Origin of the sequence: Pseudomonas sp. R38(2017) (genome assembly GCF_002112395.1) — a bacterium.
GTDB lineage: Bacteria > Pseudomonadota > Gammaproteobacteria > Pseudomonadales > Pseudomonadaceae > Aquipseudomonas.
Window position 1 is genome coordinate 1 of sequence record NZ_NEHN01000016.1, and the last position, 48832, is coordinate 48832.

The 48832-nt window shown below is 60.3% G+C and carries 44 protein-coding genes and 1 tRNA gene; 33 read left to right on the forward strand and 12 right to left on the reverse strand.

The window, feature by feature from the left end:
• Positions 1–577: 577 nt before the first annotated feature.
• A tRNA-Leu gene (locus CAF87_RS28575) sits at positions 578–662 on the reverse strand.
• Positions 663–770: 108 nt separating this feature from the next.
• On the opposite strand from CAF87_RS28575, the gene queA reads away from it, so the two are divergent.
• The 6 genes from queA (at position 771) to CAF87_RS28605 (ending at position 6873) form a co-directional block, all read left to right on the forward strand.
• A complete protein-coding gene (gene queA, locus CAF87_RS28580) occupies positions 771–1835 on the forward strand; it encodes a tRNA preQ1(34) S-adenosylmethionine ribosyltransferase-isomerase QueA (protein WP_085734090.1) in 1065 nt (354 codons plus the stop codon).
• Between the two features lie 14 nt (positions 1836–1849).
• Positions 1850–2965: a tRNA guanosine(34) transglycosylase Tgt gene (gene tgt / locus CAF87_RS28585; RefSeq protein ID WP_170929648.1), complete on the forward strand. Its 1116-nt coding sequence runs from the start codon at positions 1850–1852 to the stop codon at positions 2963–2965.
• A gap of 43 nt (positions 2966–3008) precedes the next feature.
• Entirely contained in the window at positions 3009–3347 is a 339-nt protein-coding gene (gene yajC, locus CAF87_RS28590; RefSeq protein WP_003227923.1) for a preprotein translocase subunit YajC, read from the forward strand.
• Positions 3348–3411: 64 nt separating this feature from the next.
• Positions 3412–5280, forward strand: a complete 1869-nt coding sequence (gene secD, locus CAF87_RS28595) for a protein translocase subunit SecD (RefSeq protein ID WP_085734092.1) — start codon at positions 3412–3414, stop codon at positions 5278–5280.
• 9 nt (positions 5281–5289) lie between these two features.
• Positions 5290–6204, forward strand: a complete 915-nt coding sequence (secF, locus tag CAF87_RS28600; RefSeq protein ID WP_085734093.1) for a protein translocase subunit SecF — start codon at positions 5290–5292, stop codon at positions 6202–6204.
• Between the two features lie 120 nt (positions 6205–6324).
• Positions 6325–6873: a glycine zipper 2TM domain-containing protein gene (locus tag CAF87_RS28605; RefSeq protein WP_085709392.1), complete on the forward strand. Its 549-nt coding sequence runs from the start codon at positions 6325–6327 to the stop codon at positions 6871–6873.
• Between the two features lie 117 nt (positions 6874–6990).
• Here the strand turns inward: CAF87_RS28605 and suhB are convergent, their stop codons facing one another.
• Positions 6991–7809, reverse strand: coding sequence for an inositol-phosphate phosphatase (gene suhB / locus CAF87_RS28610; RefSeq protein ID WP_085709393.1), 819 nt, complete (start codon positions 7807–7809; stop codon positions 6991–6993).
• A 145-nt stretch (positions 7810–7954) separates the two neighbouring features.
• Between suhB and trmJ the strand changes: the two genes are divergently transcribed.
• From trmJ to CAF87_RS28715, 21 genes are all read left to right on the forward strand, one after another.
• Positions 7955–8725, forward strand: coding sequence for a tRNA (cytosine(32)/uridine(32)-2'-O)-methyltransferase TrmJ (gene trmJ, locus CAF87_RS28615; RefSeq protein WP_085734094.1), 771 nt, complete (start codon positions 7955–7957; stop codon positions 8723–8725).
• Between the two features lie 2 nt (positions 8726–8727).
• Positions 8728–9504, forward strand: coding sequence for a serine O-acetyltransferase (gene cysE / locus CAF87_RS28620; protein ID WP_085734095.1), 777 nt, complete (start codon positions 8728–8730; stop codon positions 9502–9504).
• Positions 9505–9673: 169 nt separating this feature from the next.
• Positions 9674–10165 carry a Fe-S cluster assembly transcriptional regulator IscR gene (gene iscR / locus CAF87_RS28625; RefSeq protein ID WP_007956690.1) on the forward strand — a complete coding sequence of 164 codons (492 nt, stop codon included), beginning with the start codon at positions 9674–9676 and terminating at the stop codon, positions 10163–10165.
• Between the two features lie 50 nt (positions 10166–10215).
• Positions 10216–11430 carry an IscS subfamily cysteine desulfurase gene (locus CAF87_RS28630; protein WP_085709396.1) on the forward strand — a complete coding sequence of 405 codons (1215 nt, stop codon included), beginning with the start codon at positions 10216–10218 and terminating at the stop codon, positions 11428–11430.
• A 101-nt stretch (positions 11431–11531) separates the two neighbouring features.
• Positions 11532–11918 carry a Fe-S cluster assembly scaffold IscU gene (gene iscU, locus CAF87_RS28635; protein WP_003227907.1) on the forward strand — a complete coding sequence of 129 codons (387 nt, stop codon included), beginning with the start codon at positions 11532–11534 and terminating at the stop codon, positions 11916–11918.
• 28 nt (positions 11919–11946) lie between these two features.
• Complete coding sequence (gene iscA / locus CAF87_RS28640; RefSeq protein WP_003227904.1) at positions 11947–12270, forward strand: iron-sulfur cluster assembly protein IscA; 324 nt, start codon at positions 11947–11949, stop codon at positions 12268–12270.
• Positions 12271–12278: 8 nt separating this feature from the next.
• Complete coding sequence (gene hscB, locus CAF87_RS28645; RefSeq protein WP_085734096.1) at positions 12279–12800, forward strand: co-chaperone HscB; 522 nt, start codon at positions 12279–12281, stop codon at positions 12798–12800.
• A gap of 51 nt (positions 12801–12851) precedes the next feature.
• A complete protein-coding gene (gene hscA / locus CAF87_RS28650; protein ID WP_085734097.1) occupies positions 12852–14717 on the forward strand; it encodes a Fe-S protein assembly chaperone HscA in 1866 nt (621 codons plus the stop codon).
• The gene (fdx, locus tag CAF87_RS28655) at positions 14717–15058 is read left to right on the forward strand and encodes an ISC system 2Fe-2S type ferredoxin (RefSeq protein ID WP_085734098.1); all 342 of its coding nucleotides are present in this window, start codon (positions 14717–14719) and stop codon (positions 15056–15058) included. Before hscA ends, fdx begins: the two co-directional genes overlap by 1 nt.
• Before the next feature lie 14 nt (positions 15059–15072).
• Entirely contained in the window at positions 15073–15273 is a 201-nt protein-coding gene (gene iscX, locus CAF87_RS28660; protein WP_027619659.1) for a Fe-S cluster assembly protein IscX, read from the forward strand.
• An 88-nt stretch (positions 15274–15361) separates the two neighbouring features.
• On the forward strand, positions 15362–15787 hold the full coding sequence (gene ndk / locus CAF87_RS28665) for a nucleoside-diphosphate kinase (RefSeq protein ID WP_003227894.1): 426 nt from the start codon (positions 15362–15364) through the stop codon (positions 15785–15787).
• A 28-nt stretch (positions 15788–15815) separates the two neighbouring features.
• Positions 15816–16964 carry a 23S rRNA (adenine(2503)-C(2))-methyltransferase RlmN gene (gene rlmN / locus CAF87_RS28670; protein ID WP_085709400.1) on the forward strand — a complete coding sequence of 383 codons (1149 nt, stop codon included), beginning with the start codon at positions 15816–15818 and terminating at the stop codon, positions 16962–16964.
• 12 nt (positions 16965–16976) lie between these two features.
• Positions 16977–17735 carry a type IV pilus biogenesis/stability protein PilW gene (pilW, locus tag CAF87_RS28675; protein ID WP_085734099.1) on the forward strand — a complete coding sequence of 253 codons (759 nt, stop codon included), beginning with the start codon at positions 16977–16979 and terminating at the stop codon, positions 17733–17735.
• Positions 17735–18778, forward strand: coding sequence for a RodZ family helix-turn-helix domain-containing protein (locus CAF87_RS28680; protein ID WP_085734100.1), 1044 nt, complete (start codon positions 17735–17737; stop codon positions 18776–18778). Before pilW ends, CAF87_RS28680 begins: the two co-directional genes overlap by 1 nt.
• Before the next feature lie 3 nt (positions 18779–18781).
• Positions 18782–19891: a flavodoxin-dependent (E)-4-hydroxy-3-methylbut-2-enyl-diphosphate synthase gene (ispG, locus tag CAF87_RS28685; protein ID WP_007956680.1), complete on the forward strand. Its 1110-nt coding sequence runs from the start codon at positions 18782–18784 to the stop codon at positions 19889–19891.
• Positions 19892–19913: 22 nt separating this feature from the next.
• Positions 19914–21203 carry a histidine--tRNA ligase gene (gene hisS / locus CAF87_RS28690; protein ID WP_085734101.1) on the forward strand — a complete coding sequence of 430 codons (1290 nt, stop codon included), beginning with the start codon at positions 19914–19916 and terminating at the stop codon, positions 21201–21203.
• Positions 21204–21244: 41 nt separating this feature from the next.
• Positions 21245–21886, forward strand: a complete 642-nt coding sequence (locus CAF87_RS28695; protein ID WP_085734102.1) for a tetratricopeptide repeat protein — start codon at positions 21245–21247, stop codon at positions 21884–21886.
• Positions 21879–23030 (forward strand): outer membrane protein assembly factor BamB, encoded by a 1152-nt coding sequence (gene bamB / locus CAF87_RS28700; protein WP_085734103.1) that lies wholly within the window; start codon positions 21879–21881, stop codon positions 23028–23030. The genes CAF87_RS28695 and bamB overlap by 8 nt, the downstream gene beginning before the upstream one ends.
• 140 nt (positions 23031–23170) lie before the next feature.
• Positions 23171–24643: a ribosome biogenesis GTPase Der gene (gene der / locus CAF87_RS28705; RefSeq protein ID WP_085699823.1), complete on the forward strand. Its 1473-nt coding sequence runs from the start codon at positions 23171–23173 to the stop codon at positions 24641–24643.
• A gap of 117 nt (positions 24644–24760) precedes the next feature.
• Positions 24761–25909: a pyridoxal phosphate-dependent aminotransferase gene (locus CAF87_RS28710; RefSeq protein ID WP_085734104.1), complete on the forward strand. Its 1149-nt coding sequence runs from the start codon at positions 24761–24763 to the stop codon at positions 25907–25909.
• The gene (locus CAF87_RS28715; RefSeq protein ID WP_085734105.1) at positions 25897–26688 is read left to right on the forward strand and encodes an amidohydrolase; all 792 of its coding nucleotides are present in this window, start codon (positions 25897–25899) and stop codon (positions 26686–26688) included. Before CAF87_RS28710 ends, CAF87_RS28715 begins: the two co-directional genes overlap by 13 nt.
• 100 nt (positions 26689–26788) lie before the next feature.
• On the opposite strand, the gene leuA is transcribed toward CAF87_RS28715, so the two are convergent.
• The 4 genes from leuA to CAF87_RS28745 form a co-directional block, all read right to left on the reverse strand.
• A complete protein-coding gene (gene leuA, locus CAF87_RS28720) occupies positions 26789–28468 on the reverse strand; it encodes a 2-isopropylmalate synthase (protein ID WP_085709408.1) in 1680 nt (559 codons plus the stop codon).
• 343 nt (positions 28469–28811) lie between these two features.
• Positions 28812–29633, reverse strand: a complete 822-nt coding sequence (locus CAF87_RS28735; RefSeq protein WP_085734107.1) for a peptidoglycan DD-metalloendopeptidase family protein — start codon at positions 29631–29633, stop codon at positions 28812–28814.
• A gap of 3 nt (positions 29634–29636) precedes the next feature.
• Positions 29637–31016 (reverse strand): exodeoxyribonuclease VII large subunit, encoded by a 1380-nt coding sequence (gene xseA / locus CAF87_RS28740; RefSeq protein ID WP_085734108.1) that lies wholly within the window; start codon positions 31014–31016, stop codon positions 29637–29639.
• A 10-nt stretch (positions 31017–31026) separates the two neighbouring features.
• The gene (locus tag CAF87_RS28745) at positions 31027–31914 is read right to left on the reverse strand and encodes a LysR family transcriptional regulator (RefSeq protein WP_085734109.1); all 888 of its coding nucleotides are present in this window, start codon (positions 31912–31914) and stop codon (positions 31027–31029) included.
• 101 nt (positions 31915–32015) lie between these two features.
• Between CAF87_RS28745 and CAF87_RS28750 the strand changes: the two genes are divergently transcribed.
• The 4 genes from CAF87_RS28750 to guaA all read left to right on the forward strand — a co-directional run bounded on the left by CAF87_RS28750 (position 32016) and on the right by guaA (position 36667).
• Positions 32016–32783, forward strand: a complete 768-nt coding sequence (locus CAF87_RS28750) for a sulfite exporter TauE/SafE family protein (protein ID WP_085734110.1) — start codon at positions 32016–32018, stop codon at positions 32781–32783.
• A 73-nt stretch (positions 32784–32856) separates the two neighbouring features.
• Positions 32857–33405: a hypothetical protein gene (locus tag CAF87_RS28755; RefSeq protein WP_011335799.1), complete on the forward strand. Its 549-nt coding sequence runs from the start codon at positions 32857–32859 to the stop codon at positions 33403–33405.
• 115 nt (positions 33406–33520) lie between these two features.
• Positions 33521–34990 (forward strand): IMP dehydrogenase, encoded by a 1470-nt coding sequence (gene guaB / locus CAF87_RS28760; protein WP_085734111.1) that lies wholly within the window; start codon positions 33521–33523, stop codon positions 34988–34990.
• Positions 34991–35089: 99 nt separating this feature from the next.
• Positions 35090–36667 carry a glutamine-hydrolyzing GMP synthase gene (gene guaA / locus CAF87_RS28765; RefSeq protein ID WP_011335797.1) on the forward strand — a complete coding sequence of 526 codons (1578 nt, stop codon included), beginning with the start codon at positions 35090–35092 and terminating at the stop codon, positions 36665–36667.
• An 80-nt stretch (positions 36668–36747) separates the two neighbouring features.
• Here the strand turns inward: guaA and CAF87_RS28770 are convergent, their stop codons facing one another.
• The gene (locus CAF87_RS28770; RefSeq protein WP_139831762.1) at positions 36748–41082 is read right to left on the reverse strand and encodes a membrane-targeted effector domain-containing toxin; all 4335 of its coding nucleotides are present in this window, start codon (positions 41080–41082) and stop codon (positions 36748–36750) included.
• Positions 41083–41328: 246 nt separating this feature from the next.
• Between CAF87_RS28770 and CAF87_RS28775 the strand changes: the two genes are divergently transcribed.
• On the forward strand, positions 41329–42705 hold the full coding sequence (locus tag CAF87_RS28775; RefSeq protein WP_085734113.1) for a multicopper oxidase family protein: 1377 nt from the start codon (positions 41329–41331) through the stop codon (positions 42703–42705).
• Complete coding sequence (gene tadA, locus CAF87_RS28780) at positions 42705–43202, forward strand: tRNA adenosine(34) deaminase TadA (RefSeq protein WP_085734114.1); 498 nt, start codon at positions 42705–42707, stop codon at positions 43200–43202. Before CAF87_RS28775 ends, tadA begins: the two co-directional genes overlap by 1 nt.
• 56 nt (positions 43203–43258) lie before the next feature.
• Here the strand turns inward: tadA and cmoB are convergent, their stop codons facing one another.
• The 5 genes from cmoB to lon form a co-directional block, all read right to left on the reverse strand.
• A complete protein-coding gene (cmoB, locus tag CAF87_RS28785; protein WP_085734115.1) occupies positions 43259–44215 on the reverse strand; it encodes a tRNA 5-methoxyuridine(34)/uridine 5-oxyacetic acid(34) synthase CmoB in 957 nt (318 codons plus the stop codon).
• On the reverse strand, positions 44212–44919 hold the full coding sequence (gene cmoA, locus CAF87_RS28790; RefSeq protein ID WP_305881741.1) for a carboxy-S-adenosyl-L-methionine synthase CmoA: 708 nt from the start codon (positions 44917–44919) through the stop codon (positions 44212–44214). The genes cmoB and cmoA overlap by 4 nt, the downstream gene beginning before the upstream one ends.
• A 184-nt stretch (positions 44920–45103) precedes the next feature.
• Complete coding sequence (locus tag CAF87_RS28795; RefSeq protein ID WP_170929649.1) at positions 45104–45748, reverse strand: lysoplasmalogenase; 645 nt, start codon at positions 45746–45748, stop codon at positions 45104–45106.
• A gap of 2 nt (positions 45749–45750) precedes the next feature.
• Positions 45751–46143, reverse strand: a complete 393-nt coding sequence (locus CAF87_RS28800; RefSeq protein WP_085734118.1) for a protease inhibitor I42 family protein — start codon at positions 46141–46143, stop codon at positions 45751–45753.
• A gap of 220 nt (positions 46144–46363) precedes the next feature.
• On the reverse strand, positions 46364–48787 hold the full coding sequence (lon, locus tag CAF87_RS28805; protein WP_085734119.1) for an endopeptidase La: 2424 nt from the start codon (positions 48785–48787) through the stop codon (positions 46364–46366).
• Positions 48788–48832 lie beyond the last annotated feature (45 nt).

Consider the following 48832-nt stretch of genomic DNA (forward strand, 5'->3'; position numbering starts at 1 on the left):
TGCATCGCCGATGGTAGTGTGGGGTTTCCCCATGTGAGAGTAGGTCATCGTCAAGATTAAATTCCGAAACCCCAATTGCGAAAGCAGTTGGGGTTTTGTTTTGCCCGCAGGAAAGTTCGTACAGCATTCTCGGACGCCTTGCGGCTGCCTCCAAGTTAAGTCAGGGCTTCTACGACCTTAAAGCTTTTCGTCAGCGCGCGATTGGCAGCTATTTACGCTTGGGTAGTGGAATTTAATGATCGGCTCTCCAGGGCGCCTCTGAGAGGGCTGGCAGCCTTGTGGTGCTGTTTGGATGGCGTCGCGTGGGAAGGGCCAGTCACTGGGTTCTACCAGCCTTTTCTGTGCCGGGATGCATTGCAATAGTTTTTGCAGGCAATGCGGGCGTCATCGAGCGGCTCAGGTCGAGGTGTCAGTGATTAACAGGCTGTCCCTGAGTCTGTCCCGACGGGCTGCTTTGGGGAGAGGGCGAAGTTATCGCGTAGAGGTGGGGATATTATCCCAGACAGCAAAAAGCCCGCAGTTAGCGGGCTTTAGGGATGCTTCATAGACGCTGGTAGTCGTCTATCTACTGCTTGTGTGGTGCCCCGAGGGAGACTCGAACTCCCACTCCTTTCGAAAACGGATTTTGAATCCGCCGCGTCTACCAATTCCGCCATCAGGGCTCAATGGCGGCGAAGTATAGAGAGGTCCCTACCGTTGGTCAATCACGTTTCATGGTCAATTTTCGATATTTCCGCTAGACTTTCCGGCCCTGCTAGACGAACTCCATCATGCGCGTTGCTGACTTTACCTTCGAGCTTCCTGATTCGCTGATCGCCCGCCACCCTTTGGCCGAGCGTCGCGGTAGCCGCCTGTTGACCCTGGATGGGGTCAGCGGCGCCCTGGCACACCGTCAATTCACTGATCTGCTTGAGCATCTGCGCCCGGGCGATCTGATGGTGTTCAACAATACCCGGGTGATTCCGGCACGGCTGTTCGGCCAGAAGGCGTCCGGCGGCAAGCTGGAAATCCTCATCGAGCGCGTGCTCGACACGCACCGCGTGCTGGCCCATGTGCGTTCCAGCAAGTCGCCGAAACCGGGTTCGAGGATCCTTATCGACGGTGGTGGCGAGGCCGAGATGCTGACGCGTCACGATGCGCTGTTCGAGCTGGGTTTCTCTGAGGAAGTGCTGCCGCTGCTCGACCGCGTCGGGCACATGCCGCTGCCTCCTTATATAGATCGCCCGGACGAAGGTTCGGATCGCGAGCGTTATCAGACCGTTTACGCCGAGAGACTGGGCGCGGTGGCTGCGCCGACCGCCGGGCTGCACTTCGACCAGACGCTGATGGAGGCGATTGCCGCCAAGGGCGTCGAGACTGCATTCGTCACGCTGCACGTTGGCGCTGGTACTTTCCAGCCAGTGCGGGTCGAGAAGATCGAAGATCACCACATGCACACCGAGTGGCTGGAAGTCGGCCAGGATGTGGTCGATGCCGTTGCCGCCTGCCGCGCCCGTGGTGGTCGGGTAATTGCCGTGGGCACCACCAGCGTGCGTTCGCTGGAAAGCGCCGCCCGCGATGGCGTGCTCAAGCCGTTCAGCGGCGATACCGACATCTTTATTTACCCGGGCCGGCCGTTCCATGTGGTCGATGCCTTGGTGACCAATTTCCATTTGCCCGAATCCACGCTGTTGATGCTGGTTTCGGCGTTTGCCGGTTACCCGGAAACCATGGCCGCCTATAAGGCCGCCGTGGACAACGGTTACCGCTTTTTCAGCTACGGTGATGCGATGTTCATCACCCGTAATCCCGCACCGACTGCCCCTGAACAGACAGGCCCAGAGGAAACAGAATGAGTCGCGAATGTCGCATGTCCTTTGAACTCCTGGCCACCGATGGCAAGGCCCGTCGTGGTCGCCTGACCTTCCCCCGTGGCACCGTCGAGACCCCGGCCTTCATGCCGGTGGGCACTTACGGCACGGTCAAAGGAATGTTGCCGCGTGATATCGAGGCGATTGGCGCGGAAATCATTCTGGGCAATACCTTCCACCTGTGGCTGCGCCCGGGCACCGAAGTGATCAAGGCTCACGGCGACCTGCACGACTTCATGCAGTGGAAAGGCCCGATCCTCACCGACTCCGGCGGCTTCCAGGTGTTTAGCCTCGGCGCCATGCGAAAGATCAAGGAGGAGGGCGTGACCTTCGCCTCCCCGGTCGACGGCTCGAAAGTGTTCATGGGCCCTGAAGAATCGATGCAGGTCCAGCGTGACCTGGGCTCGGACATCGTAATGATCTTCGACGAATGCACCCCGTATCCGGCCGACGAAGACGTTGCCCGTGTTTCCATGGAGCTGTCGTTGCGCTGGGCTCAGCGTTCGAAGAATGCCCATGGCGACAACACCGCTGCGCTGTTCGGCATCGTTCAGGGCGGCATGCACCAGGACCTGCGCATGCGTTCTCTGGAAGGCCTGGACAAGATCGGCTTCGACGGTCTGGCCATCGGCGGCCTGTCGGTGGGCGAGCCCAAGCACGAAATGATCAAGGTGCTGGATTATCTGCCAGGCGTGATGCCGGCTGACAAACCTCGTTACCTTATGGGCGTTGGCAAACCGGAAGATCTGGTTGAGGGTGTGCGCCGCGGTGTGGACATGTTCGATTGCGTGATGCCAACCCGTAATGCCCGCAATGGGCATCTGTTCATTGATACAGGCGTGCTGAAGATCCGTAACGCGTTCCATCGCCATGATGATTCGCCGCTGGATCCGACCTGCGATTGCTATACCTGCCAGAACTTCTCGCGTGCTTATTTGCATCATCTGGACAAGTGCGGCGAAATGCTCGGCAGCATGCTCAATACCATCCACAATTTGCGCCATTATCAGGTGCTGATGGCTGGTTTGCGCGAGGCTATTCAACAGGGTACATTGGCCGCCTTTGTCGATGCCTTCTACGCCAAACGCGGGCTTCCCGTTCCGCCTTTGGACTGAGTTTTCTGACCCCAAGATTCAACATTTGCAACTGGAGTGCTAAATGAGCTTTTTTATCTCTAATGCCATGGCTGACGCGGCTGCACCGGCAGCAGCCGGCCCAATGGGTGGCGGCTTCGAGTGGATTTTCCTGGTTGGCTTCCTGGTCATCTTTTACCTGATGATCTGGCGTCCACAGGCCAAGCGCGCCAAAGAGCAGAAGAACCTGCTGAGCAGCCTGGCGAAGGGTGACGAAGTGGTTACCACCGGCGGCATCGCCGGCAAGATCACCAAAGTGGCCGACGACTTCGTGGTTCTGGAAGTTTCCGACACCGTGGAAATGAAGTTCCAGAAGGGCGCCATCGCCGCCACGCTGCCAAAAGGCACGCTGAAAGCGATCTAAGGTTCCAACTTCTACTCAATCGACGGGGCGCGCAAGGCGCCCCGCGTTCATAACGGGCGGCGTGATGCTGAACAAATATCCTCTGTGGAAATACATTCTGATCCTGGCGGTGCTGGCGATCGGTCTGATTTATTCCGCTCCCAATCTATACCCCGATGACCCGGCCATTCAGATCAGCGGCGCCAGCACGGCCCTGCAGGTCAATCAGTCCGATCTGGATCGCGTGAGCACGGCGCTCAAGGAATCCGGGATCAACGTCAAGGCATCGAGCCTGGCTGCGAACGGCAAGGGCGGTCTGATCCGTCTGACCAAGGCTGAAGACCAGCTGCCGGCCAAGGACGTTGTACGCAAGGCATTGGGTGATGACTACGTCGTCGCACTTAACTTGGCACAGACCACCCCGCAATGGCTGCGCAGTGTGGCCGCGCACCCGATGAAGCTCGGTCTGGACTTGTCCGGTGGTGTGCACTTCCTGCTGGAAGTGGACATGGAAAAAGCCCTCGATGCACGCCTGAAAGTTTATGAAGGCGACGTCAAGAGCCTGCTGCGCAAAGAAAAACTGCGCTATCGCAGCCTGCCGCAACTGGGCGGTGCCATTCAGTTGGGTTTCAGCGATGCTGACTCCCGCGAGCAGGCCCGTGCGCTGATCCGCAAGAATTTCAACGATTTCGACATTGTTCCGGCCGACCTCAACGGTCAACCGGTGCTGCGTCTGGCGATGACCCCGGCCAAGCTGGCGGAAATCCGTGAATACTCCATCAAGCAGAACCTGACCACGGTACGTAACCGCGTCAACGAGCTGGGTGTTGCCGAGCCGATCGTTCAGCGTCAGGGCGCCAACCGCATCGTGGTTGAGCTGCCGGGCGTGCAGGACACTGCCGAAGCCAAGCGTATCCTCGGCAAGACCGCCAACCTCGAGTTCCGTCTGGCTGCCGAACCGGGTGCTTCGAAAGCCACTTCCGAGACTTTCGAGTTCCGCGAAGGCAAGCGTCCTCCGGCACAGATCGAGCGTAGCCTGATCATCACCGGTGACCAGGTGACCGATGCCAAGGCCGGTTTCGGCGAGCACGGCACACCTGAAGTGAACATCCGCCTGGATGGCCACGGTGGCGAGCTGATGAGTCGCGCGACCCGCAGCAACGTCGGTCGCAGCATGGCGGTGATCTTCATCGAGCAGCGTCCGGTGACCACCTACGTCAAGCAGATGGTCGACGGCGTCGAGAAAGATGTTGCCGTGCAGACCTTCAAGGAAGAGAAGAAGATCATCAGCCTGGCGACCATTCAGTCGCCGTTGGGTGCGCAATTCCGTATCACCGGCCTGAACGGCCAGGGCGAGTCTTCCGAACTGGCGCTGCTGCTGCGTGCCGGTGGTCTGGCGGCTCCGATGTACTTCGCTGAAGAACGTACCATTGGCCCGAGCCTGGGGGCGGACAACATCACCAAGGGTATCGATGCATCGTTGTGGGGCATGCTGTTCGTCTCGCTGTTCATCATCGCCATCTACCGCTTCTTCGGCCTGATCGCCACAGTCGCACTTGCGGTGAACATGGTGCTGCTGCTGGCGCTGATGTCGCTGCTGGGGGCAACCCTGACCCTGCCGGGTATTGCCGGTATCGTGTTGACCATGGGTATGGCGGTCGACGCCAACGTGCTGATCTTCTCGCGTATCCGTGAAGAGATCGCCGCCGGCATGACCGTGCAGCGTGCGATCAACGAGGGCTTCGGCCGGGCATTCACCGCGATTCTCGACGCCAACCTGACCACCTTGCTGGTCGGCGGCATCCTCTTCGCCATGGGCACCGGCCCGGTGAAGGGCTTCGCAGTAACCATGTCCCTCGGGGTTCTGACTTCGATGTTCACGGCCATCATGGTCACCCGCGCGATGGTCAACCTGATCTTCGGCGGTCGTGACTTCAAGAAGTTGTGGATTTAAGGGGCTGCCATGTTACGTACAATCAACTTCATGGGCGTCCGCAACTTCGCGTTCGGCGTCACAGTGTTCCTGACCTTGCTGGCTGTTTTCAGCGTATTCCACAAGGGCATGAACTGGGGGCTGGACTTCACCGGCGGTACGCTCATCGAGCTGACCTACGAGCGTCCGGCCGACGTCACCAAGGTGCGTGAGCAGCTGAATACTGCCGGTTATCACGAAGCGGTCGTGCAGAACTTCGGTGCGACCACCGATCTGCTGGTGCGCATGCCGGGTGAAGATCCGCAGCTGGGCCATCAGGTCGCGGAAGCGCTGCAGAAGGTCGGCGGTGAGAACCCGGCGACGGTCAAGCGCGTCGAGTTCGTCGGCCCGCAGGTCGGTGAAGAGCTGCGCGATCAGGGCGGCCTCGGCATGCTGCTGGCGCTCGGCGGCATCCTGATCTACCTGGCTTTCCGCTTTCAGTGGAAATTCGCGGTCGGTGCCATCGTTTCGCTGATTCACGACGTGATCGTGACCGTGGGTATCCTGTCGTTCTTCCAGATCACCTTCGACCTTACGGTGCTGGCGGCGGTACTGGCGATCATTGGTTACTCGCTCAACGACACCATCGTCGTGTTCGACCGGGTGCGTGAGAACTTCCGTGTGCTGCGCAAGGCTTCGCTGATCGAGAACATCAACATCTCGACCACCCAGACCCTGTTGCGGACCATTGCAACTTCGGTTTCCACCTTGCTGGCGATCGCGGCACTGCTGTTCTTCGGTGGTGACAATCTGTACGGTTTCTCGCTGGCGCTGCTGGTGGGTGTTCTGGCGGGTACCTACTCGTCGATCTACATCGCCAACGTGGTGCTGATCTGGCTGAATCTGTCTTCGGAAGACCTGATTCCGCCGGCCAATACCGAGAAGGAAGTCGACGACCGTCCATAACGGCCATCGCTTCCCCGGTTGTCAGTCAAAAAAGGCGCGAGTTGAACTCGCGCCTTTTTTATTGCTCCAAGGCTGGGAGAAGCGCGGGCGCGTCCCGCATGTGATGGTCAGGAGGTTCATGTGAACAAGTCGTTGCTGGTTGGTGCGGTACTGGGTGCTGTCGGTGTGACTGCCGGGGGCGCTGTTGCCACCTACAGCCTGGTTAAAAGCGGCCCTGAGTATGCGCAGGTTCTGGCCGTTGAACCGGTCAAGACACAGATCAAGACGCCACGTGAAGTATGCAAGGATGTCGCTGTGACCCGGCAGGCGCCGGTCAAGGATCAACACCAGATTCTCGGTACCGCCATCGGTGCCGTGGCGGGTGGTTTGCTGGGTAACCAGATCGGTGGCGGCACTGGCAAGAAGATTGCCACGGTAGCTGGCGCGGTCGGTGGCGGTTATGCCGGCAACAAGGTGCAGGAGGGCATGCAGAATCGCGATACCTACACCACCACCCAGACTCGCTGTAATACGGTTAATGACATCAGCGACAAGGTCGTAGGCTATGACGTCCGCTACTCGCTGGACGGCAAGGAAGGCAAAGTGCGGATGGACCGTGATCCGGGCAACCAGATTCCGGTCGACAAGGAAGGCAAGCTGATCCTGTCGCAGGCGCAGCCTGGGCAATAAGCGGTTGTAGTAAAAAAGAAGCACCCTTCGGGGTGCTTTTTTGTGCTCGGGATTTATGTGATGACAGGCATAAAAAAAAGCACCCAGGAAGGGTGCTTTTCCGGTTTCGCGAGAGGCTTAGCGCTTCAGCGAGGCCGGCAGGTGCGGCTGGATCGCCGTCAGAACTGCCTTGAAGCATTTTGTGTTGCCGGCAACGACGTGGCCTTTTTCAAGGAAGTCGTGACCGCCGGTGAAGTCGCTCACCAGGCCGCCTGCTTCCTGAATCAGCAGCGCGCCTGCAGCCATGTCCCATTCGGACAGACCCGACTCCCAGAAGGCGTCAAAACGACCGGCGGCCACGTAGGCCAGGTCCAGGCTCGCCGAACCGGCGCGGCGGATGCCGGCAGTCTGACCAACCAGGGCGCGGAACATGCCCAGGTAGTTGTCGAGGTTGTCCATCTGGTCGTCACGGAACGGGAAACCGGTACCGAGCAGAGCGCCGTCCAGGCTGGTACGACCGCTGACACGCAGGCGACGACCGTTCAGTTGAGCGCCACGACCACGGCTGGCGGTGAATTCTTCCTGGCGAACCGGATCCAGAACAACGGCGTGTTCCAGGCGACCACGGTATTTGCAGGCAATGCTGACAGCGAAGTGAGGAATGCCGCGCAGGAAATTGGTGGTGCCGTCCAGCGGATCGATGATCCACAGGTATTCTTCGCCTTCGATGCCGCTGCCGGCGTGCATGCCGGTCTCTTCACCCATGATCGAGTGATTCGGGTAAGCCTTGCGCAGGGCGTCGATGATTTTCTGTTCGGCGGCGCGATCGACCTCGGATACGTAATCCTTGGCGTCTTTTTCGTCGACCTTGATGGTATCCAGGCGCTCGATGGAGCGGAAGATCAGTTCACTGGCGCTGCGGGCGGCGCGCAGCGCGATATTCAGCATGGGCTGCATGGATGTGTCACCTAAGGTTGTTAAAGAAAGCCGCGCATTCTATCAGAACTTTTCTTCAGGTGAAGGTCGCTGTTCGCTTTCATAGCTTAACGGTAGGCTGTTCTGTAAGATTTGCACCCCTTTCCCCAGTCCGAGAGCGCCCGCCGTGCTGCAAAACATTCGTGTCGTCCTGGTCAATACCAGCCACCCGGGAAATATCGGCGGGACCGCGCGCGCCATGAAAAACATGGGTTTGTCGCGGCTGGTGCTGGTCGACCCGCGAGTCTTTCCGCATCACGAAGCCGATGCCCGCGCCTCGGGTGCTGGTGACATCCTTGAAAATGCGCAAGTCGTCGCCACCTTGGAAGACGCCCTGGTCGGTTGCAATCTGGTACTTGGCACCAGTGCTCGCGACCGGCGCATTCCCTGGCCGCTGCTGGATCCGCGCGAATGCGGGACCAAAGTGGTCGAGGAGGCCGGGCAGGGCGCGGAAATCGCGCTGGTGTTCGGGCGTGAAGACTCCGGCCTGACCAATGACGAGCTGCAACGATGTCACTTTCACGTGCACATCCCGTCCGATCCTGAATTCAGTTCGCTGAATCTCGGGGCGGCGGTGCAGGTGTTGAGCTATGAAGTGCGCATGGCCTGGCTGGCTGCCCAAGGGCAGCCGACCAAGATCGAGAAGGAAGAAGTGGCCTCCGTGAAAAGCGCCGAGCTGGCGACCATGGATGAGCTGGAACGATTCTATGAGCACCTGGAGCAGACCCTGGTGGCCATCGAATTCCTCGATCCGGAAAAGCCTCGGCACTTGATGGCACGCCTGCGCCGGTTGTACGGACGTAGCTCGGTCAGCCGGGCGGAAATGAATATTTTGCGTGGCATCCTCACGGAAACCCAGAAAGCGGCCCGTGGCGAGCTCCTTAAGCGGAAGGATTAATGATGTTCGAGCGTTTGCGTGAAGATATCCAGAGCGTATTCCACCGAGACCCGGCGGCGCGTAACGCTTTTGAAGTCCTGACCTGCTACCCCGGCATGCATGCAATCTGGATTCATCGACTGGCCGGCATGCTCTGGCGCAACGATCTGAAATGGCTGGCGCGGCTGGTGTCGAACTTCGGTCGCTGGCTGACCGGTATCGAGATTCATCCGGGCGCCAAGGTCGGGCGGCGCTTCTTTATCGACCATGGCATGGGCATCGTCATTGGCGAAACCGCAGAAATCGGCGATGACGTCACCATCTATCAAGGCGTGACCCTTGGCGGCACCAGCTGGAACAAAGGCAAGCGCCACCCGACGCTAGGTGATGGCGTTGTGGTGGGGGCTGGCGCGAAGGTGCTAGGGCCGTTCACGGTCGGCGCTGGCGCCAAGGTCGGCTCCAATGCCGTGGTGACCAAAGCGGTGCCGCCGGGCGCCACGGTGGTAGGCATTCCGGGGCGGATCATCGTCAAATCCGATGATGAAGCCGATGCCAAGCGCAAGGCGATGGCCGAGAAAATCGGCTTTGATGCTTACGGCGTGAGCGAAGATATGCCGGACCCTGTGGCGCGTGCCATTGGTCAACTGCTCGATCACCTGCAGGCGGTCGATGGCCGTCTGGAAGGGATGTGCGGCGCGCTGAAGGATCTGGGCAGTAATTACTGTGCGAAAGATCTGCCCGAGCTGCGTGAAGAAGACTTCGCCTGCGTCAAGGGCAAGGACGAATCCAAGCTCCACTGATGCCCCGGTAGGGGCTGCTGCCGACCGGTGTGCCATTAGGCCGCAGACCCTGCTATCATTCGCGCGCTCTTTTGCGGGTAAACCCGACTAAAGCACTAGGTCTTATAGTTGACTTAAATGCTCGGGAATTGCATACTCCCGTCCATTCCGAACTCCGTGGTAATTGTCCATGCGACTGACTACAAAAGGCCGATACGCCGTGACCGCCATGCTTGATCTGGCGTTGCACGCGCAGCACGGGCCGGTGTCCCTGGCCGATATCTCCGAGCGCCAAGGCATCTCCCTGTCCTATCTCGAACAGCTTTTCGCCAAGCTGCGCCGCAGCAACCTGGTTTCCAGTGTTCGCGGTCCGGGCGGTGGCTACCAGTTGTCCCGCGACATGCAGGGCATCCAGGTCGCTCAGGTGATCGATGCGGTGAACGAATCGGTCGATGCAACAAAATGCCAGGGCCAGGGCGATTGCCATTCCGGCGACACCTGCCTGACCCATCACCTGTGGTGCGACCTGAGCCTGCAGATTCACGAATTTCTCAGCGGTATCAGCTTGGCCGACCTCGTAACTCGCCGTGAGGTGCAGGAAGTGGCCCAGCGTCAGGATCAGCGTCGTTGCAATGGCAAGGCGCCGCGCCTGGATAAGATTGAAGCGTCCGCCGTCGAATGACAGCCAGAGAGCTAGCGGCACGCCAGCCAGCCTGATTTAGGAGATAGTCCATGAAATTGCCGATTTACCTTGATTACTCTGCGACCACCCCGGTCGATCCGCGCGTTGCGCAAAAAATGAGTGAATGCCTGCTGGTCGACGGAAACTTCGGTAACCCGGCGTCCCGTTCCCACGTGTTCGGCTGGAAGGCCGAAGAGTCCGTCGAAAACGCCCGTCGTCAGGTGGCCGATCTGGTCAACGCCGACCCGCGCGAAATCGTCTGGACCTCCGGTGCCACCGAGTCCGACAATCTGGCAATCAAGGGTGCGGCACATTTCTACGCCTCCAAGGGCAAACACCTGATCACCTCCAAGATCGAGCACAAGGCTGTCCTCGACACCATGCGCCAACTGGAGCGCGAAGGTTTCGAAGTCACCTACCTCGAGCCGACCGAAGACGGTCTGATCACACCGGCCATGATCGAAGCGGCGCTGCGCGAAGACACCATCCTGGTGTCGGTGATGCACGTGAACAACGAAATCGGCACGGTCAACGACATCGCCGCCATCGGTGAACTGACCCGTTCCAAGGGCATTTTGTTCCACGTCGACGCCGCTCAGTCCACCGGCAAGGTCGAAATTGACCTGCAAAAGCTGAAAGTCGACATGATGTCGTTCTCTGCCCACAAGACCTACGGTCCTAAAGGCATCGGCGCGCTGTACGTCAGCCGCAAGCCGCGTGTGCGCATCGAGGCGACCATGCACGGTGGCGGTCACGAACGTGGCATGCGTTCCGGCACCCTGGCGACCCACCAGATCGTCGGCATGGGCGAAGCGTTCCGTGTGGCCAAGGAAGACATGGCTGCCGAGAACGTGCGCATCAAGGCCCTGAGCGATCGCTTCTACAAGCAGGTCGAGCATCTGGAAGAGCTATACGTCAACGGCAGCCTGACCGCCCGCGTTCCGCACAACCTGAACCTGAGCTTCAACTACGTTGAAGGCGAGTCGCTGATCATGGCGCTCAAGGATCTGGCGGTTTCTTCCGGTTCCGCGTGCACCTCGGCGTCCCTGGAGCCTTCGTACGTGTTGCGCGCCCTGGGCCGCAACGACGAACTGGCACACAGCTCGATCCGCTTCACCTTCGGTCGTTTCACCACCGAAGAGGAAATCGATTACGCCGCGCAGAAAGTCTGCGAGGCCGTTACCAAGCTGCGCGCTCTGTCGCCGCTGTGGGACATGTACAAAGACGGCGTCGATATCTCGAAGATCGAGTGGGCGGCACACTAAACATAGAAGCCGCCGGATACGGATCCTGTAGCGACGCGGCGATTTGCGCAGCGCAGTTGCAGGGTCTCAAGAGCGGCCCTGATGAGTGAGGATTGAGAATCATGGCTTACAGCGAAAAGGTCATCGACCACTACGAAAACCCGCGTAACGTCGGCAAGATGAACGCGGAAGATCCTGATGTCGGCACCGGAATGGTCGGCGCTCCGGCGTGCGGCGACGTGATGCGTCTGCAGATCAAGGTCAACGATCAGGGCGTTATCGAAGACGCCAAGTTCAAGACCTACGGCTGCGGCTCGGCTATCGCCTCCAGTTCCCTCGCCACCGAGTGGATGAAGGGCAAGACCCTGGACGAAGCTGAAACCATCAAGAACACCCAGCTGGCCGAAGAACTGGCCCTGCCTCCAGTGAAAATTCACTGCTCGGTTCTCGCTGAAGACGCCATCAAGGCGGCGGTTCGCGATTACAAGCAGAAGAAAGGCTTGATCTAAGCATTGGGCGACGAGTAAGGAGTCAACGATGGCTATCAGCATGACAGAAGCGGCTGCTCGACACGTGCGACGCTCCCTCGACGGGCGCGGCAAGGGTGAAGGGATTCGTCTGGGTGTTCGCACCACGGGCTGTTCCGGCCTTGCCTACGTGCTGGAGTTTGTCGATGAGGTGGTTGCAGAAGATCAGGTGTTCGAAAGTCACGGCGAAAAAGTGATTATCGACCCGAAAAGCCTGGCTTACCTCGACGGCACCGAGCTCGACTTCGTCAAGGAAGGGTTGAACGAAGGCTTCAAGTTCAACAACCCCAACGTGCGCGGTGAATGTGGCTGCGGCGAAAGCTTCAACATCTGAGGCTTGTCGTGGGTATTCCTTGTCATTTCGCTTTGTTCGAGCTGCAACCGGGCTTTCGTCTGGATCTTGAACAGTTGGCCACGCGCTATCGCGAGTTGGCGCGCGGCGTTCATCCTGACCGCTTCGCCGACGCTTCCGAGCGCGAGCAGCGTTCGGCGCTCGAGCAGTCTGCACGGCTCAATGATGCTTATCAGACGCTCAAGAGTCCGGCCCAGCGTGCGCGCTACCTGCTGACCATCAGCGGGCATGAAGTGCCGATGGAGGTTACGGTCCACGATCCCGAGTTTCTGTTGCAGCAGATGCAGTGGCGCGAAGAACTCGAAGATCTGCAGGACAGTGCCGATCTGGACGGTGTCGCGGCCTTCAAGCGTCGCCTGAAAACCGCCCAGGAAACGCTGAACGAAAGCTTCGCAGCCTGTTGGGATGATGTAGCGCAGCGCGAGCAGGCCGAGCGCCTGATGCGGCGCATGCAGTTCCTCGACAAACTCACCTACGAAGTGCGCCAGTTAGAAGAGCGCCTCGACGATTAACCCAGTGCCGCTCCGGTCGCACGCCTGATATACAGATAAGTCCTGATCACGATGGCCCTACTGCAGATCGCCGAACCCGGCCAAAGTCCTCAACCGCACCAGCGTCGTCTGGCTGTGGGGATCGACTTGGGCACTACCAATTCGCTGGTCGCTGCGTTGCGCAGTGGTCTTTCCGAGCCGCTGGCCGATGCCGAAGGGCGGGTCATCCTTCCTTCCGCCGTGCGTTATCACGCCGATCGCGTCGAAGTCGGCGAGTCGGCCAAGCTGGCCGCGTCCTCCGACCCCCTGAATACCGTGCTGTCGGTCAAGCGCCTGATGGGCCGTGGCTTGTCCGACGTCAAACAATTGGGCGATCAGCTGCCGTACCGCTTTGTCGGCGGCGAATCCCACATGCCGTTCATCGACACCGTGCAGGGGCCGAAAAGCCCGGTTGAAGTCTCCGCTGATATCCTCAAAGTGCTGCGCCAGCGCGCGGAAGCGACCTTGGGCGGTGAGCTGGTGGGTGCGGTGATCACCGTTCCGGCCTATTTCGACGACGCTCAGCGGCAAGCTACGAAGGATGCGGCGAAGCTTGCCGGTCTGAACGTGCTGCGCCTGCTCAACGAACCGACCGCCGCTGCGGTGGCTTATGGTCTGGATCAGCATGCCGAAGGCCTGGTCGCCATTTATGATCTGGGCGGCGGTACTTTTGATATTTCCATTCTGCGCCTGACCGGCGGCGTCTTCGAAGTTCTGGCCACCGGTGGCGACAGTGCCCTGGGCGGTGACGATTTCGATCACGCGATTGCCGGCTGGATCATTGAGAGCGCGGGCCTGTCCGCCGATCTCGATCCGGGTGCGCAGCGCAATCTGCTGCAAACCGCTTGTGCGGCCAAGGAAGCCCTGACGAATGCCGACAGTGTTGAAGTTGCTTATGGTGACTGGAAAGCACAGCTGACCCGCGAGGCCTTCGACGCATTGATCGAGCCAATGGTCGCCCGCAGCCTGAAAGCCTGCCGCCGTGCCGTTCGTGACTCCGGTATCGAGCTGGAAGATGTGCATGCCGTGGTCATGGTGGGTGGTTCGACCCGCGTTCCACGTGTTCGCGAAGCTGTCGCCGAAGCCTTCGGTCGTCAACCGCTGACCGAAATCGACCCGGATCAGGTGGTGGCCATCGGTGCCGCGATCCAGGCCGATACACTGGCCGGCAACAAGCGCGATGGCGGCGAACTGCTTCTGCTCGACGTGATTCCACTGTCCTTGGGGCTGGAAACCATGGGCGGCCTGATGGAGAAGGTGATCCCGCGCAACACCACCATCCCGGTTGCCCGCGCTCAGGACTTCACCACTTATAAAGACGGCCAGTCGGCCATGGCGATCCATGTGTTGCAGGGCGAGCGCGAGCTGATCAGCGACTGCCGCTCTCTGGCGCGTTTCGAATTGCGCGGCATTCCGGCAATGGTCGCCGGTGCAGCCAAGATTCGCGTGACCTTCCAGGTCGATGCCGACGGTCTGCTCAGCGTTTCTGCCCGTGAACTGGGTTCGGGCGTTGAAGCCAGCATTCAGGTCAAGCCGTCCTACGGCCTGACCGATGGCGAAATCGCCAAAATGCTCAAGGATTCGTTCCAGCACGCCAATGACGACAAGGTCGCTCGCGTTCTGCGTGAGCAGCAAGTCGATGCCCAGCGCCTGATCGAAGCGGTGCAGGGCGCTCTGGAGGCGGATGGCGAGCGTTTGCTCGACGCCGAAGAGCGCATGGTCATCGATCTGCAGGTGCAGGAACTGACCGAACTGATGAAAGGTACCGATGGTTATGCCATCGAGCAGCAGACGAAGCGTCTGTCGCAAGTGACCGATGCTTTTGCAGCCCGTCGTATGGATCAGACGGTGAAAGCCGCTCTGTCGGGGCGCAATCTGAATGAAATCGAGGATATCTGATGCCGCAGGTCATTTTTCTGCCCCACGAGAAGTACTGCCCTGAAGGCATGGTGGTCGAGGCTGAGCCCGGCACATCGATTCTCGAGCTGGCCCACGAACACCACATCGAGATGGAAAGCGCCTGTGGCGGCGTCTGCGCTTGCACCACCTGTCACTGCATCATCCGCGAGGGTTTCGACTCGCTGGAAGAAGCTGACGAGTTGGAGGAAGATTTCCTTGATCGTGCCTGGGGTCTGGAGGCGCAGTCGCGCCTGGCCTGTCAGGCCATCGTCGGCGAGGAAGACCTCACCGTCGAGATTCCGAAATATTCGCTTAACCATGCGGCCGAGGCGCCGCACTGACTGGTAAGACTGTCATGAGCTACGGTTGGAATGATGTTCAACGTATTGCAGAAGAGCTGGCCGAAGCCAAGCCGGACGTCGATCCGCTCTCTGTCAATTTCGTCGACTTGCAGCGATGGATCATGGAGCTGCCCGATTTCGACAACACCTCTGGCCGGGTCGGCGAGAAAGTGTTGGAAGCGGTTCAGGCGCTCTGGATCGAAGAAGTAGACTGATCATCCTTGCAGGTTAGGCAATACCCAAGAACCCGCGTATAATTCGCGGGTTTAATTTTTCGCAAATTATCGTTTCTGGAGTTACACCATGGCTGTTCAACGTACTTTCTCCATCATCAAGCCTGACGCTGTTGCAAAAGGCGCTGCCGGCGAAATCGTTACCCGTTTCGAAAAGGCTGGTCTGAAAGTGGTTGCCTCGAAAATGAAGCAACTGTCCAAAGCCGAAGCTGAAGGCTTCTACGCTGAGCACAAAGAGCGCGGCTTCTTCGGTGACCTGGTTGCTTTCATGATCTCCGGTCCGGTTGTTGTTCAGGTTCTGGAAGGCGAAAACGCCATCGCTCGCAACCGTGAGCTGATGGGCGCTACCAACCCTAAAGAAGCTGCTGCCGGCACCATCCGTGCTGACTTCGCTGAGTCGATCGACGCCAACGCCGTTCACGGTTCGGACTCCGAAGCCGCTGCCGCTCGCGAAATCTCGTACTTCTTCGCAGCTACTGAAGTAACCACTCGCTAAGCATTGGCTTAAGAGTGAAGGTGAATCCATGACTACATCGACTGTTAAAACCAACCTGCTGGGTCTGACCCAGCCGGAAATGGAAAAATTCTTCGACTCAATCGGGGAGAAGCGTTTCCGTGCCGGTCAGGTAATGAAATGGATTCACCACTTTGGCGTCGATGATTTCGACGCCATGACGAACGTCAGCAAGGCCTTGCGCGAAAAGCTCAAGGCTGTTGCTGAAGTTCGTGGTCCCGAAGTGGTCAGCGAGGACATTTCCAGCGACGGCACCCGCAAGTGGGTGGTGCGCGTGGCGTCCGGCAGCTGTGTCGAGACCGTTTACATTCCCCAGGGCAAGCGCGGCACTCTGTGCGTTTCGTCCCAGGCAGGCTGTGCCCTGGACTGCAGTTTCTGCTCCACCGGCAAGCAAGGCTTCAACAGCAACCTCACCGCCGCCGAAGTCATCGGCCAGGTGTGGATTGCCAACAAATCCTTCGGCAGTGTTCCGGCTACCATCGACCGCGCCATCACCAACGTGGTGATGATGGGCATGGGCGAACCGCTGCTGAACTTCGACAACGTCGTGGCCGCCATGCATCTGATGATGGATGACCTGGGCTACGGGATCTCCAAGCGCCGCGTGACCCTGTCCACGTCGGGTGTGGTGCCGATGATCGATGAGCTGGCCAAGCACATCGATGTGTCCCTGGCGTTGTCCCTGCACGCACCGAATGACGCATTGCGTAACCAATTGGTGCCGATCAACAAGAAATATCCGCTTAAGATGCTCCTCGATTCGTGCGTTCGCTACATGTCCGCCCTGGGCGAGAAACGTGTGCTGACCATCGAGTACACCTTGCTCAAGGACGTCAACGACAAGCTTGAACACGCGGTGGAAATGATCGAGCTGCTCAAGGATATTCCCTGCAAGATCAACCTGATTCCGTTCAACCCGTTCCCGCATTCCGGTTACGAGCGACCAAGCAACAACGCGATTCGCCGGTTCCAGGATCAGCTGCATCAGGCAGGTTACAACGTCACTGTGCGCACCACCCGTGGTGAAGACATCGACGCAGCTTGCGGTCAATTGGTAGGGCAGGTGCTGGATCGCACCCGTCGCAGTGAACGTTACATCGCCGTGCGCGAATTGAGCGCCGACAGCGATCTGGCACAAAACGCCGCGAACACTAACTAAGAGAGGATCTCTATGTCCCTGCGCTTTGCGCTGCTGTTGCTGTTGGCCAGCCTGTGTGCTGGCTGTGTCCTGTCGGGTGATTACAACCCGATGAAGACCAGCAAGGGCCGCGACGAAGCGCGGGCTGCCTACGTGCAGCTGGGGCTGGGATACTTGCAGCAAGGCATGACCGAACGGGCCAAGATACCCTTGAAAAAGGCCCTTGAGCTGGACGGTTCCGATCCCGACGCCAACGCCGCCCTTGGGCTGGTCTTTCAGTCCGAGATGGAGCCTAAGCTGGCCGACGAACACTTTCGCAAGGCACTGTCCTCCCGTCCCGCCGATGCCCGCATCCTGAACAATTACGGCAGTTTTCTCTACGAAGAGCAGCGTTACAAGGAAGCCTACGAGCGTTTTGAACAGGCCGCCGCCGATACCCTGTATCCTGAGCGTTCGCGTGTGTTCGAGAACCTCGGCATGACGGCGTCCAAGCTTGGCCAGCGTGACTTGGCCCAGCAGCAACTGGAAAAAGCATTGCGTTTGAACCGTCAGCAGCCACGGGCGTTGCTGGAAATGGCTGAGTTGTCATTCGAAGACAGGCATTATGTGCCCGCGCGTGACTATTACGACCGTTTCAGCCAGCTGTCCGAGCAAAATGCACGTAGTCTGTTGCTCGCGGTTCGGTTGGCAAAAGTGTTTGAAGATCGCGACAAGGCCGCCAGTGCGGGCCTGCAATTAAAACGACTCTATCCCGGTACGCCGGAATATCAGCAATACCTGTCGGAGCAATGATGAAAGCGGCGCATCCCGAAGTTGTAGCAGCGAATCGCGTTAACCCCGGTGAGACCTTGCGCCAGGCCCGCGAAAGCAATGGCTGGTCGCTGGCCGAAGTGGCCCTCAAGCTCAACCTCACCGTGACTTCCCTGACCAACCTCGAAGCCGGTGCGTTCGACAAGCTGCCGGGGCATACCTTCGCTCGCGGCTATATTCGCGCCTATGCCAAATTGCTCGGCATGGATCAGGCGGTCCTGGTCCAGCAGTTCGACCAGTCCACCGGCACCGACTCCCAGGGCAGCAATGTCCATGCCTTGGGCCGGATTGAAGAGCCGGTCCGGGTTTCCCACACCATTTTGCGTATCGTCAGCCTGTTGCTGCTGATCGCGGTCATCGGCGGCGGCTTCGTCTGGTGGCAGGATCAAACCTCGCTGCGCACCAAGGATCTGACCAGTCTGGCCCCGGAGCACGTTGAAGTCGAAGGCGCCGATGGGACCACGCAGATTCATCCGATCGACGAGCCGGAAGACCAGGCCGTTACCGAAGGTCAGACCGAGGGCGCGACAGCGCTGGCACTGCCCCAATCGGAAACCGCTGCCGAGTCGACCGGTGTCGAGCCAGTTGTTCCGGCAGCCGCACCGGCCGTACCTGCTGCCCCGACGGTGACGCCGGCTGCTCCGGCTCATGCCCCGGCCCCGGTTGTCGCCACTCCGGCTGCACCTGCCACTAATGTTCCGGCGACTCCGGCACCGACTGTCACCGCACCCGTAGTCCCGGCCACTCCGGCACCCACCGCAGAAACCGCTGCGCCGGTAGCAGGCGAAGGTCAGGTGCAGCTGCAGTTCACCGGCGATTGCTGGGCACAGGTCACCGATGGTCGCGGCAAGGTTCTGTTCAGCGGTCTGAAACATAAAGGCGACAGCGTCTCCGTGGCAGGCAAGCCACCGCTGGCTGTTCGTCTGGGTGTTGCCCGGGCCGCGCAGGTCAGCTACAACGGCCAGCCGGTCGATATCGCTCCGTTCACCAGTGGCGAGACTGCTCGCCTGAAGTTGGGTCAATAAGTCATGCACGGCGAATCTCCAATCAAACGTCGCGAATCGCGCAAGATCTGGGTCGGTAACGTGCCTGTGGGCGGCGATGCACCTATCGCGGTGCAAAGCATGACCAACAGCGACACCAACGATGTTGCGGCCACCGTGGCCCAGATCAACCGTCTGGAAGCCGCTGGCGTCGACATCGTTCGCGTATCGGTGCCGGACATGGACGCCGCCGAGGCGTTCGGCAAGATCAAGCAACTGGTCAAGGTGCCATTGGTTGCCGACATCCACTTCGACTACAAGATCGCTTTGCGCGTGGCCGAACTGGGTGTGGACTGCCTGCGCATCAACCCGGGCAACATCGGTCGCGAAGACCGCGTGCGTGCGGTGGTCGATGCTGCCCGTGACCGCGGGATTCCGATCCGTATCGGCGTCAACGCCGGTTCCCTGGAAAAAGACCTGCAGAAGAAATACGGTGAGCCGACCCCGGCCGCGCTGGTCGAGTCCGCGCTGCGTCATGTCGAACACCTCGAACGCCTGAATTTCCAGGACTTCAAGGTCAGCGTGAAGGCCTCCGACGTGTTCATGGCCGTCGAGGCCTACCGCCTGCTGGCGAAAGAAATCGTCCAGCCACTGCACCTGGGCATCACCGAAGCCGGTGGATTGCGCTCCGGTACAGTGAAATCCGCCGTGGGCCTAGGTATGCTGCTCGCCGAGGGAATTGGCGATACCATCCGCATCTCGCTGGCGGCCGATCCGGTCGAGGAAGTGAAGGTCGGTTACGACATCCTCAAGTCTTTGCATCTGCGTTCCCGTGGCATCAACTTCATCGCCTGCCCGAGCTGCTCGCGGCAGAATTTCGATGTGGTCAAGACCATGAACGAGCTGGAAGGGCGCCTTGAAGACCTGCTGGTGCCGCTGGATGTTGCGGTGATCGGTTGCGTGGTCAACGGTCCCGGCGAAGCCAAGGAAGCCCATATCGGGTTGACCGGCGGTACGCCGAACCTGATTTATATCGACGGCAAGCCGTCGCAGAAACTGACGAATGACAATCTGGTGGACGAGCTGGAAAAGCTGATCCGCGAGAAGGCGGCCGAGAAGGTCGAAGCCGACGCAGCGGTCATCGCGCGCGGCTGATCGAACGAATTAAGGAATTTCTGTGAGCAAGTCCCTGCAAGCCATTCGTGGCATGAACGACATCCTGCCGGAACAGACTCCGGTATGGCGCTACTTCGAAGGCACCGTTTCGCGTTTGCTGGATAACTACGGTTACAAGCAGATCCGCATGCCGATCGTCGAGTTCACCGAGCTGTTTAAGCGCTCGATCGGTGAAGTGACCGATATCGTCGAAAAAGAGATGTACACCTTCGACGACCGCAACGGCGACTCCCTGACCCTGCGTCCGGAAGGCACTGCTGCGTGCGTGCGTGCCGTGCTCGAGCATGGCATCACCGGCGGTGGCCAGGTGCAGAAACTCTGGTACATCGGTCCGATGTTCCGTCACGAGCGTCCGCAGAAAGGCCGTTATCGCCAGTTCCACCAGATCGGTCTGGAAGTCTTCAACCTCGACGGTCCGGACATCGACGCCGAGCTGATCATCATGACCTGGCGCCTTTGGGGCGAGCTGGGCATCCGTGATGCCGTCAAGCTCGAACTCAACAGCCTTGGCACCAGCGAGTCCCGCGGCCGTTATCGTGAAGCGCTGGTCGAGTACCTCTCGGCGCACCACGACAAACTGGACGAAGACAGCCAGCGTCGCCTGAAGTCCAACCCGCTGCGCGTGCTCGACACCAAGAACGCCGACACCCAGGCGGTGCTGGTCGATGCGCCAAAGATGGCGGATTACCTGGATGAAGAGTCCCGTGCCCACTTCGAAGGTCTGAAGGCCCGTCTGGATGCTGTCGGCATTCCTTACGTGCTCAACCCGAAACTGGTGCGCGGCCTCGATTACTACAGCAAAACCGTATTCGAATGGGTCACCGACAAGCTCGGCGCCCAAGGCACTGTGTGCGCGGGCGGCCGTTACGACGGTCTGGTCGAGCAGATGGGCGGCAAGCCGACTCCGGGCGTCGGTTTCGCCATGGGCATCGAGCGCCTGGTGCTGATGCTGGAAACCCTGGAGCAGATCCCGCAAGAGCTTTCCCGTCAAGTCGACGTCTACCTCTGCGCCTTTGGCGAAGAGGCGGAGCTGGCCGGTCTGGCCCTGGCCGAGCGTGTACGCGACCAGTTGCCGAACCTGCGCCTGCAGGTCAATGCCGGTGCCGGCAGCTTCAAGAGCCAGTTCAAGAAAGCCGACAAGAGCGGTGCGCTGTATGCACTGATCCTCGGTGACGACGAAATGGCCCAGCAAGTGGTAGGTTTCAAACCCCTGCGTGGCCAGGGCGAACAACAAAGCATTGCCTGGGATGCGCTTGCCGCTCACCTGGCCACCTGCGTCGTGCAGGGTTGAAGCTGTTTAAACAGCCGATTTAGCGATTAAGGAGTATTGGGGTGTCGAGTACCGAAGACGAACAGTTGGCGGATTTGAAGGACTGGTGGACACGCAACGGCAAACCTCTGGTCACTGGCGGCCTGTTGGCGCTGGTCATCGTGTTCGGCTGGCAGGCATTTCACAAGTATCAGAGCAACCAGTCGCAAGGCGCCTCGGTGCTCTATCAGCAATTGCTGGAAACCACGCTGACCCCGGACGGCAAGCCTGACGCCGCGCGCGTCGCGGATCTGGCCGGCAAGCTCAACAGCGAGTTCGGCGGTACGGCCTATGCGCAGTACGGCAGTCTGTTCGTGGCCAAGGTTGCGGTCGACAGCGGCAAGCTGGACGACGCGGCGACCGAACTGAAAGCCATCGTTGCCAAACCGGCCAACGCGGCGCTGGGCGAAATCGCCCGTCAGCGTCTGGCGCAGGTGCTGGGCGCACAGAACAAGGCGGATGAAGCCCTGAAACTGCTTGAAGGCGATGCCGACAAGTCGTTCCTGGCCACTCGCGAAGAACTCAAGGGCGACCTGCTGGTACAGCTGGGCCGCACTGACGAAGCGAACGCGGCGTATCAAAAAGCCAAGGCGGCACTGTCGGATGAAGCGGCAGTCGGTGGCCTTCAAATCAAGCTGGACGACCTGGCCAAAGGGGATGCGTGACGTGATCGGTTGGAAGCATGCAGCATTGCTGGCTCTGGCCATTCTGGCCACGGGTTGCAGCAGCAACAGCACCAAGGAACTGCCACCGGCCGAACTGACTTCCTTCAAGGAAGAAGTGGTTCTGCACAAAGTGTGGAGTCGTTCGATCGGTGACGGTCAGGGCGAAACCTACAACATGCTGGTGCCGGCGATCGATGGTGACACCATCTATGCAGCCGACGTGACTGGCATCGTGATGGCCATGGATCGCAGCAACGGCGACGTGAAGTGGAAGAAAGAACTGGATGTGCCAGTTTCCGGCGCCGTCGGCGTGGGTTACGGTCTGGTTCTGGTCGGCACGCTGCGTGGCGACGTCATCGCTCTCGACACCATCAACGGTGAAGAAAAGTGGCGCGCTCGCGTGACCAGTGAAGTGTTGGCGCCTCCAGCCAGCAACGGCGACATCGTGGTCGTGCAAACCCAGGACGATCGTCTGATCGGTCTGGATGCATCCACCGGTCAACAGCGCTGGGTGTATGACAGCACTCCGGCCGTACTGACCCTGCGTGGCACCAGTGCGCCGCTCGCGACCAACCGCCTCGCGGTGGCTGGTCTGTCGACCGGTAAAGTGGTCGCTCTGGACATTTCCAACGGCGTGCCGGTCTGGGAACAACGGATCGCAATTCCACAAGGTCGTTCGGAACTGGAGCGCGTGGTCGACATCGACGGCGGTCTGCTGCTGTCCGGCGGCACACTGTACGTTGCCAGCTATCAGGGTCGCGTTGCGGCACTGGACCTGGAAAGCGGCCGTCAACTGTGGCAGCGCGATGCGTCGAGCTACGCCGGTATCGCTCAGGGTTTCGGCAACGTCTACGTGAGTCTGTCTTCGGGCACCGTTGAAGGCGTCGACGAGCGTTCGACCACTGCACTGTGGACCAACGACTCGCTGGCACGCCGTCAACTGTCGGCTCCGGAAGTGTTCTCCAGCTACGTTGCAGTCGGTGACCTGGAAGGTTACCTGCATCTGCTGAGTCAGGTGGACGGTCGTTTCGTCGGCCGTGAGCGCATCGACAGCGACGGCCTGCGTGCCCGTCCGCTGGTGGTGGGTGACACGATTTACGTGTATGGCAACAGCGGCAAACTGGAAGCCCTGACCATCAAGTAATGGTTTGACTATGCTTGGGGTTGATCCCCAAGCGGCCCTGCTCCGGCAGGGTTTGCAACACCCATGGGTGTTGCCCCGAGCACCAGCCGCTGCCTCGCAGCGGCTTTTGTATTTTCTGAAATAACGAAGTGGAGAGCCGCATGGTTCCCGTAATCGCCCTGGTGGGCCGACCGAACGTCGGCAAGTCCACCTTGTTCAACCGCCTGACCAGGACTCGCGACGCCATCGTCGGCGACTTGTCCGGTCTGACCCGTGATCGCCAGTACGGTGAGGCCAAGTGGCAAGGGCGTTCCTACATTCTGATCGACACCGGCGGTATCTCCGGTGACGAGCATGGTATGGACGAAAAAATGGCCGAGCAGTCGCTGCTGGCCATCGAAGAAGCGGATGTCGTTCTGTTCCTGGTAGATGCCAAGGCGGGCTTCACCGCCGCCGACCAGATGATCGGCGAACACCTGCGCAAACGTAACAAGCGTTCCTACGTGGTCGCCAACAAGGTCGACAACATCGATCCGGAAATGGCTCGCGCCGAATTCGCGCCGATGGGCATGGGCGATGCGATCCCGATTGCCGGTGCTCATGGTCGTGGCATCACTCAATTGCTGGAAATCGCCCTGAGCGAATTCCCGAAAGATGAGGACGAGCCGCAGGAAGGCGAAGAGCAGGAAGAAGTCGCCGAAGGCGAGGAAGCCAAGCGCATTCCAGGCCCGAGCGAAAAGGACGGCATCAAGATCGCCATCATCGGCCGGCCGAACGTCGGCAAGTCGACGCTGGTCAACCGCATGCTGGGTGAAGAACGAGTGATCGTTTACGACCAGCCGGGCACCACTCGCGACAGTATCTACATCCCGTTCGAGCGTAACGACGAGAAGTACACGCTGATCGACACTGCCGGTGTGCGCAAGCGCGGCAAGATCCATGAAGAAGTCGAAAAGTTCTCCGTGGTCAAAACCCTGCAGGCGATCAAAGACGCCAACGTGGTGATCTTTGTGATGGACGCCCGCGAAGGTGTGGTCGACCACGACCTCAACCTGCTCGGCTTTGCCCTCGAGTCCGGCCGTGCGCTGGTCATCGCGCTGAACAAGTGGGATGGCATGACTCCGGGCGAGCGTGACTACGTGAAGACCGAACTGGAACGCCGGTTGTTCTTCGTCGACTTCGCCGACATCCACTTCATCTCGGCCCTGCACGGCACCGGCGTGGGCAACCTCTACGCTTCGGTGCAGAACTCGTTCAAGTCGGCGGTCACCCGCTGGCCGACCAGCCGTCTGACCCAGATCCTCGAAGACGCGGTCAGTGAGCACCAGCCACCGATGGTCAATGGCCGCCGGATCAAGCTGCGTTATGCCCACCTCGGTGGCGCCAACCCGCCGCTGATCGTGATCCACGGCAACCAGATCGAGAAAGTGCCTAATTCATACGTGCGCTATCTGGAAAACACTTACCGCCGTGTGCTCAAACTGGTCGGTACGCCTATCCGTATCGAGTTCAAGGGCGGCGAGAACCCGTACGAAGGCAACAAGAACACGCTGACCGACCGCCAGGTCAACAAGAAGCGTCGTTTGATGTCGCATAACAAGAAGGCCAGCAAGAAGCGCCGCGACAAGCGCTGATCCCGGTCATCAAGAGAGAAGGGCGCCGTCTGGCGCCCTTTTTTTATGGACGCCGGATGGGCTATCCTCGGGCTCTCCCGCGCCGTCGTCAGTGCCGGGGCAGAGCAGGGAACCCCGATGATCAACAGCAAGCTGCCGAATGTCGGCATCACTATTTTTACGCAGATGTCTCAGCTCGCGGCACAGACCGGAGCCATCAACCTGTCCCAGGGTTTTCCCGATTTCGACGGCCCGCAGTCGCTGCGCGATGCGGTCGGTAGGCACATCGCCAGCGGCCATAACCAGTATTCGCCCATGACCGGCCTGCCGGCCCTGCGCCAACAGATTGCGGCGAAGATCGCCCGCAGCTATGGCGTGAATGTCGATGCCGATCATGAAGTGACCGTCACCCCCGGCGCGACTCAGGCGATCTTCTGTGCGATCCAGGCGGTTATCCACAGCGGCGATGAGGTCATCGTGTTCGACCCGGCCTATGACAGCTACGAGCCGTCGGTAGAACTGGCCGGTGGGCGCTGCGTGCATGTGCAGTTGGGGCTGAAGGATTTCTCCATCGACTTCGACAAGCTCAGTGCAGCGCTGAGCCCGCGCACGCGGATGATCATCCTCAACACTCCGCATAACCCCAGCGGCGCGCTTATCAGCCGCGCAGAGCTGGACCAGTTGGCGGCGCTGATCCGTGATCGCGACATCTATGTGATCAGCGACGAAGTCTACGAACACCTGGTATACGACGGCGTTCCGCATGTGAGTGTGCTGGCCCATGAAGAGCTGTATCAGCGTGCGTTCGTGGTCAGTTCGTTCGGCAAGACCTATCACGTCACGGGTTGGAAAACCGGTTACGTCGTGGCGCCACCAGCGCTGACTGCCGAGCTGCGCAAAGTGCACCAGTACGTCAGCTTCTGTGGCGTGACGCCGCTGCAATATGCGCTGGCCGATTACATGGCCGAGCATCCGGAACACGTCGAAGAGCTGCCGGGTTTCTATCAGGCCAAGCGCGATCTGTTCTGTGATCTGCTGGCGCCGTCGCGATTCAGCTTCACCCGGGTCACCGGCACCTATTTCCAACTGGTCGATTACTCGCAGATCCGTCCCGACCTGAACGACGTCGAGATGGCGATGTGGATGACTCGCGAACATGGTGTAGCGAGTATTCCAGTGTCGGTGTTCTACCAGAGTCCACCTGAAGGCCAGCGCCTGGTGCGCCTGTGCTTCGCCAAACGCGAGGAGACGCTGCGGGAAGCGGCGGCAAAACTATGCGTGATCTGAGTGCATTACCCGATCTCAACCTGGCGCTGATCCAGACCAGCCTGGCCTGGCATGATCGTCAGGCCAATCTCGAGCATTTCGACGCGCTGCTGGAGCAGGCGCGTGGTGCGGATCTGATCATCCTGCCGGAAATGTTCACCACCGGATTCTCCATGGAGTCCGAAACCCTGGCCGAAGCCGAAAACGGCCCGACCAGCAAATGGATGAAGGCACAGGCGGCGAAGCTCAATGCGGTGATCACCGGCAGCGTGATCATCCAGGCCGCCGACGGCAGCCATCGCAATCGCCTGCTATGGGCGCGCCCCGACGGCGAAGTGTGGCATTACGACAAGCGCCATCTGTTCCGCATGGCCGGCGAGCACAATCACTACACGCCCGGCGAACGCCAGGTGCAGTTCGAACTCAAGGGCTGGCGCATCCGGCCGCTGATTTGCTATGACTTGCGTTTCCCCGTGTGGAGCCGTGATGCACAAGATACCGACCTGCTGCTGTACACCGCCAACTGGCCGGGCGCGCGGCGTCTGCACTGGAACCGTTTGCTGCCGGCGCGGGCGATTGAAAACCTGTGCTATGTGGCAGCCGTGAATCGTGTCGGCACTGACGGCAAGGGGTTTGCCTACACCGGCGACAGTCAGGTGCTGGACTTCCAGGGCGAGACCTTGCTGGCGGCGGGCGAGGCGGACGGGGTGTTCAAGGCCGTACTGGAAGCGGCACCGCTGGCGGCTTACCGCGAGCGATTCCCGGCGAATCTGGATGCGGACACGTTCGAGTTCACCTGATACCCGAATCTGATCATTCCCACATAGTGTGTGGGAATGATCAGAACAAAAAAGGCCCCGAGGCGTAAACCCCGGGGCCTTTCGCATTTGAGCGGTGAATTTACGCCGCTTTCGCTTCCGGCTGGCTCAGCGAGCGATTGAGCGCGCTGAACAGTGCCTTGAAGCTGGCGGTGGTGATGTTTTCATCGATACCCACGCCGTGCACGGCACGTTCGCCATTTACGCGCAGCTCGATGTAAGCCGCTGCCTTGGCGTTGGTGCCCGCGCCGATGGCGTGTTCGTTGTAGTCCATGATCTCCACCGGAATCGGCAGGCCGGCCACCAGTGCTTCCAGCGCACCGTTGCCCTTGCCGCGCCAGTGCAGGTTGGTTTCGCCCTGGCCCTTGCTCGCCACTTCCACTTCGACGGCGCTGTGGCCGTTCTCTTCCTGCAGGCGATGGCTGACCAGCGCATAAGGGGTGTTGGCTTGCAGGTACTCGGTGTGCAGCAGCGAGTGGATCTGCTGGGCGGTCATTTCCAGGCCCAGACGATCGGTTTCACGCTGCACGACCTGGCTGAACTCGATCTGCATGCGGCGCGGCAGGCTGATGCCGTATTCCTGCTCCAGCAGGTAGGCGATACCGCCCTTGCCCGACTGGCTGTTGACGCGGATCACCGCCTCGTAGCTGCGGCCGATGTCGGCCGGGTCGATCGGCAGGTATGGCACTTCCCACAGGGTGTCCGGTTTCTGCTGGGCGAAGCCCTTGCGGATCGCGTCCTGGTGGGAGCCGGAGAACGCGGTGTGCACCAGGTCGCCGACGTACGGGTGACGCGGGTGAACCTGAATCTGGTTGCACTCTTCGACGACTTTGCGCACGCCGTCGATATCGGAGAAGTCCAGCTGCGGGTCGAGGCCCTGGGTATACATGTTCAGTGCCACGGTGACGAGGTCGACGTTGCCGGTGCGCTCGCCGTTGCCGAACAGGCAACCTTCGACGCGGTCGGCGCCTGCCATCAGGCCCAGCTCGGTGGCGGCCACGCCAGTGCCACGGTCGTTGTGGGTGTGCAGACTGATGATCACGCTGTCACGACGGTTGATGTTGCGGTGGAACCACTCGATCTGGTCGGCGTAGACGTTCGGGGTCGCGCATTCAACGGTGGCCGGCAGGTTGAGGATGATCTTGTGCTCGGGCGTCGGGTTCCAGACCTCGATCACGGCGTCACAGACTTCCTTGGCGAACTCCAGCTCGGTGGCGCTGAAGGTTTCCGGCGAGTATTCGAAGGTCCACTCGGTGTCCGGCTGCATGGCTGCGTATTTCACGAACAGCTTGGCGGCGTTCACGGCGATGGCCTTGATCCCGTCCTTGTCCTGATTGAACACGATGCGACGGAAAGAAGGGGAGGTGGCGTTGTACAGGTGAACAATCGCCTTCTTCGCCCCGCGCAGGGATTCGAAAGTACGCTCGATCAGGTCTTCACGACCCTGGGTCAGCACCTGAATGGTGGTGTCGTCCGGGATGTGGCCGTCTTCGATCAGGGTACGCACGAAGTCGAAGTCGGTTTGCGAAGCCGCCGGGAACGACGCCTCGATTTCCTTCACGCCCACCTGCACCAGGGTTTTCCAGAAGCGCAGCTTTTTCACCGCGTCCATCGGCTCGATCAACGACTGGTTGCCGTCGCGCAGGTCGGAGCTGCACCAGATCGGCGCGGCATCGATGGTTTTCGACGGCCAGGTGCGATCCGGCAGGTTGATCACAGGAAACGCGCGGTATTTCGAAGACGGGTCTTTGAGCATGCTCATCGGGAAATTCCTTATTGTCTGGGCCGAAAAGAGGCGGCCTGCCGGTGGAACGAATGTTCGGGGAGAAGCTTGGGACGAGGCGCAGCGATTCAGCCCGGCAGTCGTGCGCTGACGAGGCACAGGCTGCGGTGCTGGCGAAGCTGAATAAGGGTGTGAGAGGTTTTCATGCCTTCAACCCTAACCGCGAGGGATGAGGATGGCAAGCAATCGAAAAAAATTGAGAGGAATACCCGGAAAGCAGTTTTTTCCGAGATTTTATTCTTGATATGGCGGCTATTGTTGGCGGAGATTGCGCGGACCATTCGTCGTGCGCAATCCCCGCAGGAGGGTGTTCAGTCTGAAATCAGGGCTGGAAAGCCCCAATGAAAATCGCCGGATCGACTCGCGCATCGTTCAGGCTGACGTTCCAGTGCATGTGCGGCCCGGTCGCCCGACCAGTGGCGCCAACCTTGCCCACCACCGCGCCGCGAGCCAGTTGCTGGCCGTTCTGCACATCAATTTTCGACATGTGGCAGAACATGCTGATGAAGCCCTGGCCGTGGTCGACGAACACGGTGTTGCCATTGAAGAAGTAATTGCCGATCAGGATCACCTTGCCCGCTGCCGGGGTCTTGATCGGCGTGCCGGCCGGCACCGCGAAGTCGAGGCCTGCGTGAGGGTTGCGCTCTTCACCGTTGAAGAAACGGCGCACGCCAAACTTGCTCGACAACGGTCCGTTGACCGGTTTGTCCAGCAGCAGGTTGCTCGGTGTATTCGGACTGAAACTGCGGTAGGCCTTGATCTGCTCGGCCAGCTCACCCTCGATGCGCTTCAGGTTCGCCGGGTTCGGATTGACCTGCTGAGTGTTCTTCAGCGTGATGTGCTGTTCCGGGTACTTCTTGTTGCCTACGGTGAAGTTCAAATTCTTGCCGCCACTGCTGATCTGCTGGGTGCCGGGCTTGACGGTCAACGGAATGCCGACAATCGCCAGCCAGTTGTTCTGTTCCTTGACCACCAGCACCGGTTTGCCCTGATACGTGGCTTTCGGCGCTTGCGCAGAGCTCCCCAGATCGACGACAGCTACGCCGCCCGGCACCGGTTTGTTCAGCAAGCGTGTGATGTAACTGTCGGCGTGGGCGTTGAAGGCCAGGCACAGCAACAGCAGCGGAGCAAGAAAACGCGGCATGGATCAGTCCAGTAAAGAAAGGGTGACGGGCGTCAGGTGATTGTCCTCGACGCGCACTTGCAGTTCGCCTTCACCCAGTCTGGCCTTGAGGCGTTGGCCAGTGTGGGTTTGCGCAGCGTTGCGAATCGCGTTGCCACGCTCGTCGAGCAGAATGCTGTAGCCGCGACCGAGGGTCGCCAGCGGGCTGACCACGTGCAGGGTCTGCATCTGGCTTTGCAGCTGAAGGCGCCGACGTTTCAGGCCTTCGTTCATGGCGCGTGGCAGGCGTTCGGCGAGGCTGTCGAGGCGCTGGCGCAGCAGGGCCAGTTGCCGTCCGGGGTGTTGCCCGGCGAGGCGGGTTTCCAGACGAATCAGGCGTTCGCGGCGGGTATTGAGCTGGCGCTCGAAGGCCCGGCGCATGCGCATGTCCAGGTCATCAAGACGCTGTGCCTGCTGGCGCAGACGTTCGCCGGGATGGCGCAAGCGGCGGGTCATGCCCTCAAGGCGCAGGCGATCGCGCATCAGGCGGTCACGCATGCGCATCACCAGTCGGCGGTGCAGGCTTTCGACCTGACGGATCAGGTGGCTGGAATCCGGGGCAAGCAGTTCAGCAGCGGCGGACGGCGTCGGTGCGCGAACGTCCGCCACGAAGTCGCTGATCGACACGTCGGTTTCATGGCCGACTGCGCTGACAATCGGCGTGACGCAGGCATCCACCGCCCGGGCCACAGCCTCTTCGTTGAAGCACCAGAGATCTTCCAGCGAGCCGCCGCCGCGCGCCAGTATCAGCGCGTCGAAGCCACGGGCATCCGCCAGTTTGAGGGCGCGGACGATCTGCGCGGTGGCTTCGCGACCTTGAACGGCGGTGGGGATCAGCGTCAGCTTGACCTGTGGCGCACGGCGGCGGAACACGCTGATGATGTCGCGGATCACCGCACCAGTCGGCGAACTGATGATGCCGATGTGTTGCGGATGGGTCGGCAGCGGTACTTTGCGCTCGGCACTGAACAAACCTTCGGCACTGAGCTTTTCCTTCAAGGCATCGAAGGCCAGACGCAGCGCACCGTCACCGGCAGGCTCCACGGTGTCGAGGATCAACTGATAGTCGCCACGCCCTTCGAACAGCGAGACCTTGCCGCGCACCTTGACCGCCAGGCCATCCTTCAGCGCCTGGCGCACCCGCGCAGCATTCTGGCGGAACAACGCACAACGCACCTGCGCGCCGCTGTCCTTGAGGGTGAAATACACGTGGCCGGACGCCGGGCGGGCGAGGTTGGAGATTTCGCCTTCGACCCAGATGTTGCTGAACACGTCTTCGAGCAACACCCGCGCGCGGCCGTTGAGCTGGCTGACGGTCAGGACTTCGCGGTCAAGGCCGAGTCTTGCAAAGGGATCTTTAATCATGGGGCGCAGTTTAAAGGCATTCGCCGGTGAATGTCTGGAGGAAGTGTTGCACCAGAGGTGTGGGATTTTGCCGAGAGGCGAGGGCGACGGTGCTCTGGCAATCGCCGGTCAGCGGCAGAAATCTCACACCGGCGGGCGCGATGTCCTGCATTGATTCCGGTAGCAGGGCGATGCCGAATCCGGCCTGGATCAATTGCAGTTGTGTGGTCTTGCGCGACATCACCCGCGCAGCCTGAGGGAAAAAGCCGTGACGCATGCACAGGTCGGCGCACAAATAGCTCAGCCCGCCGCGCTGCGGATGCGGGATGGAGATGAACGCTTCATCCTTCAATTGCGCCAGATCGACTGCCTCTGTCAAAGCCAGTCGATGATCCGCCGGCACGGCAAGCAGCAAGCGCTCGCTGTAGAGCGGCACAACCTGAACACCTTCGCGCTGACGCAGCACCGGCAGACGCAGCAAGCCGATGTCGAGCCGACCCTCTGCCAGTTCTTCGAGCTGTGCTTCCGAGGAGAGCGTGCCGATGTCCAGTGAAACCCCGGGTTGCTGCTCCAGGTAAGTACTCATGTCGCGCAATAATCGGCCACTGATCGGCACGGTGCTGGAGTGACACAGGCGCAAGGTGCCGCGCCGGCCGTGGCCAATTTCCGTGGCCAGGGTGCTGGCCTTGTTCAATTCATTGAGCAGGTTTCTCGCCCGGGGCAGGAATGCTTCGCCAGCGGCGGTAAGCCGGGGCTGGCGTGCCGTGCGTTCGAACAGCGGTGTTTGCAGGCGGGTTTCCATGTCCTTGATCTGCCGGCTCAGCGCCGATTGGGCGATGAACAGACGCTCGGCGGCGGCGCTGAAGCTGCCACACTCGGAAATTTCCACGAAGTAGCGCAATTGACGGGTTGAAAGCACGAGACATGCCTTTTCGAGATGGCTTGGCGGTTTCGATGATATTAGTCGCAACCCTCGGCGCTGGCTAAAGTCATCGCAGGCTTATTAAAGGAAGCGAGCGGATGAGTGTGGCGGGGTTGTTGAGCGAATGGTCGTGGGGCTTCGGGGGTTGGGCAGCCCTCGGAGTGGGGGTCGCGCTGGCTTACATTGTGTTCGGCATTGCCGGTTTTGGCACGGCGCTGGTGGCGGGGCCGATTCTGATCCTGTTCATGCCGCTGTCGAAAATCGTGCCGTTGCTGGTGTTGCTGGATTTCGTCGCGGCGTTCGGCAATCTGCTGCCGTCGCGGCGAGATGTGGCGAAGCCGGAGTTGCTGCGGCTGCTGCCGTGCATGGCGGTCGGGTGCACGCTGGGGGTGATTTTTCTGCTCAACCTCAAGTCCGATCTGCTGTTGTTGCTGATGGGACTGTTTATCAGCGCCTATGCGGTTTACAGCTTGTGGATCAAGGCCCGGCCGGCGCAGTTGTCCGCGATGTGGGCGTTGCCGATGGGCACCGTGGGCGGACTGTTCGGGGCGTTGTTCGGCAGTGGCGGCTTTCTTTATGCAATCTACCTCAACAGCCGGCTGCCCAAGGACGCGGCGCGGGCCACGCAAAGTGCGCTGATCAGTTGCAGCACGGTGGTGCGTTTGAGTCTGTTCGCCATCGCCGGGGTGTATGCCGAGCTACCCTTGTTGATGCTGGCGCTGTGTCTGTTGCCGGCCATGGCGCTGGGCTTGTGGATTGGACGGCGGCTGACGATGCGTTTGTCCCGCGAGGCCTTTGTGCGGCTGGTGACCTGGCTGGTGCTGGCGAGCGGGTTGGCGCTGATCGGACGCTATTTAAGCACTTGACCGGATTGTCTCAGGGATTAAGCTGCCGGCCGCGTTCGTCGCAGAACATCCTTTGACGCAGCAGGCTTGCACCATGAACTCCCAAAGCATCATCGTCCCGAAAATCTCCAACCTGCCGGTGCACGAGCCCCGGGCCCGGGCGATCCTGCGCTGGCTGGTGCGCAAAAACATCGTCAAGGAAGAGTTGAGTACCTGCGGGCGTACCGGTAACCGAATGGCCTACGCCATCGCCGATGGCGCCCGCGCGGTGGTGCTGCACCCCGAGGCGCTGCCGTTCGGTGAGCCGATCAATGGCCTTGAGGTCATTACCAAGCGCTGCATCTACACCCCGGCCAAGGGTTTTCTCGAAGAGGCCGGTTGCGCCGAGTGCCGCCAGGAAATCGGCGAAGCGCTATTCGAAAGTCTGGAAGACTGGATGCCGGGCCGTACCGACAACTTCACCTGCCCCGAGTGCGGGCATGAAGACGACATCAACGGTTTTCTGTATTTGCAGGAATGCGGGTTTTCCAACCTCGGCTTCATCTTCAATAACTGGCTGGAGGCGGGGTTCAAGCAGAGTTTCATCGACGAATTCGCCGACTGGCTGGATCAACCGGTGAGCTGGGTCAAGGTCGAGTTGTAGGGGCCGCTTTTTCCGTACATCAGCAACATTGATATAAGACAAGTTTTACATTGAACCCGAAGGGGTGTCTGACTATAATGGCGCGCTTCCATTTTCCCGCTCGGGAGCCCCCGCGATGCTGCGTATCAGCCAAGAAGCTCTGACCTTCGACGACATTCTTTTAGTGCCTGGTTATTCCGAGGTGCTTCCTAACGAAGTCAGTCTCAAGACCCGCCTCACCCGTGGCATCGAACTGAATATTCCTCTGGTTTCTGCCGCCATGGACACCGTTACTGAAGCCCGTCTGGCAATCGCCATGGCTCAGGAAGGTGGCATCGGCATTATCCACAAGAACATGACCATCGAGCAGCAAGCTGCTGAAGTCCGCAAGGTCAAGAAGTTCGAAGCCGGTGTGGTCAAGGACCCAATCACCATCGAGGCTGACGCCACGGTACGTGATCTGTTTGAACTGACCCGCATGCACAACATTTCCGGCGTTCCGGTCCTGCACGATGGCGACCTGGTCGGCATCGTCACTTCCCGTGACGTACGCTTCGAATCCCGTCTGGAAGCCACCGTTCGTGAAGTGATGACGCCCAAAGAGCGTCTGGTCACTGTTCGCGAAGGCGCCGACAAGAACGAAGTCCGCGAGCTGCTGCACAAGCACCGCCTGGAAAAAGTCCTGATCGTCGATGACAAGTTTGCCCTCAAAGGCATGATGACCGTCAAAGACATCGAAAAAGCCAAGGCTTACCCGCTGGCCAGCAAGGACGACCAAGGTCGTCTGCGTGTCGGCGCTGCAGTCGGTACCGGTAAAGACACCGGTGACCGTGTTGCCGCGCTGGTCAATGCCGGTGTGGACGTCGTGGTGGTCGACACCGCTCACGGTCACTCCAAAGGCGTGATCGACCGCGTTCGCTGGGTCAAAGAGAACTTCCCTGAAGTGCAGGTGATCGGCGGCAACATCGCCACCGGCGCAGCCGCCAAGGCCCTGGCCGAAGCCGGCGCCGACGCCGTCAAGGTCGGTATCGGCCCTGGCTCGATCTGCACCACCCGTATCGTCGCCGGTGTCGGCGTTCCGCAAATCAGTGCCATCGCCAACGTCGCCGCTGCCCTCGAAGGCACTGGCGTTCCGTTGATCGCCGACGGCGGCATCCGTTTCTCCGGTGACCTGTCCAAGGCCATCGTGGCCGGTGCTTCCTGCGTGATGATGGGCTCGATGTTCGCCGGTACCGAAGAGGCGCCGGGCGAAATCGAACTGTTCCAGGGCCGTTCCTACAAGGCTTATCGCGGCATGGGTTCGCTGGGCGCCATGTCCCAGGCTCAAGGTTCCTCCGACCGTTACTTCCAGGATTCCTCGGCAGGTGCCGAGAAGCTCGTTCCGGAAGGCATCGAAGGTCGTGTTCCTTACAAGGGCACCCTGAGCGCGATCATTCACCAGTTGATGGGCGGTCTGCGTTCCTCGATGGGTTACACCGGCAGCGCCAACATCGAAGAGATGCGCACCAAGCCTGAGTTCGTGCGGATCACCGGTGCCGGCATGGCCGAATCCCACGTCCACGACGTGCAGATCACCAAGGAAGCGCCAAACTACCGCGTAGGTTGAGGCTTCAAGCAAAACGTCAAATGACCGGGGCTGTTTTATTCAGCCCCGAGTCGTTTCTGAATCAAGACTGTTTCTGAATTACTTAGACGAGACTGAATCATGGCCCTCGACATTCACGCTCACCGCATCCTGATCCTCGACTTCGGTTCGCAATACACCCAACTGATTGCCCGCCGCGTGCGCGAGATCGGTGTGTACTGCGAACTGCACCCGTTCGACATGGACGAAGATGCGATCCGCGAATTCGCTCCAAAAGGCGTGATCCTCGCCGGCGGTCCCGAGTCCGTACACGAAGCCAACAGCCCGCGTTGCCCGCAAGCGGTGTTCGACCTGGGCGTACCGGTTTTCGGTATCTGCTACGGCATGCAGACCATGGCCGAGCAACTGGGCGGCAAGGTGGAAGGTTCCGAGCTGCGTGAGTTCGGTTATGCCCGTGTTGACGTGGTCGGCAAGAGCCGTCTGCTCGACGGCATCGAAGACCACATCGACGCCGACGGCCTGTTCGGCCTCGACGTGTGGATGAGCCACGGTGACAAGGTCACCAAAATGCCAAGCGATTTCCACATCCTGGCCAGCACCCCGAGCTGCCCGATTGCCGGCATGTTCAACGACGAGCGCGCTTACTACGGCGTGCAGTTCCACCCGGAAGTGACCCATACCAAACAGGGCGGTCGCATCCTGTCGCGTTTCGTTCTCGACATCTGCGGCTGTGAAGCCCTGTGGACTCCGTCGAAGATTGCCGAAGACGCCATCGCCAACATCCGCGCACAGGTCGGTACCGACAACGTGCTGCTGGGTCTGTCCGGCGGTGTGGACTCCTCGGTGGTTGCGGCACTGCTGCACAAGGCCATCGGCGATCAACTGACTTGCGTATTCGTCGACAACGGTCTGTTGCGTCTGCACGAAGGCGAGCAGGTTATGGCCATGTTCGCCGAGAACATGGGCGTCAAGGTTATCCGCGCCAACGCTGAAGACCAGTTCCTGAACAACCTGGCCGGCGAAGCCGATCCAGAGAAGAAGCGCAAGATCATCGGTCGCACCTTCATTGACGTGTTCGATGCCGAATCCTGCAAGCTGGACAACATCAAGTACCTCGCTCAGGGCACCATCTACCCGGACGTGATCGAGTCGGCTGGCGCGAAAAGCGGAAAGGCTCACGTGATCAAGTCGCACCACAACGTGGGCGGCCTGCCGGAAGAAATGAACCTGAAACTGGTCGAACCACTGCGCGAACTGTTCAAGGACGAAGTTCGTCGTCTGGGTCTGGAACTGGGCCTGCCGTACGACATGGTCTACCGCCACCCGTTCCCGGGCCCGGGCCTGGGCGTGCGGATCCTCGGTGAAGTGAAGAAGGAATACGCCGACCTGCTGCGTCGCGCCGACCACATCTTCATCGAAGAACTGCGCAAGGCCGACTGGTATCACAAGGTCAGCCAGGCATTCGTAGTGTTCCAGCCAGTGAAATCGGTTGGCGTGGTCGGCGATGGCCGCCGTTACGCCTGGGTCGTGGCCCTGCGTGCCGTGGAAACCATCGACTTCATGACCGCACGTTGGGCACACCTGCCTTACGAACTGCTGGAAACCGTTTCCGGCCGCATCATCAATGAAATCGAAGGCATCTCCCGCGTCACCTACGACGTGTCGAGCAAGCCGCCGGCGACCATTGAGTGGGAGTGATCCCGCGCACGCCATGACGGCGTGAGTGCAGGCAATCCGAAGCCGCGTGAACAGTGTTCACGCGGCTTTTTTGTTGTCGCTTACAAAGGGCCGGACCATCCGGCCAGTGTCATGCCTCGGTCGTCCAGGGCCTTGAACAAGGCTTCGACGCTGTCAAAGCGTTTCTCATGGACGGTGGGCCAGCCGGGCCGCTCGATGAAGCAGCGTCCTGATTCGAAGCGGATCGACGTACGTGCTATCAGGTTGTCGCGGCCGCGGTGAATCAGCAGGGTTGCGCCGGGTTCATTCTTCAAGGTGTACATTCCCGGACGACTCAGCAACTGTTCGATTTCCAGTTTGGTCTTGGCTTTCCACGGTGTCTGCACTTGCAGGCGCATATCACCTTTGACTTGACCGATAGTCTTGCCCCTCTCGTCCAGGAAGGTCTTGCCGGGATCCGGTTCGAACCCGCGAGACTCGCCATAACCGACATCTTCGATGCGCAGGCCGATGGCATTTTCCAGCTCACTGACACCGGCGACGCCTTCGAAGGTGTTCGAATGGGAATTGCCCATGAGCGCTACCCATTTGTGTGGCCCATGTGCAGCCTGATCGGCCCCGATGATCGTGTGGGCGTAGAAATTCATCATTTTCTGCCGGGTTGTCGGTTCAAGGCCGCTCATCCCCTCCAGTCGGTAACTGGCCATGCAATCGATGGCCTGAATACGCACGCCATGGCGGTTGGCTTCCTTTACCAAATTGAGGAACGTGTAGCGCCGCAGCGGATCGGTCATGTGTCCACGGTCGAGAGTGTTCAGGTACAACTCGAGGTCCCGTGGCATGACCGAGGTCCTGGCAAAATTGTCCAGTGCTGCCTGATGGAAGTCTGTAAGTAGATGTTCCATGTACAGGGTCTTCACGCCTTTGCGGGCGAGTACCGACATTTGCTCCATGAGCCATTGTTTGCTGCCCGTATCGGCATGGCTTTCACCGATGACCAGTCCATTGAACTCCTCCAGAGACCGGTCAATGAACGATTCGGCGGTCGCTCCGGGATCGATGGGCGCAAGCGTCGGGCGTGGGCCGATGTAGAGTCTGGCGTAGTAATGCGTGGCAGCTTCACGCAGTTGCTTGCGCAAGGACCTGAAAGTGTCGAGAGGCGAGTGGCCATCAAGGCTTGCGAATGCATCGCCCAGGGTTCGTTCGTTACCGCTTCTGGCGGCGGTATTTAAACGACTGCGCAGCGGTTTGGGAATTTCATAAGGCGAATCGATTGACGGTGTGTCAGGTAGCAGGACTTCAGAAAGCGGCGTCGAGCCTGTAGCGGTCACGGGCAACGGTAATTTTCCGGGTGTTGCCGATGGATCGATGCGCACGCGCCTTTGCGTCAGGCCCTCGTCCTCCAGCGCTTGTGTCAATTCATGAACACTGTCGAAGTGGCGCCCACTGACCGAGCTCCATCGTGGGCGAACAATGGAAAATCCTGCGGCGTCCCGCACGATGGGGGTACTCACCAGCGTACCGTCACCACTGCGGTGGAAAAGTGTGGAAGGTTCCTGAAGCATGAACATGCCTCTTCCCGGCAACGCGTCTTCGATCGTTCGGGCTGTGACAACCGGTGGTGGCGCGCTCAATTGCAGACGTAAATCGCTTTTGAGCACATCGATGGGGTTGCCCAGCAGATCTTTTATCTTTTTGCCCGGGTCAGGCGACAGGCCGCCGACCTTGCCCACCGTCACTTCTTCTATGCGCAAAGAGGCGCCACCCTGCAGTTCGCCCAGGCCCACGACTTTGTCGAAGGTGCTGGCACGTCCTTCGTCCACCAGTGCTACCCAGCGATGGTCCCCCCTTGCTGCCTGATCGGTCCGGATCGCGGTGTCGGAAAAATAGTTCATCATTTTCCGGCTGCTGGTTTCTGACGTTTGCTCCATGTGGGGGAAACGGCGACTGGCCATGCAGTCTATGGCCTGGACCCGGATATGGTTTTTCTGTGCGCTTTTCACCAGCTCCGTGTACGAGTGAGGACCGGCAGGGTCGGTACCGAACCGGGTATCGAGGGCCTTGAGATAATCTTCCAGCTCGTGCGGCAACTGGCCTGTCTTGTGGAAAAGCTCGAGATCCGCCTGGTGAAAGTCGGTCAGAAGATGATCCAGATACAGGGTTCTGACCTTCTGTTTGTTCAGCACCTTGAAATTGTCGATCAGTACGCCACGCGCGCCCGTGGCGGCTGTTTCCTGACCGATCACCAACCCGGAGATTTCCTTGAACAGGCGCTTGCTCATGTCAGCGAACGAAGTCGCGGGTTTGAAGGCGGGTAACGTCGGGCGCGCAGGCGTAGCCGGGACACTGAAGAAATCGATGGCATCGTCGTACAGGCTGCGGCGCAGCGTCTTGAAGTCCTGATAGAGACTGTCGCTGGCATGCAGGCTGTCCAGCGGGAAATCGTCCACGCGGGTCTGCGCCACTGAACGCAGCGTGTCTCTGAAGGATTCAGGAATGTCATACGGCATCAGTTGCTTGCCCACTCTGGGCAGCGGATCGGCGGTGTGCCACCAAGGCCAGTCGCCAAATATCTTCATCCCACCCTTGAGGCCTGGACGTGCAGCAGGTTCCCATTTCAGCGCTTCATTCAGACGAACCGGCACATTGCGGTAAAACGAATACGGATTGGCCGGGTCGATGATGACCCAGCCACCCAGTTGCCCTACATGACGAACCTGATAAAACCCCTGACCGGTAGAGCGGCGCATGTAGATGTAGTGTTTGCCCGACGTGGTTTGAATGATCTGTTCAAATTTCGGGCCGTCAGTTTCGATGCGGGTCCTTTCGTCGATCTCGGTCTTGAACGATTCGAGAAAGTCCTCGGGTGCTTCAGGCAATACCTGTTTCGGTGCGACCTCCACCAGAGAGGGTAGCGGTGTTCGAGCCTGGGCCGCTGCCTCCAGTTTTTCTTCCGGGGTAATGGACAGTTCGGATATCGCTGATTCCTCTGTCTGAGCGAGGAATGTCTCGGACTCGGCAATTTCGGGCAACTTGCTGCCGCCCTTGATGAACATGGCATTGAACAGCGTGTCGATGGCTGTGAAAACCGCCCCTGTCACGCCAGACTTGCGCGCCTGCGGCGTCTTGCCGTTGACTGCCTGATCGATCTGCAACCCGACGTTGGCGATGCCCGCACCGACCACGGCCAGCGCTACCGGCCAGCCAACGGCCGCCATCGGCCCGAATACGCGGTTGAAGGCGTTGAGGTAACCGATCCACAGCTTTTTGCGCAGATCACCATTGGAATGCAGCATGAATTCCGCATCGCTGATCATGCGGGCGTGGGTGGCGGTCGCCAGAAAACTGAAGATATCGCCACTGAGAGCAGCACCGGTGTGAGCCACCAGCGTGTGATCGTCGCTGTCCCAGGTGCTGACGAGCAGATCCAGCACATGGTTCAACCCGACGTTCTCGATATGCGGTGCGCGCCACAGCTCCGAGATGCCTCCCGCCAGCGGCCCGAAAGCCCAGAGCCATCGCCGCTTCGCGACCGCACGCCAGGACGTATCCTCCATGATGTCGTGATCGGCAATCTGAAAATGTGCCATGAAGCGTTTTCGGTCGGAGGGCTTTCTGATCTGCGACAGCACCCACCAGTGCAGCTCACGAGCGTTTTGCAAGGCATGTACACCCCAGATCTCCCCCGGTACGTAGAGGATGACACCGCCCTTGCCATCAGTGATGCACAGAATGTCGGTCGCGACGAAACCACCGATTTTCAGCAAACTGACGTGCAATCCATCGGCTGGCGGCGTTTCGTCTTCAAGCATTTTGCGTGTCACGGGCCAACCGACATTTCCGGCGATGGCTTTGACGGCCATGCGGAAGTTGTCGTCCGACAGCCGACCGCCTTCTCGGTCTTCCATGGCCTTGGCCAGAAAGGTGCACTTGGCCAGGGTTCTGAAGGTCTTGCCATGCTTGGTCCAGAACGAATCGACCTTTTTCCGGTAGCGGTCGGCGAAGTTGATCTTCCAGAACTTTTTGAGGACGTCACTGCTATGCAGCTTCACTTCGTTGGTTTCGTTATAGGTGCCGGCGTCCGGGCCGGCGGTATAGAAACCTGCGTCGGAATCAAGCAGGTCGGCGTTGTCCTGGTCGTGAACGCTGAAGCGCTGGATCACCAGTTGCGGCAGGGTCATCGATTCGCGTGGCGTTTCAAACAGGTGTTCCCAGCCGGTGAAGGTTCGCGGGCTGCTTTGGGCTGCGTGGAACCGATGCCAGTAAACCTGTTCGGGTTCCAGGTGAGCGAGGTCATGGCTGGCGAGGATCTCTCTGGCAATCGAGCAGGCCATTTCATACATGTCGGGGCAGGCCTCGACCAGGGCGGGAACCAGTGCCTTGAGGGCGTTTCTGTCGGCGCTGTTGGGCAGTGCCATGTCGCGTGTCGTGTCCACAATCTTTCCTTGAGCGTGGTGGATAAAAAACGACCGCGATGATTTCAGGAGACGCAGGACACGTCTGTCAGACGCAGCGCTGCTGGCCTGTCGTCTGAAGTTAAAAAATGCATCGGAAACAGGCTTCACGCTTGTAGTCTGCGGCCATCCGCCGCGCTGCCCTTACTGTTTCGCAACCGCAGGTGTATCGTATTCGCCTTTTGCGGGCGCCCTGGCCTGCGGCTGATACGTGAGGTAGTTGTGTCCATGTCCTTTACCCGTCGACAAATTCTCGGTGGCCTGGCCGGTCTTGCAGTGGTTGGCGCTGGAGCCGGTGGTGTGACGCGGTACTGGCTGGGCAAGGTGGCCGATGCCAACGCCGGGCATGACTACGAGCTGATCGCAGCACCGCTGGACGTCGAGCTGGTGCCGGGGCACAAGACCGAGGCCTGGGCGTTCGGCCCGTCGGCACCGGGTACCGAATTGCGCGTGCGTCAGGGCGAGTGGCTGCGGGTGCGCTTCATCAACCATCTGCCGGTGGCCACCACCATTCACTGGCACGGCATTCGCCTGCCGCTGGAGATGGACGGCGTGCCGTACGTTTCGCAATTGCCGGTGTTGCCGGGGGAATACTTCGATTACAAATTCCGTGTGCCGGATGCCGGTAGCTACTGGTATCACCCGCACGTCAGCAGCAGCGAAGAACTCGGTCGCGGGCTGGTCGGGCCGTTGATCGTGGAGGAGCGCGAACCGACCGGGTTCAAATACGAAAAGACCCTGAGCCTGAAGAACTGGCACATCGACGACGAGGGCAACTTCGTCGAGTTCAGCATCCCGCGCGAAGCGGCCCGTGGCGGTACGGCGGGGCGGCTGTCGACCATCAACGGCGTGCCTTCACCGATCATCGAGCTGCCAGCCGGACAGATAACCCGGGTGCGCCTGCTCAACCTCGACAACACCCTGACCTATCGCATCAATATTCCCGGCGTCGAAGCGCAGATCTATGCCCTGGACGGCAACCCGGTCGAGCCGCGCCCGTTGGGCAAGGAATACTGGCTCGGCCCGGGCATGCGCATCTGCCTGGCGATCAAGGCGCCGCCGGCCGGTGAGGAACTGTCGCTGCGCAACGGCCCGGTTCGCCTGGGCACCCTGCGTTCGGTGGCCAACAACGATGCGCCGACCGTCTGGCCGAAAGCACTGCCTGCCAACCCCGTCGCCGAACCGGATCTGGCCAATGCCGAGAAACTCAACTTCAATTTCGAATGGGTCGGTTCGGTGTCGGTGAACGTCGACAACGGCAAGCCGCCGAGTCTGTGGCAGATCAACGGCAAGGCCTGGGACATCACCGACAAGACCTGCGCCGATCGGCCGATCGCCAGCCTGAAACTGGGCCAGAGTTATATTTTCGAACTGAAGAACATGACCCAGTATCAGCACCCGATCCACCTGCACGGCATGAGCTTCAAGGTGATTGCGTCGAATCGGCACAAGATCGTGCCGTACTTCACCGACACTTATCTGCTGGGCAAGAACGAACGCGCGCAAGTGGCGCTGGTGGCGGATAACCCGGGGGTGTGGATGTTCCACTGCCACGTGATCGATCACATGGAAACCGGCCTGATGGCCGCCATCGAGGTGAAGTGATGCGTCAGATTCGCCCCGCCGCGATCATCGACCGCAGCCGTGACCGCGACTTCATGCGCGAAGCCCTGATATTGGCGGCCCAAGGCGCGGCCCTCGGCGAAGTGCCGGTGGGCGCGGTGCTGGTGCAGGACGGCGAGATCATTGGCCGTGGATTCAACTGCCCGATCAGTACCAGCGACCCCAGCGCACATGCAGAAATGGTCGCGATCCGCGCCGCCGCGCAAGCAGTGGACAACTATCGTCTGCCGGGCAGCACGCTGTACGTGACGCTGGAGCCGTGCAGCATGTGCGCCGGGCTGATCGTGCATTCGCGGGTTGCTCGCGTGGTGTACGGCGCACTGGAGCCCAAGGCCGGGATTGTGCAGAGTCAGGGGCAGTTCTTCACCCAGGGCTTTCTCAACCATCGAGTGCTGTATGAAGGTGGGGTGCTGTCGGAGGAGTGCGGGGCAGTGTTGACCGAGTTCTTCCGGGCACGGCGCGCAAAACCGGCAGAATGAAAAAACCTGTGGGAGCGAGCTTGCGCGCTCCCACAGGTTTTTTGTGTTCGGAAGATTTACTTCTTCGCGACAATCACCGCCCGCATCGGCGCTGGCAGCCCTTCGATCGTCTTGCTGTGATCTTGCGGATCGAGGAAGTCACTCAGCGACTGATACTTCATCCACTCGGTTCCGCGCTGTTCATCGACCGTTGTCATGCTGACATCCACGCAACGAATGTCGGTGAACCCCGCACGCCGCAGCCACAACTCCAGCGCCGGCACCGACGGCAAAAACCATACGTTACGCATCTGTGCATAACGGTCTTCCGGCACCAGCACCTGATGCTTGTCACCTTCGACCACCAGCGTCTCCAGTACCAGCTCGCCACCCTTCACCAGGCAATCCTTGAGCGCCAGCAAATGCTCGATCGGGGAGCGACGGTGATAGAACACACCCATCGAGAACACGGTATCGAAGCCTTCCAGATTCGGCGGCAGGTCTTCGAACGGGAACGGCAGGTGCCAGGCATTCGGCTCTGACAGATAACGCTGCACCGCCTGGAACTGGCAGAAAAACAGCCAGTTCGGATCGACGCCGATCACGCTGTCGGCGCCGGCACCGAGCATGCGCCACATGTAGTAGCCGTTACCGCACCCGACATCGAGGATGCGTTTGCCCTTCAGATCCAGGTGCGGAGAAACCCGCGACCACTTCCAGTCCGAGCGCCACTCGGTGTCGACGTGCACGCCGAACAGGTCGAACGGCCCCTTGCGCCAAGGCGATAAACCCATCAGCGCGGTGCGCATCTGTACGCGGGTTTCGGCGTCGCAATCGGTGTCGAGTTTCAGGCCGTCGAGCAGGTCGACTTCGGTCGGCTGGATCTTCGGCAAGGCGTCCAGCGCACTTTGCCAGCGCTCCAGATCGCCGTGGCCTTTCTCCATTTTCTTGTCGAGTTGCGCTTGCAGGGTGTTGGCCCATTCGGCCAGCGGCGTGCCGGCCAGACGGCGGGCGAGGGGGGACAGATCAATCATGGCAAGGCAATCAACGAGGCAAAGTTAAGACACTGGAACCACGGCACGACTTTCGAGAACCCGGCGGTCAGCAGGCGCTCGCGGTGTTCTTCGAGGCTGTCGGGCTTCATGACGTTTTCGATGGCACTGCGCTTCTGGGCGATTTCCAGTTCGCTGTAGCCGTTGGCGCGTTTGAACGCGACGTGCAGATCGGTCAGCAGCGCGTGTTCTTCGGCATCGCTGAAGCGCAACTTCTCCGACAGAATCAGCGCGCCACCCGGCAGCAACGATTGGCGAATGCGCGACAGCAACGCCGTGCGCTGATCCGGGGCAATGAATTGCAGAGTGAAGTTCAGCGCCACCACCGAGGCCGGTTTGAAAACGAGGGCGAGGATGTCGCCTTCGATCACTTCGACCGGCAGCAACTCCTGGAACATCGAGTCTTGACCGTTGAGGTACTCGCGGCAGCGCTCGACCATCGCGGCCGAGTTATCCACCGCGATCACCCGGCAACCGTCGGTGCGCACATGACGGCGCAGGGCCTGAGTCACGGCACCCAGCGAGGCGCCGAGATCGTAGAGCACGCTGTTCGGCTGCGCGAACTGCGCCGCGAGCACGCCGAGGTTCTCGACGATGGTCGGATAACCCGGCACCGAACGCTTGATCATGTCCGGGAACACCCGCACCACGTCTTCGTTGAAGGCGAAGTCAGGCACCTGGGCCATCGGCTGGGCGAAAATGCGATCGGGTTCTTTGCTCACGGCGGTTCCGGCGGTGTCGATGAAAAGGCCGGCATTTTAGCCAAACTGGCGCGCAGATGCGCGGGTTGTCTGATAAACCGCTTTGCAGCCAGTGATCGTTCCCACGCAGACAGTTCGACGCCTTGACGCGGGAACGATCAAAGATCTTTTAAAGGTCGGGACGTTTGGTTTGGGAAAATGCCGAGGCGGCAATGCCCCACTGCCCCAGCCAGTAACTGAGGATGATGACGTACGGCGCAGCGTGGAACGGTGCGACAAAACGATCGATGCCGATCACGCTGTCGGAGAACACGAACGCCACCGCGCCGCCGGCCGCGAGCAACGCCGAACGTTGCGGTACGCCGCTGCCGAGTCGGGCGAGAGCGCGCCAGAGCATGGCGCTGATGGCGGTGCCGTAGACGATCACCGGCACGGTCAACGGTCCGAGTCCGCTGCTGATCAATATGCCCAACAGCACGGCGCCAACGCCAAGGGCAAGCACCAGCGGTAACAGAGCCAGACGCCGGCAATCGCTGAGGTAAGCCTTGAGATACGCCAGATGCGCGACCAGAAACGCACCCAGGCCAAACACGAACAAATCTCCCGGCCATGCCAGCAGCACATCGCCGAGCAACGAGAAAATCAGACCGAGGCTGATCCAGCGGCGATAGTCGCTCGGCGGCGCATCGTGCAGCCAGCCCAGCAACGCCAGCACCGGCAACGGTTTGACCAGCAGGCAAAGCAGCGCCGCATGGGTGCTGACGCCATAGAGAAAGGTCGCTGCGCCCATCAGCGCGAGGATCAGCCAGCCCACGATCAGTTCACCGAGATCGCGCAGTCAAAGGTTTCCACCGGCTCGACTTCAGGCTCCCAGGGTTGTTGCGAGGTCAGGCGCAGGCGCCCGGTGCCGGTGGCAAAGGCCTGGAAGCGCCAGGTGGAGAAACCGCCCGCGCCGACCATGCCGGAATCTTTCGGGCTGCTGTAGACCTCGGGGCTGAGGGCGCGCAATACGCCGCCGGCAGAATCCTGGATGGCCCAGCGGTAGCCGGTGGTGGGGTTGCTCGGGAGCATGACGATCAGGTTTTGCCCGTTGGTCAGCCGCACCGGGCATTCGCTCTGTTTTTCCACGGTCACGTTGGTTTTCGGTTGCGTGGCGCAGGCGGCCAGCAGGGCGAGGGACAGGGGGACAAACAGGCGAAGGGGGGACATGGATTCAGTGGCTCCGGTGTTGGCGACGAACGGCGAGCATAACTGAAGATAAGACAAAGTGTGACCGCGCCAGGCTTGGCGTGATCGTTCCCACGTCGAGGCGTCGAACCGTCCGCGTGGGAATGCCGCCCGGGACGCTCTGCGTCCCTTCGCAAGCGTGACGCGGAGCATCACAGGATGCATTCCCACGCGGAGCGTGGGAACGATCATCAGGGGAGGGTTAGAAAAGCACCTTCGCCACATCCGAAAACTTCTTGGCGAAATGCACCGTAATGCCTTCCTTCAGGTAATCCGGCAGTTCCTCAAAGTTGCCCCGATTCGGCTCCGGCAAAATCAACTCGAAAATCTTCTGCCGCCGCGCCGCAATCACCTTCTCGCGCACCCCGCCAATCGGCAGTACATGCCCGGTCAGCGTCAGTTCACCGGTCATCGCCACGCCTTTTTTCGGCGGCTGATTGCGGGCGAGCGAGAGCAGGGCGCTGGCCATGGTCACGCCGGCGCTCGGGCCGTCTTTCGGTGTCGCACCTTCCGGCACATGCAGGTGGACGAAAGCTTCGTCGAAGAATTTCGGGTCACCACCAAAGGATTTGAGGTGCGAACTGACGTAGCTGTAGGCGATCTCCGCCGACTCCTTCATCACATCGCCCAGTTGCCCGGTGAGCTTGAAGCCACGATTCAGGGTATGAATCCGCGTGGCCTCGATCGGCAAGGTCGCGCCGCCCATGCTGGTCCACGCCAGGCCAGTGATCACGCCGGTGCCGGACAGCACCTGCTCGTTGCGGAACACCGGATGGCCGAGGGACGCTTCGAGGTCTTTCGGCCCTAGCTTGATCACCGCTTTCGGGTCGTCGATCAGCTTCATCACCGCTTTGCGCACCAGTTTGCCCATCTGTTTTTCCAGCTGGCGCACGCCGGCTTCACGGGCGTAGCCGTCGATCAGGGCTTTGAGGGCGCTGTCGCTGATGCTCAGGCTGCCCTTGGACACGCCGGCCTTTTCCAGCAGTTTCGGCCACAGGTGACGCTTGGCGATGGCGACTTTTTCTTCGGTGATGTAGCCCGACAGGCGAATCACTTCCATCCGGTCCAGCAATGGGCCGGGGATCGAATCCAGGGTGTTGGCGGTGCAGACGAACAGGACTTTCGACAGGTCCATTCGCAGGTCCAGATAGTGGTCGAGGAATTCGACGTTCTGTTCCGGGTCGAGGGTTTCGAGCAGCGCCGAGGCCGGGTCGCCCTGGTAGCTCTGGCCCATCTTGTCGATCTCGTCGAGCATGATCACCGGGTTCATCACTTCGACGTCTTTCAACGCCTGCACGAGTTTGCCCGGTTGCGCACCGATGTAGGTGCGGCGGTGGCCCTTGATTTCGGCTTCGTCGCGCATGCCACCGAGGCTGAAGCGGTAGAACGGCCGGCCGAGGGATTCGGCGATGGATTTGCCGACGCTGGTTTTACCCACGCCCGGCGGGCCGACCAGCAGTACGATGGAACCGCTGATTTCGCCTTTGTAGGCACCGACCGCGAGGAACTCCAGGATCCGGTCCTTGATGTCATCGAGGCCAGCGTGGTGTTTGTCGAGCACCTTGCGCGCGTGCTTGAGGTCGAGCTTGTCCTCGCCATACACGCCCCACGGCACTGAGGTCGCCCAGTCGAGGTAGTTGCGGGTGACGGCGTACTCCGGCGATCCGGTCTCGAGGATCGACAGCTTGTTCATCTCTTCTTCGAGGCGCTTCTGCACCTGCGTCGGCAGGACCTTGCCTTCCAGACGCTGCTCGAACTGTTCGAGGTCGGCGCTGCGGTCGTCCTTGGTCAGGCCCAGCTCCTGCTGGATGACCTTGAGCTGCTCCTTGAGGAAGAACTCGCGCTGATGCTCGCCGATCTTGCGGTTCACTTCGGCGGAGATCTCTTTTTGCAGGCGCGCGACTTCGACTTCCTTGCGCAGCATCGGCAGGACTTTTTCCATGCGCTTGAGCATCGGCACGCAGTCGAGCACTTCCTGCAGCTCGGGGCCGGTGGCGGAGGTCAGGGCGGCGGCGAAGTCGGTCAGCGGCGACGGATCGTTGGGGCTGAAGCGGTTGAGGTAGTTCTTCAGCTCTTCGCTGTACAGCGGGTTGAGCGGCAGCAGTTCCTTGATCGCGTTGATCAGCGCCATGCCGTAGGCCTTGACCTCGTCGGTCGGCTCGGTGGGCTGGTGCGGGTATTCGACTTCAACCAGATACGGTGGGCGGTGGTGTTTGAGCCAGGTCTTGATGCGCACGCGGCTCAGGCCTTGGGCGACGAATTGCAGTTTGCCGTTTTCGCGGCTGGCGTGGTGCACCTTGACCAGGGTGCCGTATTGCGGCAATGCCTTGGTGTCGAAGTGGCGCGGGTCTTCCTGGGGCGTGTCCATGAAGAACAGGGCCAGGGAGTGGTGCTCGGATTTGCTGACCAGTTCGAGGGTTTCGGCCCAGGGTTCTTCGTTGACGATGACCGGCAGCACTTGGGCCGGGAAGAACGGGCGGTTGTGGATCGGGATGATGTAGACCTTGTCCGGCAGGTTCTGGCCGGGCAGGGCGAGGCCTTTGCCGGGGACGTGGTGTTCGATGTGTTCGGCGTCGGCTTCGGTGATGTCGTCGGGGTTCTCGGGGAATTCTTGCTGGTCGCTCATGGGGCACCTGCGCAATTGGGTATGGGTGTTAGATGGGGCGGGGGG

Coding starts and splice junctions, on each gene's coding strand:
- queA (WP_085734090.1), top strand. CDS start 771: ATGCGCGTTGCTGACTTTACCTTCGAGCTTCCTGATTCGCTGATCGCC.
- tgt (WP_170929648.1), top strand. CDS start 1,850: ATGTCCTTTGAACTCCTGGCCACCGATGGCAAGGCCCGTCGTGGTCGC.
- yajC (WP_003227923.1), top strand. CDS start 3,009: ATGAGCTTTTTTATCTCTAATGCCATGGCTGACGCGGCTGCACCGGCA.
- secD (WP_085734092.1), top strand. CDS start 3,412: ATGCTGAACAAATATCCTCTGTGGAAATACATTCTGATCCTGGCGGTG.
- secF (WP_085734093.1), top strand. CDS start 5,290: ATGTTACGTACAATCAACTTCATGGGCGTCCGCAACTTCGCGTTCGGC.
- suhB (WP_085709393.1), bottom strand. CDS start 7,809: ATGCAGCCCATGCTGAATATCGCGCTGCGCGCCGCCCGCAGCGCCAGT.
- cysE (WP_085734095.1), top strand. CDS start 8,728: ATGTTCGAGCGTTTGCGTGAAGATATCCAGAGCGTATTCCACCGAGAC.
- iscR (WP_007956690.1), top strand. CDS start 9,674: ATGCGACTGACTACAAAAGGCCGATACGCCGTGACCGCCATGCTTGAT.
- CAF87_RS28630 (WP_085709396.1), top strand. CDS start 10,216: ATGAAATTGCCGATTTACCTTGATTACTCTGCGACCACCCCGGTCGAT.
- iscU (WP_003227907.1), top strand. CDS start 11,532: ATGGCTTACAGCGAAAAGGTCATCGACCACTACGAAAACCCGCGTAAC.
- iscA (WP_003227904.1), top strand. CDS start 11,947: ATGGCTATCAGCATGACAGAAGCGGCTGCTCGACACGTGCGACGCTCC.
- hscA (WP_085734097.1), top strand. CDS start 12,852: ATGGCCCTACTGCAGATCGCCGAACCCGGCCAAAGTCCTCAACCGCAC.
- fdx (WP_085734098.1), top strand. CDS start 14,717: ATGCCGCAGGTCATTTTTCTGCCCCACGAGAAGTACTGCCCTGAAGGC.
- iscX (WP_027619659.1), top strand. CDS start 15,073: ATGAGCTACGGTTGGAATGATGTTCAACGTATTGCAGAAGAGCTGGCC.
- ndk (WP_003227894.1), top strand. CDS start 15,362: ATGGCTGTTCAACGTACTTTCTCCATCATCAAGCCTGACGCTGTTGCA.
- rlmN (WP_085709400.1), top strand. CDS start 15,816: ATGACTACATCGACTGTTAAAACCAACCTGCTGGGTCTGACCCAGCCG.
- pilW (WP_085734099.1), top strand. CDS start 16,977: ATGTCCCTGCGCTTTGCGCTGCTGTTGCTGTTGGCCAGCCTGTGTGCT.
- CAF87_RS28680 (WP_085734100.1), top strand. CDS start 17,735: ATGAAAGCGGCGCATCCCGAAGTTGTAGCAGCGAATCGCGTTAACCCC.
- ispG (WP_007956680.1), top strand. CDS start 18,782: ATGCACGGCGAATCTCCAATCAAACGTCGCGAATCGCGCAAGATCTGG.
- bamB (WP_085734103.1), top strand. CDS start 21,879: ATGCGTGACGTGATCGGTTGGAAGCATGCAGCATTGCTGGCTCTGGCC.
- der (WP_085699823.1), top strand. CDS start 23,171: ATGGTTCCCGTAATCGCCCTGGTGGGCCGACCGAACGTCGGCAAGTCC.
- CAF87_RS28710 (WP_085734104.1), top strand. CDS start 24,761: ATGATCAACAGCAAGCTGCCGAATGTCGGCATCACTATTTTTACGCAG.
- CAF87_RS28715 (WP_085734105.1), top strand. CDS start 25,897: ATGCGTGATCTGAGTGCATTACCCGATCTCAACCTGGCGCTGATCCAG.
- leuA (WP_085709408.1), bottom strand. CDS start 28,468: ATGAGCATGCTCAAAGACCCGTCTTCGAAATACCGCGCGTTTCCTGTG.
- CAF87_RS28735 (WP_085734107.1), bottom strand. CDS start 29,633: ATGCCGCGTTTTCTTGCTCCGCTGCTGTTGCTGTGCCTGGCCTTCAAC.
- xseA (WP_085734108.1), bottom strand. CDS start 31,016: ATGATTAAAGATCCCTTTGCAAGACTCGGCCTTGACCGCGAAGTCCTG.
- CAF87_RS28750 (WP_085734110.1), top strand. CDS start 32,016: ATGAGTGTGGCGGGGTTGTTGAGCGAATGGTCGTGGGGCTTCGGGGGT.
- CAF87_RS28755 (WP_011335799.1), top strand. CDS start 32,857: ATGAACTCCCAAAGCATCATCGTCCCGAAAATCTCCAACCTGCCGGTG.
- guaB (WP_085734111.1), top strand. CDS start 33,521: ATGCTGCGTATCAGCCAAGAAGCTCTGACCTTCGACGACATTCTTTTA.
- guaA (WP_011335797.1), top strand. CDS start 35,090: ATGGCCCTCGACATTCACGCTCACCGCATCCTGATCCTCGACTTCGGT.
- CAF87_RS28775 (WP_085734113.1), top strand. CDS start 41,329: ATGTCCTTTACCCGTCGACAAATTCTCGGTGGCCTGGCCGGTCTTGCA.
- tadA (WP_085734114.1), top strand. CDS start 42,705: ATGCGTCAGATTCGCCCCGCCGCGATCATCGACCGCAGCCGTGACCGC.
- cmoB (WP_085734115.1), bottom strand. CDS start 44,215: ATGATTGATCTGTCCCCCCTCGCCCGCCGTCTGGCCGGCACGCCGCTG.
- cmoA (WP_305881741.1), bottom strand. CDS start 44,919: ATGGCCCAGGTGCCTGACTTCGCCTTCAACGAAGACGTGGTGCGGGTG.
- CAF87_RS28800 (WP_085734118.1), bottom strand. CDS start 46,143: ATGTCCCCCCTTCGCCTGTTTGTCCCCCTGTCCCTCGCCCTGCTGGCC.
- lon (WP_085734119.1), bottom strand. CDS start 48,787: ATGAGCGACCAGCAAGAATTCCCCGAGAACCCCGACGACATCACCGAA.